At 39.2% G+C, this 57,671-nt stretch carries 38 protein-coding genes and 1 pseudogene (1 of these 39 running past the window's edge); 30 read left to right on the top strand and 9 right to left on the bottom strand.

What is annotated here, in order from left to right; genetic code table 11:
* From Q0791_RS07570 to Q0791_RS07540, 7 genes are all read left to right on the top strand, one after another.
* Nucleotides 1–1,307 carry the 3' portion of an alkaline phosphatase gene (locus Q0791_RS07570; protein WP_299004369.1) on the top strand. The gene continues 331 nt to the left of window position 1, outside the view, so 1,307 of the gene's 1,638 nt are visible here — the last part of the coding sequence; the start codon falls outside the window, past its left edge; it ends in the stop codon at nucleotides 1,305–1,307.
* 235 nt (nucleotides 1,308–1,542) lie between these two features.
* Entirely contained in the window at nucleotides 1,543–3,690 is a 2,148-nt protein-coding gene (gene malQ, locus Q0791_RS07565) for a 4-alpha-glucanotransferase (RefSeq protein ID WP_299004367.1), read from the top strand.
* Nucleotides 3,691–3,738: 48 nt separating this feature from the next.
* Nucleotides 3,739–5,988: a 1,4-alpha-glucan branching protein GlgB gene (gene glgB, locus Q0791_RS07560; protein WP_299004365.1), complete on the top strand. Its 2,250-nt coding sequence runs from the start codon at nucleotides 3,739–3,741 to the stop codon at nucleotides 5,986–5,988.
* A gap of 78 nt (nucleotides 5,989–6,066) precedes the next feature.
* A complete protein-coding gene (glgX, locus tag Q0791_RS07555; RefSeq protein ID WP_299004363.1) occupies nucleotides 6,067–8,202 on the top strand; it encodes a glycogen debranching protein GlgX in 2,136 nt (711 codons plus the stop codon).
* Complete coding sequence (locus tag Q0791_RS07550) at nucleotides 8,199–10,736, top strand: glycogen/starch/alpha-glucan phosphorylase (protein WP_299004362.1); 2,538 nt, start codon at nucleotides 8,199–8,201, stop codon at nucleotides 10,734–10,736. Before glgX ends, Q0791_RS07550 begins: the two co-directional genes overlap by 4 nt.
* Before the next feature lie 85 nt (nucleotides 10,737–10,821).
* Nucleotides 10,822–12,090 carry a glucose-1-phosphate adenylyltransferase gene (gene glgC, locus Q0791_RS07545; protein ID WP_299004360.1) on the top strand — a complete coding sequence of 423 codons (1,269 nt, stop codon included), beginning with the start codon at nucleotides 10,822–10,824 and terminating at the stop codon, nucleotides 12,088–12,090.
* Between the two features lie 57 nt (nucleotides 12,091–12,147).
* Nucleotides 12,148–13,974, top strand: coding sequence for a glycogen synthase (locus tag Q0791_RS07540; protein ID WP_299004358.1), 1,827 nt, complete (start codon nucleotides 12,148–12,150; stop codon nucleotides 13,972–13,974).
* 24 nt (nucleotides 13,975–13,998) lie between these two features.
* Here the strand turns inward: Q0791_RS07540 and Q0791_RS07535 are convergent, their stop codons facing one another.
* On the bottom strand, nucleotides 13,999–14,472 hold the full coding sequence (locus tag Q0791_RS07535) for an NYN domain-containing protein (protein WP_299004356.1): 474 nt from the start codon (nucleotides 14,470–14,472) through the stop codon (nucleotides 13,999–14,001).
* Nucleotides 14,473–14,592: 120 nt separating this feature from the next.
* A complete protein-coding gene (locus Q0791_RS07530) occupies nucleotides 14,593–15,456 on the bottom strand; it encodes an AraC family transcriptional regulator (protein ID WP_299004354.1) in 864 nt (287 codons plus the stop codon).
* A gap of 174 nt (nucleotides 15,457–15,630) precedes the next feature.
* On the opposite strand from Q0791_RS07530, the gene Q0791_RS07525 reads away from it, so the two are divergent.
* Nucleotides 15,631–16,059, top strand: a complete 429-nt coding sequence (locus Q0791_RS07525; RefSeq protein WP_299004352.1) for a cupin domain-containing protein — start codon at nucleotides 15,631–15,633, stop codon at nucleotides 16,057–16,059.
* A gap of 80 nt (nucleotides 16,060–16,139) precedes the next feature.
* The gene (locus tag Q0791_RS07520; protein ID WP_299004351.1) at nucleotides 16,140–17,063 is read left to right on the top strand and encodes a DMT family transporter; all 924 of its coding nucleotides are present in this window, start codon (nucleotides 16,140–16,142) and stop codon (nucleotides 17,061–17,063) included.
* Nucleotides 17,064–17,245: 182 nt separating this feature from the next.
* Here Q0791_RS07520 and Q0791_RS07515 read toward each other — a convergent pair whose 3' ends face one another.
* Nucleotides 17,246–18,007, bottom strand: a complete 762-nt coding sequence (locus tag Q0791_RS07515; protein WP_299004349.1) for a class I SAM-dependent methyltransferase — start codon at nucleotides 18,005–18,007, stop codon at nucleotides 17,246–17,248.
* Nucleotides 18,008–18,611: 604 nt separating this feature from the next.
* Nucleotides 18,612–18,878 (bottom strand): hypothetical protein, encoded by a 267-nt coding sequence (locus Q0791_RS07510; protein ID WP_299004347.1) that lies wholly within the window; start codon nucleotides 18,876–18,878, stop codon nucleotides 18,612–18,614.
* 839 nt (nucleotides 18,879–19,717) lie between these two features.
* Between Q0791_RS07510 and Q0791_RS07505 the strand changes: the two genes are divergently transcribed.
* Nucleotides 19,718–22,267: a hypothetical protein gene (locus Q0791_RS07505; RefSeq protein WP_299004345.1), complete on the top strand. Its 2,550-nt coding sequence runs from the start codon at nucleotides 19,718–19,720 to the stop codon at nucleotides 22,265–22,267.
* 205 nt (nucleotides 22,268–22,472) lie between these two features.
* The gene (locus tag Q0791_RS07500) at nucleotides 22,473–23,474 is read left to right on the top strand and encodes a YHYH protein (protein ID WP_299004343.1); all 1,002 of its coding nucleotides are present in this window, start codon (nucleotides 22,473–22,475) and stop codon (nucleotides 23,472–23,474) included.
* Between the two features lie 203 nt (nucleotides 23,475–23,677).
* On the opposite strand, the gene Q0791_RS07495 is transcribed toward Q0791_RS07500, so the two are convergent.
* Nucleotides 23,678–25,792: a M4 family metallopeptidase gene (locus Q0791_RS07495; protein WP_299004341.1), complete on the bottom strand. Its 2,115-nt coding sequence runs from the start codon at nucleotides 25,790–25,792 to the stop codon at nucleotides 23,678–23,680.
* Between the two features lie 287 nt (nucleotides 25,793–26,079).
* Between Q0791_RS07495 and Q0791_RS07490 the strand changes: the two genes are divergently transcribed.
* The 5 genes from Q0791_RS07490 (at nucleotide 26,080) to Q0791_RS07470 (ending at nucleotide 34,488) form a co-directional block, all read left to right on the top strand.
* Nucleotides 26,080–26,526 (top strand): hypothetical protein, encoded by a 447-nt coding sequence (locus Q0791_RS07490; RefSeq protein WP_299004339.1) that lies wholly within the window; start codon nucleotides 26,080–26,082, stop codon nucleotides 26,524–26,526.
* A gap of 299 nt (nucleotides 26,527–26,825) precedes the next feature.
* Nucleotides 26,826–28,289 carry a TolC family protein gene (locus Q0791_RS07485; RefSeq protein WP_299004338.1) on the top strand — a complete coding sequence of 488 codons (1,464 nt, stop codon included), beginning with the start codon at nucleotides 26,826–26,828 and terminating at the stop codon, nucleotides 28,287–28,289.
* A 1-nt stretch (nucleotide 28,290) separates the two neighbouring features.
* Nucleotides 28,291–30,270, top strand: coding sequence for an efflux RND transporter periplasmic adaptor subunit (locus tag Q0791_RS07480; protein ID WP_299004336.1), 1,980 nt, complete (start codon nucleotides 28,291–28,293; stop codon nucleotides 30,268–30,270).
* Nucleotides 30,271–30,283: 13 nt separating this feature from the next.
* Nucleotides 30,284–33,430 carry an efflux RND transporter permease subunit gene (locus Q0791_RS07475; RefSeq protein WP_299004383.1) on the top strand — a complete coding sequence of 1,049 codons (3,147 nt, stop codon included), beginning with the start codon at nucleotides 30,284–30,286 and terminating at the stop codon, nucleotides 33,428–33,430.
* A 425-nt stretch (nucleotides 33,431–33,855) separates the two neighbouring features.
* Complete coding sequence (locus tag Q0791_RS07470; RefSeq protein WP_299004334.1) at nucleotides 33,856–34,488, top strand: helix-turn-helix transcriptional regulator; 633 nt, start codon at nucleotides 33,856–33,858, stop codon at nucleotides 34,486–34,488.
* A 79-nt stretch (nucleotides 34,489–34,567) separates the two neighbouring features.
* On the opposite strand, the gene Q0791_RS07465 is transcribed toward Q0791_RS07470, so the two are convergent.
* Nucleotides 34,568–36,247 carry a hypothetical protein gene (locus tag Q0791_RS07465; protein WP_299004333.1) on the bottom strand — a complete coding sequence of 560 codons (1,680 nt, stop codon included), beginning with the start codon at nucleotides 36,245–36,247 and terminating at the stop codon, nucleotides 34,568–34,570.
* A 336-nt stretch (nucleotides 36,248–36,583) separates the two neighbouring features.
* Here Q0791_RS07465 and Q0791_RS07460 point away from each other — a divergent pair, with 336 nt between their 5' ends.
* From Q0791_RS07460 to Q0791_RS07435, 6 genes are all read left to right on the top strand, one after another.
* A complete protein-coding gene (locus tag Q0791_RS07460) occupies nucleotides 36,584–37,849 on the top strand; it encodes a hypothetical protein (RefSeq protein ID WP_299004331.1) in 1,266 nt (421 codons plus the stop codon).
* A gap of 81 nt (nucleotides 37,850–37,930) precedes the next feature.
* Nucleotides 37,931–38,794: a hypothetical protein gene (locus Q0791_RS07455; RefSeq protein ID WP_299004330.1), complete on the top strand. Its 864-nt coding sequence runs from the start codon at nucleotides 37,931–37,933 to the stop codon at nucleotides 38,792–38,794.
* A gap of 1 nt (nucleotide 38,795) precedes the next feature.
* Nucleotides 38,796–39,968 carry a cytochrome c gene (locus Q0791_RS07450; RefSeq protein WP_299004329.1) on the top strand — a complete coding sequence of 391 codons (1,173 nt, stop codon included), beginning with the start codon at nucleotides 38,796–38,798 and terminating at the stop codon, nucleotides 39,966–39,968.
* A gap of 6 nt (nucleotides 39,969–39,974) precedes the next feature.
* Nucleotides 39,975–41,429 (top strand): hypothetical protein, encoded by a 1,455-nt coding sequence (locus Q0791_RS07445; RefSeq protein WP_299004327.1) that lies wholly within the window; start codon nucleotides 39,975–39,977, stop codon nucleotides 41,427–41,429.
* A gap of 249 nt (nucleotides 41,430–41,678) precedes the next feature.
* Nucleotides 41,679–42,074, top strand: coding sequence for an IS200/IS605 family transposase (gene tnpA / locus Q0791_RS07440; RefSeq protein WP_299004325.1), 396 nt, complete (start codon nucleotides 41,679–41,681; stop codon nucleotides 42,072–42,074).
* A gap of 765 nt (nucleotides 42,075–42,839) precedes the next feature.
* Nucleotides 42,840–46,676, top strand: coding sequence for a S8 family serine peptidase (locus Q0791_RS07435; protein ID WP_299004323.1), 3,837 nt, complete (start codon nucleotides 42,840–42,842; stop codon nucleotides 46,674–46,676).
* 166 nt (nucleotides 46,677–46,842) lie between these two features.
* Here Q0791_RS07435 and asnC read toward each other — a convergent pair whose 3' ends face one another.
* Complete coding sequence (asnC, locus tag Q0791_RS07430) at nucleotides 46,843–47,304, bottom strand: transcriptional regulator AsnC (protein ID WP_299004321.1); 462 nt, start codon at nucleotides 47,302–47,304, stop codon at nucleotides 46,843–46,845.
* A gap of 73 nt (nucleotides 47,305–47,377) precedes the next feature.
* Nucleotides 47,378–48,055: a bifunctional tRNA pseudouridine(32) synthase/23S rRNA pseudouridine(746) synthase RluA gene (rluA, locus tag Q0791_RS07425; protein WP_299004320.1), complete on the bottom strand. Its 678-nt coding sequence runs from the start codon at nucleotides 48,053–48,055 to the stop codon at nucleotides 47,378–47,380.
* 194 nt (nucleotides 48,056–48,249) lie between these two features.
* Here rluA and Q0791_RS07420 point away from each other — a divergent pair.
* The 4 genes and pseudogenes from Q0791_RS07420 to recJ form a co-directional block, all read left to right on the top strand.
* Nucleotides 48,250–48,649 (top strand): annotated as a pseudogene (locus Q0791_RS07420) (spermidine synthase); the annotation flags it as partial.
* A gap of 143 nt (nucleotides 48,650–48,792) precedes the next feature.
* Nucleotides 48,793–49,695 (top strand): site-specific tyrosine recombinase XerD, encoded by a 903-nt coding sequence (gene xerD / locus Q0791_RS07415; RefSeq protein WP_299004318.1) that lies wholly within the window; start codon nucleotides 48,793–48,795, stop codon nucleotides 49,693–49,695.
* Between the two features lie 233 nt (nucleotides 49,696–49,928).
* Nucleotides 49,929–50,690, top strand: a complete 762-nt coding sequence (gene dsbC / locus Q0791_RS07410; protein WP_299004316.1) for a bifunctional protein-disulfide isomerase/oxidoreductase DsbC — start codon at nucleotides 49,929–49,931, stop codon at nucleotides 50,688–50,690.
* Between the two features lie 158 nt (nucleotides 50,691–50,848).
* Nucleotides 50,849–52,573 (top strand): single-stranded-DNA-specific exonuclease RecJ, encoded by a 1,725-nt coding sequence (recJ, locus tag Q0791_RS07405; protein ID WP_299004315.1) that lies wholly within the window; start codon nucleotides 50,849–50,851, stop codon nucleotides 52,571–52,573.
* Nucleotides 52,574–52,688: 115 nt separating this feature from the next.
* Here the strand turns inward: recJ and rpiA are convergent, their stop codons facing one another.
* Entirely contained in the window at nucleotides 52,689–53,348 is a 660-nt protein-coding gene (rpiA, locus tag Q0791_RS07400) for a ribose-5-phosphate isomerase RpiA (RefSeq protein ID WP_299004313.1), read from the bottom strand.
* 202 nt (nucleotides 53,349–53,550) lie between these two features.
* Between rpiA and Q0791_RS07395 the strand changes: the two genes are divergently transcribed.
* The 4 genes from Q0791_RS07395 (at nucleotide 53,551) to Q0791_RS07380 (ending at nucleotide 57,457) form a co-directional block, all read left to right on the top strand.
* The gene (locus Q0791_RS07395) at nucleotides 53,551–54,507 is read left to right on the top strand and encodes a DUF808 domain-containing protein (protein ID WP_299004311.1); all 957 of its coding nucleotides are present in this window, start codon (nucleotides 53,551–53,553) and stop codon (nucleotides 54,505–54,507) included.
* Nucleotides 54,508–54,512: 5 nt separating this feature from the next.
* A complete protein-coding gene (locus tag Q0791_RS07390) occupies nucleotides 54,513–55,646 on the top strand; it encodes an endonuclease/exonuclease/phosphatase family protein (protein WP_299004309.1) in 1,134 nt (377 codons plus the stop codon).
* Nucleotides 55,647–55,903: 257 nt separating this feature from the next.
* The gene (locus Q0791_RS07385; RefSeq protein WP_299004307.1) at nucleotides 55,904–56,467 is read left to right on the top strand and encodes a phosphoribosyltransferase; all 564 of its coding nucleotides are present in this window, start codon (nucleotides 55,904–55,906) and stop codon (nucleotides 56,465–56,467) included.
* 192 nt (nucleotides 56,468–56,659) lie between these two features.
* Entirely contained in the window at nucleotides 56,660–57,457 is a 798-nt protein-coding gene (locus tag Q0791_RS07380) for a methyltransferase domain-containing protein (RefSeq protein ID WP_299004305.1), read from the top strand.
* Nucleotides 57,458–57,671 lie beyond the last annotated feature (214 nt).

Raw genomic sequence — 57,671 nt, 5'->3', positions numbered from 1 at the left:
AAAATATCTTATCTTTTGAAAGTTTTCCTTATGTTGGGTTGTCTAAAACCTTTAATACCGATGCACAAACACCAGATTCAGCGGGCACAATGGCGGCAATGATGACAGGTGTTAAAACTGATGCCGGTGTTATTTCTCTTGCAGAAGGCGTCATTCGAGGGAATTGTGCATCCACAAAAGATCAAGACTTAGTGACAGCGTTAGAACTTGCTGCCATGGCTGGCATGTCAACGGGGGTGGTATCGACAGCAAGAGTGACTCACGCAACACCTGCAGCGACTTATGCTCATGTGCCAGAAAGAAATTGGGAAAGTGACGCCGATTTACCAGATGAGGCGGTAGCCAATGCTTGTAGCGATATCGCAAAGCAGTTACTCGATTTCAACGACGGTAAAGGAATGAATGTCATGTTAGGGGGAGGGCGCCGTGCTTTTATTCCTAATACTCTAGTGGATGGAGAAGGTCAAAGTGGTAAACGTCTAGATGGTGTGGATTTAACAGAGCAATGGCTCAAGCAATATGATAATGCCGCTTATGTTCAAGACAGAGCGCATTTTATCGACATCGATCCCCTAGAAGTTGATCACTTATTGGGGCTCTTTAATTCATCCCATATGGACTATGATGCCGACAGAACAACAGAAGGAGTGAATGGCGAGCCATCACTGGCTGAAATGACGGCAAAGTCCATCGATATTTTACAAAAAAATGATAAAGGTTTTGTATTAATCGTAGAAGCGGGCCGTATTGATCATGGTCACCATGCTGGTAATGCCGCAAGGGCGCTTTATGATACTATTGCCTTATCGAAAGCCGTAAGGGTTGCTATGGAGAAAACCTCTTCAAAAGAGACCTTATTAATGGTGACTGCCGATCATAGTCATGTGATGACCATGGGCGGCTATCCTATTCGAGGTAATCCTATTTTAGGTCTAGTAAAAAGTACGGATAAGAATGGATTGGCAGAACTCACTTATGAAACCGATAGCCATGGTTTGCCATACACGACATTGGGTTACGCTAATGGGTTAGGCCATACTCCGCTTGAGGTGGGCGGTGATGAGCGTTACGATTATCCCGCTTCGACGGGTCGAGTGGATTTAAATTATATCGATACGCAAAGTCTTAGCTATCATCAAGAAGCATTGGTTCCCCTTAATAGTGAGACCCATGGTGGTGAAGATGTGGCTATTTATGCCCAAGGTCCAGGTGCCCACCTGATCCAAGGTACTGTTGAGCAAAATCATATTTTTCATGTCATTAATCATGCTGGTAATTTACTGAGTAAAGCAGAAGCTGCGCAATAATAATCATTGAAAATCAAAACCCAATTGCCCTTGGTTATTGGGTTTTTCATTATTAAACTTCCTGAGGTTATTGGGTTTTCATCATTCAATTTCCCGCTCATCTTTAAAAACTCATCGACACTTCATTTTTCAATAAAGGTCGATATGATTGTATGTACAGTGAGAAAAGTGGTGAGAATGGGATTTTTCACTAAGCTTGATAAGGTAAATGTTATTGGATAAATAGGTGATATTCATGGCACTAGAAGATTTACTTTATTTACAAGGTATTGGCGATGAATACGTGGATTATAAAGGTGAGACTGTGGTGATCCCTGATGCCGATAGGCAAGGAGTATTACGCAGTCTCATGTCTCAATCAAGCCAAGTGGTGGATGAAGAAGAAATCGATTCCCCTCTTAATGATGAGCAAATCCAAAGCCGTATAGAGGAATTAGCGCATCATTCTTGGACTTTGCCTCTACCTCGTTTTCAATATTGTTATATTGATGAATTGAAAATGGATATTTTTTTACCTGCAAAATACCAAGGTAGCATCAAGTTAAGTATTGTCAGCCCTCAAGGTCAGCTGTCTAGTGTCGTGTTAACAAAAGAAGCATTGATGAGTGTAGAGGAACATGTTTATGCTGAGCAGAAATACATTAAATATCGCATTGATTTTTCAAGCACAGATATCACTCCTCGACTCGTTCTTGGTTATCATCAAGTCAGTATCGTGTTATTAGCCTTGTCGTTGAAGCGATTTGTTGGATGCTTGATGGTGGCGCCTAGAAAAGCCTTTAGTGGGCATTTTACTGATACTCACTCAAAGAAAAGGATTAAACCTTGGGGAGTGAATATTCAGCTTTATAGCCTACGGAGCAGTCGGCAATGGGGAGTGGGGGATTTTACGGACTTATATCAACTCATTACTATTGTCGCTAAGAAAGGCGCTGATTTTATTTTACTGAATCCTCTACATGCCCTTGATATAAAAGAGCCTGAGCAAGCCAGTCCTTATAGTCCTACTGACAGACGAAGGATCAATCCGCTTTATATTGGCATTGAGGAGGTTAGCGAGTTTGTTTATGTTAAAAGTCATATTGAAACCTCATTGTGGCACGCAAAAATTGACAATCTTAATGAGACTGACTGGGTCGATTATAATCATGTTTTTTCACTAAAATATCAGTGCTTTGTGCTTTTGTATCAAGCTTTTTGTGAACATGAGCAAGCTAAAAATACCTCAAGGTATAGGGCGTTTCAATCATTTATATCTGAAGAAGGCCAAGCGCTGCAAGAGTTTGTGTTGAGAGAAGAAGTCTTATTTGCCGACAGCAATAATGGCATGCCTGTTGATGCGACTTTTTTTTGTTATTTACAATTTGTTGCTGAGGAACAATTACAAGCTTGTCAAGTACATGCTAAAGCAGTTGGTATGTCAATCGGCCTTATTCGTGATTTGGCCGTAGGCGCAAAGAGTAAAGGGGCTGAAGTGGGGGCGAATTTACCTCAATATGCCACTAAGTTGAGTGTTGGAGCGCCTCCAGATAATCTTGCTCCACAAGGGCAAAATTGGTGTTTAACACCTTTTGATCCCATTAAATTACAGCAATCAGCCTTTGCGCCTTTTATTCAGTTAGTGCATCAAAATATGCGTTATTGCGGTGGCTTAAGAATTGATCATGTGGTTGGCTTATTACGCCTATGGTGTCGGCCAATTAATCAGTCGAGAGGAAAAGGCGCTTATGTTTATTATCCTATGGATACTCTCATTGCCATTATTAATTTAGAGAGTCAATTAGCCCAATGCTGTGTCATAGGTGAAGATCTAGGCTTGATCCCTGATGCCTTAACCCAAGCTGTTGCTAATGCAGGGTTTTATGCTAATGAAGTGTTTTATTTCTGTAAGGATTGGCAAGGTTTTTTTGCGCCTAAAGATTATAAAAAACAAAGCATGATGATGTTAGCTAACCATGATGTTCCTACATTGGCGGCTTGGTGGTCGAGCAGTGATTTACATTTACGCTTTAAATTATCATTAATTGAGTCTGAAGACGCCCTAGCGGCGTTATTACATCGACGTTGTGAAGAGAAGCAACAATTACTGGATATTCTTATTTGGAAGCAACTCTTACCCTCGAATATTGCTATGGAAACCTTAGCTTTTTCTGAGCTGTTAATGGCTTGGGTAACCCTTTGTGCTTCTGGGGTATCACAGCTTTTTAGTGTGCAATTATGTGATTTATTGGCCGATATTCATGGGGTGAATATTCCTGGTACGTGGCAGGAGTACCCTAATTGGCAAAGAAGGTTAACATCGACACTGGCAGACTTAGAGCAAGATGCACGTTTTTTAGCATTATTGGATGCCATTCATATTCAAAGAAATGAACAAAACTAATTGAATTTTAGACATTGATTTAAATTTAAATGATATGGATAAGGTGACATGGAAACAACTGAAATTATTAAAGATGTTGTTTATGCCAATCATGATTTTTTGCCTGCTTATTATCAAGAGGCAGATAAAAAGTGGCCGTTAGGTATGCAGCTTATCAGAGATAAAAAGGCGCAAAAGGACAAGGTGAGCATTAACGTTTTTTTGCCTGAAGCGTTAAAGGTCGATGTGATGAGCATTGATGGACTTGAGAGGATTTCAGTCTTAGATAAAGTCAATGAAGTTGGGCTTTTCTCTGTTGTTTTACCGCATTGTTCTCAGCCTTTTTTATATAAGTTATTAGTGAAATATCCTTTGAGTGTTGAGGAAATCATTGATCCTTATCAATTTCATAGTTTGCTTTCTGACATTGATACCTATTTGTTTTCTGAAGGTAATCAACACCAAGCGCAACGACTTTTAGGCGCTAATTGGTTATCTTACTCAAATATTTCAGGCGTATTATTTAGTGTGTGGGCACCCAATGCCCATTCAGTGGCCTTGTTAGGAGACTTTAATCATTGGGATCCCCGTCGCCACTTAATGCGTAAACATGAAAACAGTGGTATTTGGGAGCTTTTTATTCCTGATGTGCTGGAATATCAACATTACAAATTTGAAATACACACTCAGAATGGTCAAGTGTTTCGAAAATCAGACCCTTTTGCTAAACAAATGGAGTCTGCGCCAGGTAATGCTGCTGTGATCCCTACGGCAAAAGAATACCAGTGGCACGATAAAGCATGGCTCACTCAGAGAGCAAAATCTCGATGGCATGTATCAGCCATGTCTATTTATGAAGTGCATTTGGCTTCTTGGCGTCGAAGTGGCGATGACAAGGCCTCTTATCTCGATTATGCCACCTTGATTAAATCGCTCATACCTTACGTTAAAATGATGGGATTTACGCATTTACAGTTAATGCCGATCAGTGAATATCCTTTTGATGCCTCTTGGGGTTATCAGCCTATTGGTATGTTTGCACCGACTTATCGATTTGGCGATCCCACTGGGTTAAAGCGTTTTATTGATGCATGCCATTTAGCTGGCATTGCTGTGATTTTAGATTGGGTGGCTGCCCATTTTCCTAAAGATCCCCATGGATTAGCCAACTTTGATGGCACTTGCTTATTTGAACATGCAGATCCTCAAAAAGGAGAGCATCCAGACTGGAATACCTTAATTTATAACTATGACCGTTCAGAAGTGAAAAGTTATTTGTTGAGTAATGCGTGTTATTGGCTGCGAGAATTCCACTTTGATGGGCTTAGGCTCGATGCTGTCTCTTCTATGCTGTACTTAGATTACAGTCGAAAGCCTGAACAATGGCGACCCAATCAATGGGGAGGGAATGAAAATTTAGAGGCCATTGCGTTTCTGCGGCAATTGAATCAGGTTGTTTATCAAGATTTTCCTGGCGTTGTCATGATAGCGGAAGAGTCGACTGCTTGGCAGGGAGTGACCCATCCTACATTTCAAAATGATAAGGCACTGGGTTTCGGCTTTAAGTGGAATATGGGCTGGATGAATGACACTTTAAGTTATTTAAAACGGGATCCCATTTATCGGCATTATCATCATAATGAGATGACGTTTAGTTTAATTTATTGCTTTAATGAGCACTTTATTTTGTCTTTAAGTCATGATGAAGTCGTTCATGGAAAAGGCGCTTTATTGGATAAAATTTCTGGTGATGATTGGCAAAAGTTCGCTACATTGCGTTGTTATTATGGTTTTATGTGGGGACATCCGGGTAAAAAGCTGTTGTTTATGGGGGGCGAATTTGGTCAGCGTCAGGAATGGAGCCATGACAGGGAGCTAGACTGGTCATTATTGGCTTATGAACCCCATAAAGGATTACAAGCTTGGGTGAAAGATCTCAATCATCTTTATTCATCTCACAGCGCTTTATTTGATAATGAAGATCAAGGAAGCTGTTTTCAATGGTTAGATTGTGATAACCACATAGACAGTATTTTTGTGTTTGTTCGTTTTGGTAAGAATGTGAATAGTCACCTTGTTTTTGTCGTTAATATGTTGGCCGATGTGAAAGAGCAATATCGAATTGGTTTACCTAAAAATGGAATTTATTCTGAGCTACTCAACAGTGACAGCAAGTATTACGGCGGCTCAAACAAAGGCAATGAGGGGTATATTTTTCCTATTGATGAGCCCTATCAGAACATGGCACAAAGTGCGTTAATTACTGTGCCACCATCAGGGTGTTTAATTCTCGCGCCTACTGTCAATGAAAAGCAATGAAAAACAATAAGAATGCTAAAGCATCTCAAACCATTTCATTACTAAGTCTAATAAGGTTAAGGTTTTGAAGGAGCAAAAATGGAGATCAGTGAAGGTAGGGCCTATCCATTAGGAGCAACAATCGATGATGAGGGAGTCAATTTTGCACTTTTTTCAGCCCATGCGACTGAAGTGATACTGTGTTTGTTTGATGAAAGCGGTCAGCAAGAATTAGCACAGTTGCCTTTGCCAATGAAAACTCAAGATACCTGGCATGGCTATGTTAAGGGTGCCAATAGCCAAACACTGTATGCTTATCGAGTTGATGGTCCCTATCAGCCCTTGCTAGGTCACCGTTTTAATCGGCATAAATTGTTATTAGATCCTTATGCAAAACAATTTCATGGTCACCAAAAAGAAGATGCGAGTTTATATGCTCACATACACGATGAAGGTCATGACGAGGATGATTTATCTTTTGATACCCGTGACAGTGCGCCTTATATGCCTAAGTGTAAAGTCGTCGATCATCGTCATTTATTACCTATTCCCCCTGTAAACAAAGAAAAAGTACCGAGTAATAAAGCGCAGCGTCTATCAAGCAATATTCTATATGAATTACATGTTAAAGGTTTTACTCAGCAGCACCCTCATTTAAAGCAAGCCTTAAAAGGGACATTTTTAGGTTTATGTGACGAGCAAGTGATCCAATATTTAGTGGATTTAGGGGTGACAAGTGTTGAACTCATGCCTGTCCAATCTTTTTTTGATGAATCATTTTTGCATCACAAAGGCCTGACGAATTATTGGGGCTACAACAGTATTGGTTTTTTTATTCCGCATCATGAGTATTTAGTCAATAACGATGTGTGTGAATTTAGGCATATGGTGACACGGCTTCATGAAGCTGGCATCGAGGTGATTCTAGATGTTGTTTATAATCACAGCGCGGAAGGCAATCGATTAGGGCCGACATATAGTTTTAAAGGTATTGATAATGTTAGCTATTATCGTTTAGTGGCCAGTGATCCTCGTTATTATATCAATGACACTGGCTGCGGCAATACTTTGAATTTGGCTCATCCACGCGTGTTGCAGTTAGTGATGGACTCTTTACGTTATTGGGTGGAGGTCATGGGGGTTGATGGTTTTCGTTTTGATTTGGCGGCGACATTAGCAAGAGAGCTTCATGGATTTGACCTCAGTGCGGGTTTTTTTAAGGCCATTGCGCAAGATCCCGTTCTTTGCCAAGTGAAATTAATGGCCGAGCCTTGGGATTTAGGCCCAGGGGGCTATCAACTGGGGAATTTTCCCATTGCCTGGAGTGAATGGAATGACAGATTTAGAGACACAATGCGGCGTTTTTGGCGAGGAGATGCTGGCATGTTACCTGAATTTGCGAGGCGATTTCATGGCTCTAGTGACTTATTTGAGCATGGGGGCAAACCCCCTGCCAGTAGCATTAATTTTATTACTTGTCATGATGGGTTTACCTTATGGGATTTAGTCAGTTATGACCATAAGCATAATGAAGCCAACCTTGAAGATAACCGTGATGGTCGCCAAGAAAATTTTAGTCATAATTATGGTGAAGAAGGGAAAACATGCGATCAAGATATTAACCGAGTGAGAGCGAGGCAATGTCGCAATTTATTAACCTCACTTTTTCTATCTCAAGGCGTGCCTCTATTGCTTGCTGGAGACGAGGTGGGCCGTACTCAAGCAGGTAATAACAACTCTTATTGCCAAGATAATCATTTAAGCTGGCGAGATTGGACAAATACGCCATACTCAGATGCGTTGTTTTGTTTTACTCAAAAATTAATTCGTATTCGTAAACGTTTTCCCCTGTTGTGCCATGTTGAATATGTGCATCACAGTATGAATGACAAAGCGCCGGGTTTAGATTGGTATTGTCGTCAGGGAATGCCGATGACGAAACAATTATGGAGTGAAACTCAGACTCGGACATTGAGTGTTGTGATAAGCGGTAAACTGGAAGGCAGTGACAGTCAGCAACAAGCTTTACTATTAATGCTTAATAATGAATTAAGTGCATTACCTTTTATTTTACCACAGCTTGCAGGTTTTCAAGCATGGCAATGTGTTTTATATACCCATGATACTGGTTATGAAGCAATAGAGTCTAAGGGAGAGAACAATGAGCAAGTGTATCAACTTCAAGATCGTAGTTTGATGCTATTTCATGCCTATCGAATAGGAGAAAATGAATGACTGTTCACCATAATGATTCAAGTAAAACGCCTGTCAAGCCAATGACATTACCGACAGAGACGAAGCAAGACAATAAAAACGCGAGTAAATCACCTAAGAAAGAATTTGTCGATTATCCTCATTGTAATAGTTGCGATCCTTTAACGGCGACGTTTAAGCGAGTGGTGATAAATGGACTAAGCCGAGATGAAAATAATCCTTATGATTTGTTTCATGCATTAGCGTTGAGCGTCAAAGAGCAAATGATGCATGATTGGCGCAGAACGCGTTTTCAAGACACTCAAGCACAACGTAAGCAAGTGGCTTATCTTTCTTTGGAATTTTTAATGGGTCGAGCGCTCGGCAATACCTTGTTAAATTTAGGATTAACCGAAGAAGCTGAGCAAGTCGTACAAGAATACCGAGTGAATTTAGCGCAATTGGAGACGCTTGAGCACGATGCGGGATTGGGAAATGGCGGCTTAGGTCGACTAGCGGCGTGTTTTTTGGACAGTTGTGCCTGTATGGATTTGCCTGTCACAGGGTATGGGATCCGTTATGAATATGGCATGTTCACGCAAAAAATAGTTAATGGTTACCAAGTTGAGCAAGCCGATCGCTGGTTGAAAGGGGGGCATCCTTGGGATGTGATTGCATCAAACCATAATGTATTGGTGCCGTTTTATGGGCGCTCTGAAGTTCATATCGATCATGAAGGCCGTCATCATCATGCTTGGGTTGATACACAAGATGTGATTGCAGTGGCTTATGATGTGCCCGTGCCGGGTTATCGTAACAATCGAGTGAATACCTTGCGCTTATGGAAGGCGCAAGCCACTGAAGGTTTTGACTTAGAAGAGTTTAATCAAGGTGACTATACCGAGGCGGTTGCCCATAAAAATTTGGCTGAACAAATCACTATGGTGTTATACCCTAATGACAGTAGTGAGAATGGAAAAGAATTAAGGTTAAGGCAGCAATATTTTCTTTCTTCAGCCAGTTTACAAGATATTTTAAATACTTGGGTGAAAAACTATGGTGTGAATTTTACTGATTTCGCTCGGCTAAATGTCATGCAGTTAAATGATACTCATCCCGCTATTGCTGTTCCTGAATTAATGCGGCTTTTGATGGATCATTATGATTTAGGTTGGAATGAAGCGTGGCAGATCACCTCTGGCTGTATGGCGTACACCAATCACACTCTATTACCTGAAGCCTTAGAATGTTGGCCTGTGCGTATGTTTGAAGTCATTCTACCTAGAATTTTAGACATTATTTATGAGATCAATGCACGTTACCTTAACCTTGTTGCTCACCATTGGCCTGGTGAAGCTGACAAGTTGACGCAAATGTCCATTATTGACAACCATGGTGAGCCGAGCATTCGCATGGCTTATTTGGCCATTGTGGCCAGCTTTTCCGTTAATGGTGTCGCTGGGCTACATACTCAATTATTAAAATCAGGATTATTTCAACATTTTTATGCTTTATGGCCTGAAAAGTTTAATAATAAAACCAATGGCGTCACGCCTAGACGTTGGTTGTCATTTAGTAATCCAAGATTATCAAAATTACTGGATCAAAGACTGGGGGGGAAATGGATAGAAGATCTAACTTTACTGAAAGGGTTAAAAGATTTTTTAAATGATGATGCATTCTTACAGCAATGGCGTGAGATAAAACAACAAAATAAAGTGGATTTAGCTCAGCTTATTCGAGAAGAGTGTGGTGTCGACTTTGCCCCAGAGATGTTATTTGATGTGCAAGTGAAACGCATTCATGAATATAAGCGGCAACTGCTGAATATTTTACATGTGATTTATTTATATCAACAAGTGTTGAAGGGCAATGTTGATAACATGGTACCGCGTTGTGTGTTGATTGCGGGTAAAGCTGCGCCAGGTTACGCCATGGCGAAATTGATTGTGAAACTGGCGAATAATGTTGCAGAGATGGTCAATAGTGAGCCATTGATGCGGCCGTATTTACGTTTTGCTTTTTTACCCAATTACAATGTCACGGCCATGGAGAAAATTTGTCCTGCAGCAGATCTTTCTGAGCAAATATCCACAGCAGGAAAAGAAGCGTCAGGGACAGGTAATATGAAGTTTATGATGAATGGCGCTTTAACCATAGGGACACTCGATGGCGCCAACATTGAAATATTAAACGCTGTGGGTGACGATGCATTTTTCCTTTTTGGCATGAATGCAGAAGAGGTTGCTCACTTGCGATCTCATTATCAACCTCAAGAGTTTATCGAACGATCCCCTGAATTATTTGAGGTATTAAATTTATTGAAAAGTGGGCATTTTAATTTGCTAGAGCCGGGGATTTTTGACCCTATCATACATGCCATCGAATCTTGTGATGAGCCTTGGATGACTGCCGCCGATTTTGAGAGCTTTAGGCTGGCTCAACAAGCGGTTTCTCGAACGTATTTGGATAAAACACGTTGGACTCAGCTGAGTATTCGCAATACAGCCAACAGTGGCGGTTTTTCCAGTGATGCCACCATCGCAGCTTATCGGGATGATATTTGGCATGTTTAAAATGTGTTAGTGATCATCTGATCGGTGTTTACCAAACTATAATGCAGTTGAATGTTATTATTTATTTCGCAATAAGAGAGAGAAGATGCCTAATCCTACTCCGCGTTATATCAGTAATTTAACTCGAGAAACCTATGCGCTCATTTTAGCGGGCGGCAAAGGAAGCCGATTACATGAATTAACTGACTGGCGAGCTAAGCCTGCTTTATATTTTGGTGGCAAATTTCGAGTCATCGATTTTACTTTATCTAATTGCATTAACTCAGGGATCAGGCGAGTAGGCGTGGTGACGCAATATAAATCTCATTCATTGATCCGCCATGTTATGCGAGGCTGGGGGCACTTTAAGAAGGAGTTAGGTGAATCGGTTGAAATTTTACCCGCTTCTCAGCGTTATTCTGATAATTGGTATCAAGGGACAGCCGATGCAGTTTTTCAAAATATTGATATTATTCGATATGAGTTGCCTAAATATGTGATCATTCTCTCTGGCGATCATGTTTATCGTATGGATTATGCGGGGTTGTTAGCCACCCATGAACGCTCTGGTGCCGATATGACCATTTCTTGTTTAGAGGTGCCAGTGACAGAGGCTGCGAATGCATTTGGTGTTGCTGAGGTTGATGATGAAAATAGAATTCTTGGATTTGAAGAAAAACCTACCATTCCCAAAGCTTTACCTGATGATCCTGAAATGTGTTTAGCCTCTATGGGCAATTATGTTTTTAATACCTCTTTTTTATTTGAACAATTGAAAAAAGATGCGCAAAACGAACGCTCCGGCCGTGATTTTGGTAAAGACATTATTCCCAGTGTGATAGCCGAGCATCAAGTTTATGCCCATAAGTTTCGTAGCCATTTTGGTGATGAAAAAGCCTATTGGCGTGATGTGGGAACACTGGATGCATTTTGGCAAGCCAATCTTGAGTTATTATCGCCGACACCTGCATTGAATTTATATGACTCTAAATGGCCTATTTGGACATATCAAGAACAACTCCCTCCGGCCAAGTTCGTGTTTGATGATGATGGGCGCCGTGGCATGGCGTTAGATTCTGTGGTGTCTGAGGGCTGCATTATTTCAGGGTCGATAGTAAGGCGTAGCGTGTTGTTCAATGAAGTGCGAGTCTGCTCTTATTCTGAGGTAGAAGACTCAGTCATTTTACCGGATGTGGTGGTTTTAAGGCACTGTAGAATTAAAAATGCCATTATCGATCGCGGCAGTGTGATCCCTGAGGGTACAGTGATTGGTTATGACAAGGAGCATGATAAAGCTCGGGGCTTTAGAGTGACACCTAAAGGGACTGTGCTTGTCACTCGAGAAATGCTGGGCTTGTCTACAGGTTTTGATTAATAACAAATTGATTAATAGTTAATTAATGAGTAGTTAATTAATAAATGAGGAGCAGCAGTGAAAAGCGTTTTGATGTTGGCGGCGGAAAATGGGGCGATATCTGGGGCAAAGGTAGGGGGAATGGCGGATGTTATTCGTGATTTACCTAAAGCATTAATGTCGCAAAAGATCAAGACCGATGTGATTATGCCAAGTTATGGTTTTCTTGCTCAATCGAGCAATGCACAGATCTTAGGGTCGTTCACTGTCTCTTTTGCTGGCGAGACATTCACGGTAACCCTTTTTAGTTTACTCCATCCTAAGGTGGCAAGCTGCAAGATTTATTTTGTTGAGCATGATAAATTAACCAATGATCAAGGGAGTATTTATTATCATGGTCAGGCCTATCGCCCTTTTGCTGAAGATGCGACAAAGTTTGCTTTTTTTTGTCAGTGTGTTGCGACGGCATTAAAGGCGGGAATGCTAGAGCTGCCTGATTGTGTGCATTTACATGATTGGCACATGGGAATGTTTGCTTTGTTAAGGGCGTTTGATCCCCATTATTTATTATTACAAGCCATACCTTGTGTGTTCTCTATTCATAATTTAGCCTTGCAAGGCATACGGCCACTCGATAATGATCCCGATGCCTTAGCCACTTGGTATCCTGAGCTCTATGCCGGACTGAGCGCTGAACAAAAAAGTCAAATTATTGATGTGAATTTTCTCGATTGTATCAACCCTATGCGCGCTGCCATTCGCTTATCGAATAAGGTGCATTTAGTGTCTAAAAGCTATGCTAAAGAAGTGGTCAAGCCTTCGAACCATCACATGGGTTTTTTTGGCGGTGAAGGGCTTGAAGCCGATTTGCGCTTAAAAAAGAAACAAGGTCAGTTAGTGGGGATTTTAAATGCATGCGTATATGATGAGCCTGAATTGCCTTTAAGTGAGCCTTTGCAGTCTGCATTAAGACGTGAGTGGGCATTATTAAGTCATGCTTTCTCTGCTGGCACTTCATTAAAACATGATGATTGTGATGAGAATACTCTTTTAAAACCTCAAGATCTTGAGCCAAAAAAGCGTTCAACGTCTTTAGCAATGAACCCTTGGCAATCTAACTGTGCTCAATGGCAGAATGTGGTCAAGTTGCTAGTGTTAATTGAGCAAGCGCTATTATTCTGGGGGGCCAGACGCAATAATGTGAGTCCTATCGATAGTATCGCATTGCATCGCATATCAAGCCTATGGCGGCAGTTACAGATGGGGTGGCAACCGGATTTTCTTATGACATCTGTGGGTCGATTAACCGATCAAAAAGTGCTAATACTGCGCCAACCTTCTCATTCAAAACCCAACGCCGTATCGGTACTTGAGGCTTTATTAGTGCAGTTTTCATTGGCGCGGCCCAATGGGCTATTTGTCTTTATTGGCAGTGGTGATGAAAGGATTGCACAAGAATTTAAAATGCTTGCTGCTAAATATCATCAGTTTATTTTTCTTGATGGTTATGATGAAACGCTTGCGGATTGCCTGTTCAGATCGGGAGACTTGTTTTTAATGCCAAGCTCTTTTGAACCTTGCGGGATCAGCCAAATGTTGGCCATGAGACAAGGACAAATTTGTTTGGTTCATGGTGTCGGTGGCCTCAAAGATACGGTTAGCAGTAAAACAGGTTTTGTTTTTAAAGGGGCAGGGCTAAAAGAGCAAATTGAGCAGTTGTTAACGACTTTTGATAAAGCAATGGCGTGTATTGGCAGCCGTAAATGGCAAACCATGCAGCGAAATGCCAAAAAGCAGCGCTTTTTGTGGTCTGACATTGCAATGCAATATAAAACCGATTTATATGGCTTTTCTCATGATAAAAAAGATAAATCAGAAAAAGTGGTTGTTCGGCGAGTGAAATAATGCATGAGCATTATAAAATGATACTTATAAAAGCATGCTTTCATCGATACTATGGTATTGAGCAGCAGCATCAATTAATGACTTAGCCGTCAAACTCGGCACGCCATAGACTTGAGTTTCAACCCCATATTTTTGATAGACTTTGAGCAATAATAAATCAAAGTCACCGTCACCCGACAATAAAATGATTTTATCCACTTCACTGGCCGCTTCCATGATATCTATGGTGATCCCCACATCCCAGTCACCTTTGGCAGAGCCGTCACTGCGTTGAATAAAAGGTTTGAGTTTCACGTCAAAGCCTATGTGTTTCAATGCATCTTGAAATTTCAGCTGACCATCATCGCCCTTATGAATGGCGTAAGCGGTGGCATGGCAAATTTCACCTTCATGGCTTAAGTGTTGCCAGAGTTTGCGATAGTTGAATTGACGGCCATAGGCCTGACGACAGGTGTAATAAATATTTTGTACATCAACAAATATCGCCAGCTTTTTCATGAAATCTGTCCCTATAAACAGTGGAAGGTGAGAAGTGTCTTAATGGGAGAAAGATAACATATTTATAAGTGCATTGGCGTCCATCTTTTTGTGGTCATGGATGTAATGTTACCTTTTATTTTAAACATGTAGGCGTTTGAAGGCACTGGGGCTGAGGCCTAGGGCCTTTTTGAAATAACGGCCCATGTGACTTTGGTTAGCAAAACCACAGTTTAGGGCAATATCACTTAAATTGTGTGCATTGGCTTTAATTAACGTTTGTGCGTGTTGTAATCGTAATTGGCATAAATAAGCCTGAGGCGTCATGGCAAAACTGTGTTTAAACATACGGCAAAAATGATATTCACTTAATTGGGCCAATGTGGCGAGCTCATGTAAATAGACTTGTCGATGAAAATGCGCCTGCATGAAATCAGTAACGATCCGTTTTACTTTGGGTGATAGCCCGCCTTTTAAGCCTATGATATTAGGCATAGATTGTTGGCTTTGCAATAAACTGATGAGAATACTATCACTGAATTGCTTCATCATGAGCTGAGCAGTGGGATCCCAGTTTATTGTGGCCATTTGGTGTCGAAACAAGGCTTCTAAGGTTGGGTTTTCAAAAAAGGTTAATTCGGGAACGGCGATCTGTCTGGGATCCCAGTCAAACACGGTTATTGCCAACTGCTTTAAATAATCATCATCAAAATACAAATGCATAAATTGTTGCGTGTCGCCTAATTGCCAATGACTTTCACAATTTTGTGGCATCAAACAAAAGCGGCCAGGGCCGCCGGGGGCTGATTGCATGTCGGTGCGATGGGTTTCATACCCTCCGGCTAAATACATGCTTAAGGTGTGCTGGTGGTGATTATTGTAAAAAAGACGTTCTTTCTCGTTTTGGTATTGTGCCCAAGATAAATTAGAGCCGAGGGATAATTGTCTGACACATACTTTTTCTGACTGCTCAAAACTGAGCACTTTTGAATGACTTGTTTTCATATCCTAATCTTATGACTATTTTTTATGGCTATCAATATGAAAGAAGGATTGATAGTAGGCCTATTGCAAGTAAAGCGCAATATCGTGTTAGTTTTCTCAATATCTTGATAGAGCGAGTGGTTAAGCTTAGCAATAATGACGTGATTGGATATTAACAATGAAGTGGAAAGTGCAATGGGTCGTAACATAAATGCTGTATCAAACAACACAACCAATCCGATACGAGTCAATGAAGGCAGTACAAATAAGGCAATTAATTTTGAAGAGAAGTTATCTTTATTTTCTGATTATTGGTCACCCAAAGTCATCGCAGAAATGAATCAATACCAGTTTAAGCTGGTCAAAATAAAAGGTGAGTTTACTTGGCACAGTCATGATGATACAGACGAAGTGTTTATTGTGATGAAGGGGGAAATGACGATTGCCTTAAAAGATACTCAGATCTCGTTAGCAGCAGGAGAGATGTATGTCGTACCAAAAGGCGTTGAGCATAAACCTTATGCATTGAATGAATGCCAAATAATGTTGATCGAGCCCAAAGGAGTGGTCAATACAGGTGATGCGGGTGGAGAGCTTACGGCACAGCAGAATGTATGGATATAAGTTTACTCTTTTCATTTTCTATTTAAATTTAGGCCCTTATTGGGACAATGATTGTTATAAAGTGGTTGGAGTAAATTTAAATGTCGATGTTGTTATATGTACTCATGGTGTTGCTTTGGGGGTTGTCTTGGATTGCGATAAAATGGCAGCAAGGGGATGTGGCCATTTTAGTGTCCATTTTCTATCGTTTTGCCTTAGCGGGGACAGTGCTTTTTATTGTGGGAAAATGCTTTAATAAATTGCAAGAGGTTAAATGCAAGCATCATAAATCTCTTTTATTACAAGGATTATGCTTATTTTGCTTTAATTTTATTGCGTTTTATTACGCCACTCAATATATTCCCAGTGGATTAACGGCGGTGATCATGGCAAGCGCCCCGATTTTTAATGCGCTGCAGGGTAAAATATTTTTTCAAACCCAGACCAATGGTTACTTTTGGTTAGGGATGCTGGTGGGGTTAACTGGCATAAGCTTATTGTTTGTTCATGATCTTAAAGCGGCCACATTGACCGAGGATATGCTAACAGGAATAGCATTATCCCTGTTAGGGACTTGGTGTTTTTCAATGGGAAATATGCTTAGCATACGCCATACTCGCGCGCAATTACAGCCTTACACGGCGACGACTTATGCCATGTTTTATGGCTGCGCAGCATTATTGTTGATGATATTGCTTCAAGGGCTTCCTTTTACGATTGATTTTTCTCCTTTGTATCTTGGAAGTTTATTTTATTTAGCGATCCCAGCTTCAGTGCTTGGCTTTACACTTTTTCTCGTGCTGGTTAATCGTATTGGTGCTCATAGTGCCGCTTATGTTTTAGTCTTGACACCCATTGTTGCACTGATAGTCTCTAGCCTCTTTGAAGGTTATCAATGGACAGGTTATTCCACTTTAGGTTTATTCTTGATTGTTATGGGGAACGTGATAGCCCAATGTAAAGCGGCATACTTGACTCGAATAAAGTATGGGTTGATGGATAAACAAGTTGAAAGGAGCCTTTGAATGAAGGCAGATTTTACTTTTTTGTATCAAGCTTTGCTTAATTAAACGACGTGAGTTCCCACTCACAAAGGGCTAAAAAGGGATCCAGCTTTAAAATCGATTTGTCGATGTGAGATATGTTAAGCTCTAGGTAACCTGCTTAGAGCAAGATAGAGCAAAATTATTTTAAATTGAATTTTTGATTATCTGCTTTTGCGCACTTGACTTTTGCGTACTTTACTTTGCAACGAGTAGCCTGAAAAAGTGACTTTCTGTGGGTAAGTTGTTGCTAATGATAGTAAGGCGTGTTCTGAAAGCATACTTCTTTGAAATGTGCCATGGGTTGTGGACTCCCACCAACTAAAAAAATGTTCCAGATCTGAAAAAGTGTAATCCAGTTTTATCCAGTCCATATGCTCAATGGTAAAGTGATTTTGTTGCAATAATGCTTCCCACTCAACATAGGATAAACAATGAAAACGGCTTAATAACCTTTGACCATGATCTTCGGTCAGTTTGGTGATGTTCGTAATGAAAGTTGGCAATTCCCCCACAAGCTCCATGACAAATCGTCCCTCTTCTTTTAAACAGCGATGGGCATTTTGCAGCAGCGCAAGTTTGTTGTCTATCCAATGGATCACATAGTTTGAGTAGATAAGATCAATGGAATCAGTTTTGATATCACAGAGTGTGTTGTCGCTGCCTAGAATAAAATTGATTGGTAACTTTGTATTGCAGTGATAATGCTTGACGATATCCAATCTGTTTGGATCGGGGTCAATCGCGATAACTTGTCCTTTTGGCGAGACACAATGAGCAAGCTTTTGAGTTAACTTGCCCGTGCCGCAGCCTAAATCGATGACGGTTTCACCTGTCTTTGGAGAAGCCAATGCCAGTAAGTGCTTGCCTCTGATATATTGCCATTCACTTTCATTGTTATATTGTAGAGCAGATTTTTTATCCATTTCATTGTCCTGTTAAGGTGTTATTTATACCTTACTTGATGGCCTAGCAATAAATATTTGATGATGTTTTAGTCTCAATGGTCTAATTATAGTGAGTTAAATATATGTTCGCGCATTAGCATTCCTGCTTAAGTATATTGATGAAGTAAAAAAGGGTCATGATTAATATGAGTGTGCATGATATGGCTCAGATCGAATGATGGAGTGGGTTTAAGTTTAAATGGGTGATGTGGCGATAAGAAAATAGTTAATAGATTAATGGCTTAAAAATAAATGAGTTAATTGATCAAAGCTAGTGCCATATTCGACTTTTGTTGTGAGTATTTTTAAGGTGATCGAAGCCCTCTAAAACGGTTATTTGATGTCAGATCAAGTCGAAACTAATACAGTTAACTCGAACATGTGTTTTATTTGTGCGATGAGGTCACTTTTTCGTATTATTTTGATTGATGGTTTTGGTGCTAAAAATCATCATTTAGCAGTATTAAAGCATTTTTTGAGCATCTTGCGGTGCTTAAGCCTTGTTTTTGGTGACTTAGCTTTCTGATTTATCATAAGTTAATTTGTGTGTAGTGGGGTTTCCTTAATACGGTTGACTTAATACTTATGGAGTAACTTTTATATAATTAAAAGCTTCTAAACCAACCCAATCTTTAACTGTAAGGTAAAGAGGATATTCAATTATTCTTATAATTCCTACTGATGAAAAAATTAATAACCCAAATAGTATGTTATCTAAGTGAAGGTTATAGCATCTTTTTGATGACAAATAAATGCCATAAATAATAAAAGATGTTCCACCTATAGAAGTAACAGATAAATGAAGCACTTCAATTAAAGTGAATCTAGCCTGATAATCTTTTTCATACATATCATATAAATTTATGCATGTTATTATGGAAGCAACTATTATAGATAGAACTACAAAATAACCATTTACTTTATGAATTTTTTATTTAATGGTTTTGCTTTATTTAAATTAGAGTATCCTAAGGTAACTTGAAATAACCAGAATAATAGTAATATAGAACTCGTTGCTGCATGTAAAATGTATATAGAATATTCAACAATGTCTGTATCAGTTGGTCCATGAATAATCCATTCTCCATTATAAAAATAACCGACCCACTCAACACCAAAAGTATAACACATTGAAAATAAATATAAAAAATGGTTTTGCTACATTTTTCTGTTTTGTATTTATTCCTGTTGCTTTTCTTTTCATTGTTTTCTTATTGGTAAAATATTACTGTATTTATATAGTATAGATAGCATTATTAATTATAGGGTATATTTATCTTATATTTACCATAATACCCGTTGTAGATATCTGCCATAACACCCATGAAAAATAGAACGCAACTGCTCTTTTTGGTGCTTGTGCCTGATGTTTTTTCGTTGCGTGTGTGCTCATCAGTAGTTCACTTTTCACTTATATTTAGTAGCAATACGAGCTAGCTATACGTGTGAGTCATGTGATCTTTCCATGTTTTTCCACGACTCCTCATGGTTGCCCATGATACTCAAACAAAGCTTAAATCGAAGCAACAGTGCTGTTGTTTTGCTGTCTATTTGATTAAATGATATTCATTCACAAAAACGTTACGTAATAGAGTTTTATGTGTGTTTTGTGTTGGGTGTTTGTTGTTTGTGGTTTTTATTTGTTGTGATAGAATTCGCGGCCAAAATAATAATGTGCAAGGGAATGTCATGAGGGAAAGCATTAAATATCCATTAATTTTAGCAGCTTTATTACTAGCTGGTTGTGGTGGAGGTTCTGATGATTCGAATAACACTACTATTACAGATAATGATCTTGACACTGAGATCACCAGCCCCAAGTACACGGTATCGACCACGACGACAGCAGGTGGACAAATTGCGCCAACCAGTCTTGATACTGATGGTAAAGTCCCCGCTGTTTTTACGATCACCCAAGATGATGGATTTGAAATAGAGCAAATATCAGGTTGTGGTGGCGTACTGAATGACAATACTTACACCATTGATACTGTATCAAATGATTGTGCAGTCAATGTCATTTTTACTGAGATGCTATATACCGTATCCACCGTTGCGAATGCGGGCGGGAGCATTTCACCCAGTACTTTGCATACCAAGGGAGATGAGCCTGCGGTCTTTACAATCACCCAGAATGATGGCTTTGAAATTGAACAAGTATCAGGTTGTGCTGGCGTACTGAGTGACAATACTTACACCATTGATACAATATCAAATGATTGTGAGGTGAATGTGGCTTTTGCTAAATTGTTTCCGAATGATGATGATGCACCTACAGTGATTGTCGAGTTTCCACTGAAAACATCTCGAGCGAGTGGAGACAGAATTACGATTACAGGTGTGGCAAATGATGTTGTTGGTGTAAAAGCCGTGAGAGTGAATGGTGTGGATGCCGAATTCATTGTTAGTGAAAATAGTGACAGTCAGCAGGTGAAATGGCAGGTTGATTATATGTCATCGGTTGATGAAACTGTGTTGATTGAAACTGAAGATATATACGGGAATATTAATATAAAAGCGGCTGAATTGACTATTATGAATGAATCTATTTCAGCCAATAGCCCATTTGTGATTGATAATATGTCTAGTCGTATGTTTATTCATGAAGGAGCGGGAGAGTTTTTTGAAGTTGATTTAGCAACAAAAGCTATTTATCGTTTTAAGGCTTCTGGAATTAGTTCATATAACATTCCAATTAGTTATCAAGAGAAAACGGATAGCATTTTATATGTTGACAATGAGGAATATGAGTTACGAGTGGTTGCTATTTCTCCAGTCACTGCTCGAAGTGAATTACTGATGAATTATACGCTAGCGGTTGATACTGACTTATGGTCTTATGGGTGGGTTCATAGAGTCGACTTTTCACAAGAGAAAGAAGCGCTCTTTATTTTATTCAAGTATCTACTAGATGATGGAACATCTGCTATCAAGAATATGATGTTAAAGCTCAATATGGATACTATGGAATTCGTTGTGGTGTTTGATGAGAAAACACTTAATAATCAATATGTCTATACTCATGATTTTGCTTACTCTTCCTATGGTTTTGTCGTACTTGATGATAATTGGCTCGGGAGTCGTTTATTGTTTATTGATTATGATGGCATCAATATGTGGCCTTTAGAGACTTATACTAGCTTAAATATGATGAATATTAATGTAGATGATAATAATAATGTGGTTGTTTTTGGTAGGGACAGTATTGAGAGGATTAATTTAGAAACAGGGATTATCTCTATAGTATCTAAAGATGAAGATGTAGGTGATTTAGCCATTCAACAAATAAACTATACTGATATTGATGTTGTCAATAACCAACTTTATTTAAGTGATCATGACTTGAATATATTAATGCAAGTAGACTTGAAGTCAGGTGATCGGTCTAAATTTATCAGTGATAATGTGGGAGGGGGGGACTTATTAGTATTCCCTTCTAATATTGCTATTGATGATAATAAAAATATTGCTTATACCTTAAATAAATATGATGACAACAGTGAGACTGTTAAATTAATGGAAATAGATTTGAACACAGGTTTAAGAGAAAATATTTATGAATTAGATGGAGTGTCCTATTGGGACTTATATGGAATGGTCTTTGACCAGGACTCACAAATTATCTATATAAATAACTATGAGAAAGTGATAGCGATTGATTTAAATAAGAAGACTCAATTCATATTAACCAGCCAGTTTAATGGTGGAGGTATTTTATTTAACAATTTAAGCAGTATAATGTTAGATAACGAAAATAATCGGTTATTAGCATTTGATAGTTCGATAGGAAACTTATTAGCCATTGATTTATCCACAGGTGAGAGAAGTTTAGTTACTTCATCTGCATTAGTTGAAAATTTAAAAGGTATTGATACGGCTAGTTTAGATCAAGAAAATCAAATTATTTATATGATCAGTGAAAATCGAAACCATGTTTTACAATTGGATTTAAAAACAAATCAAGTAGTAAAAATATTTGATTCATGTGAAGGGAGGGTTTTTGGTGATGATATTTTATATTCTCTCTCTTTTAATAAAGAGAATAATGCACTTTTGTTGAATAGTTCTCAATTTATGCAATATAACTTTGATACGAAAAAATGCAATTATATCAATATTGATGTAAGTGCCAATGCTATCGATGTTAATGCATTGGGGCAGTTTTTTTCTATTGTATTCAGTGGACTATACCAAGTGGATTTAGAAACTGGCAGTAAAGTAGGTGTTTCAATGAATTAAACGTTTAATTTTTCCGTCCTTAATTAAAAGATTAACCTATATGGTTGATCTTTTTTGTTTTCATTTCTATTTTCTCTAAATTTCATCCACTTTATCCGTGATAGTTATGCTATGGCTGCATTCTTTTTTTACCCATTGACTATTCTTGATGTTATCAATGGATAAATCTGAAAAGAAAAAGATGAATAAAAGGATACCTATGCTTGTGAAAACTCTTGTAATTATGGCAATGTCGGTAGTGATGTCGGTTGTTATATCGGCAGTTTTGTCTGCTTGTCATCATGATAAGAATGAGCAGACTTTAAATATCAGCCATATTACCCCTGAGTTTTTTACTGAGGGGGCGTTATTACAAGAAGCGACCTTAGTGACTTGCACGTTAAGCGATGGGACTGTGACCACTTGCTATGAACTGGTCGTGACAGGTGTGCCGAGCAATCATGATATGGGGCCTTATTGTCCTGATACCATTTATGATGATGGCAGTGACAGCGGCATATGGTTTGATGATAGTCATGAGAGCGTTTACCCATTGACGGGGGAGTTTATTAAAAACTTGGCGACATTTTATGATGATGATTTTTGGCAGCTCTATGATATTGATTCAGGCGAAGTGAATGTAACGCGAAGCGCTGAAAGTTGCCAAGCTGCCATAAAAGCCACAACGGATGAGTATTATAATTACTGTATTCAATGTGAAATGGAAGATACTTTTAATGCGTTAAATAGTGAAGGAGGAATTTCGGTGACCTTTTTAATTCCCACTAAACCTGTTGAGTTAAGCGGTTCAGAGTTTGATAGTGTTTATACTGGCAGTGAGTTTTTGGGGTTAGCACTCAATGGGGTCGCATTATCCATTCCGGCGCCCTTTGATAGAATATTATCCGCTTATACTATTGCTGCTTTCGATCCTTGTGCCGCCCATATCAACCCAAATGAAGGTTATCATTATCATGGTGTCACTGAGTGTATGGCGAAGGTTGAGCAAGTTGACGGACATGCATCATTGATTGGGTTTTTACTTGATGGGTATGGTCTTTATGATGAGTTTAACAGTCAAGGTGAAGCGGCCACTGATTTAGATGAATGTAACGGCCATACGGATGCACTCAGAGGTTACCATTACCACGCTCAGTCGACACAGAGTAATGAATTTATCGGTTGTTTTCATGGCGCACAAGGTACGGCTGAATATACTGGGCAGTAGGGAGTAATGAAGCTTTTTAGGACGATAAAGTATCGTCAGTTTTCTTTGTTATAGAAAGGTGTTAGTGGCTTTCTGTGTCATTTTATATTGATTTAGCGATATAAAAGATAAGCATGCCAACATTCAATAATGTTGGCATGCTTAAAGGGGAGTGAATTCTCTCCATGGGAGGGTTTTAGCCCGTTTTAGCGGATAGCTTTATTTCATTTGGGTAAATGAACATTTGTAACATTAATCACAAATGATTGGACGCTAGTGCCACTGCCAGCCAAATTGTCTTTGATCTCAAGCGTGACTTGATATTCCCCCGATTGAGTGTATTTGTGAATGACATTTTCACCTTGGGCTTGATGACCGTCGCCAAAATCCCACAGCCATTGAGTGATGTGACCGTCGTTATCCACACTGGTACTGTTGAAACGGGCAACCCCCGAAATAATCTGAGCGGAAAAATCGGCAATGGGTAGTTGGTTTGGGGGCGTGGCTGTCGATTGCACCATTAACCTGGCGTTGTCATAGGCTGACCAAGCGTGCAGCATTACCCAATAAATGCCCGCTTCTGCCGCGGGTAAATTACAAGTTTCATCATTACCTGCTTGATAAGGACGGCAGTCAAATTGACTAAAAGTGGGGGCCTCACCGGCTCTGACATAAAGATCGGCATCCCCTGTTCCGCCAGAGAGGATCACTTCGATGTCATTGGATGCATTCTCAAGTTGAAAAGTGTAATAGGTTTTATTGCCAGTTGGAGCGAAGACTTCTATGGGGGTATTGACCATGAGTGGAATGGGATCGGGCAAAGGAGTGGGCTCAGGCTCAAGACAAGGCACAACACCCACAGCTTCAAAGGCATGTTCAATATCGTTAACATTGTAGCCTAAGTCAACAGCCGCATTTTTAACACCGCAGGCGCCAGCCCAAAAATGACTGTCTGCAGTCCAATAAATCTGGTTTGCCAGTAGCATGACTTCAAAAGCTTTACGGGTATTCCAGTTGGGGCTGGTGGCCAAAGTATAGAAGGCTTTGTTAAAAATTCCTGAGCTGTAATGGACATTGATCCCATCGAAATAATCGTCAGGATGATCGATTGAGCGGCCATCGAGCGTGGGCTCATTCATATAACGTAATGCACCATCGCCTTTGAAAATATCGGCGCCGACTTGCCAGTCGTTACTGCCATGCATGTAATATTCAGCGGCTTCTCCTGCCATATCAGAGAATGCTTCATTCATGCCGCCAGATTGATTCACATAAATTAGGCCTGAATTTTGCTCGGTAACCCCATGGCTGACTTCGTGGGCAGAGACATCTAAACTCACAAGAGGATGAAAGCGCGTCATACCGTCGCCAAAGGTCATCGCGCTACCATCCCAGAATGCATTTTCAAATCCTTTGGAGTAATGCACTCGCATGGCTAGCTGAAAGCTGAGTGGTGCGGTATGATACCATTCGCTATACATGTTGTAGATCACATTGCCAAAAAAGTGTGCATCATTGAGTGGTGAAAATGCGCCATTGACGGATTTGATGGTATTGCGTGGACAAGTGTACTTAAATGCTTGGTTGCCATCAAAGCGATGATTTAAGTTGATGGTTTTGACATTGGGGGAGTCCATGATGCAAGTATCGTTATCGATTGTGACATCAAGAAAGTCAAAATCGGTGCCGTACTCATATTGACCTGTTTTAAGGTTACCGCCAGGCCCCGTTCCAACGGCAGCATAGTTTAGCCCTTCCCAACGTTTGAGTACTTCGCCATTATGGGCATCAATAATACTAAAAGGGCGTGTAGGATGCTCACCGTATTGAACATAAGAGGTGATATACACCAGTCTGACTTGGCTTGCCTCATCTAAATAAACCCATAGTTTGGCTTGCTCATTATGAAATGGAATAGTATTCGCATCACTGGTTTGAGACTCATTGTCTTTGGGGACACGTTTTGAGATGGTTAATGCTTGAGCCTCTGTCAATTTAGGAATAATAAAGCCGCGTGGTTTTTCTATATGAGTGAGTAAGTTACCATTAATATTTGAGTAGGCGCCCATGGCAGAGACATTGGCACTAATAGTGTGGCCAAAGATGGGAACGCCATAAAAAGATTGCTGTAGCCGTTGCTTTACCTGGAAGGATTTAAGCGTGACGGTTTTAACTGGAGTGAAACCACTGCCTTGTTCCAGTGATAATGTCTGCGTAAGATCATTCGTTGATAGTGTTCGATAATGCTTGGCGAGGTCAATAGTATTGGCAGCGAGAGTCGGTAAGCTGAAAAGGGTTGAAATAGCGAGTACAAGAGGTGGGAGCTTATTATTTTTCATTCTGTAATATATCCATTAAAGTGATGATAAAAAACGGACATCCATTTCAAATAAATGATTTAAAAATAAACGCTATAAACCATTACTACTATTATTTATTAGAAAAGCGTTAATTATCCTATGGTTCGAAATATGAATGGGCAATAGGATAAAAGAATGATTTTTATGGATAAATAAAGAGTGGCTAAGCTGTCACTGTGCTGGTGGCATTTATTAGAATGGAATTTAACTTGAATAGTTATTGCTTGATGTTATGCTAAACATCCCTTTTGTATTGAGGTTCTTACGTGCTATCAATTAGTCATTCTATTTACAAAGCATTTTTTGTGCTGCTACTGTGTTTGAGTTTTGTTGCTCAATCGCTGGCGGGCACTATGATGTTCTGTGACAGTATGGATATGGCTGAAATGAACATGCAAACGGATATGAAAATGGGGAGCTTAGCGCCCGTTTTGTTCACAAAAGGTTCGGCTCAACATCATAATGAGTCAGCGCTCAATGCATCTTGTATGGAGAGTTCCACGAATAAAATCAGTCAAGAAGATTCTTTTCCTGCACATCAGGCATGTGAACAATGCACTTGCACTTTATTGTCTTGTGCAAATCCGGTTGTGGTGCAGCAGTTGCATTCCCATAGACCGATATTGTTATTAGTCAGTCGACTCAGTTCTGCGACTCTGGCGATATCATCACCCATAAAGCCTACTCTATATCGCCCTCCTATCATTATCTAAAATAACGATAAATTCAGTTTAGTCATTGGTTAAATGAGATTAATTGTTTTTATATCTTAGGTCATACTTGCTATTGACACATGGGTGATGTCCTTTGTGTATTGCTTTGGTGTGAGTTCTTTCAAGTTTCTTGTTGGAATCGTCCTATCATTAATAACGAATGATTTCAGTCAAGACTGAATGACATACTTCATGACATGTCACGTTTTTATTTGTTCATCATTATAGTGCCTTTAATTGAGGGTATTTTGGACTTGTCATGAATTCAATATCATCATAATTGAAAGGAGAGCTGTCGAATGGGAAAGACAATCGATAAGCAAGCGTGTATAGCAATAAGTCAGTGGATGATATTAAGCGCCATATTTTTTTTGGGAATGAATATTAAAAGCCAAGCAAACGATGCGACTTATCTTGTTGATGGCATTAGTTTTGATGCGGCGATTCATTTGGCGCAGAAAAATGATCCTTGGATAACGGGTAATCTACATCAACAACAGGCAATAGTCTCAAAAAGCAAGTTTGCAGGCACTTTGCCTGATCCCACCATATCACTGAATATGGCTAACTTACCTGTAAACAGCTTTGATTTAGGGCAAGAGGCCATGACGCAATTGAAAATGGGAATTTCTCAGTCTTTTTCGCGAGGGGACACCTTAAGTTTAAAAGAGCGGCAATTAGCGATTCAAAGTGAAGCTTATCCTTTTCTACGAGAAGATAGGCGGGCAAAAGTAGCGGTTGCGGTAGGAAGTTTATGGCTTGATATTTATCAAATTGAGCAAAGTATCAGACTTATTCATGAAAATCATGCCTTATTTGAGCAATTGGTGGATATTACTCAAGCCAGTTATTCCTCTGCGATCGGAAGAACGGCTCAAAAAGACATTATTCGTGCGCAGTTGGAGTTAACCCGCTTGAATGAGCGAGTGGATACGTTAAAGCAGCAAGAGTATCGGTTGAAAGGACAGCTTGCTCAATGGTTGAGCGACTTATCAAATCCAGAAGAAGCTCGATTATTATCCAATCACGCGGTGCAAGGTAAGGGGCCGAATATTGAGATAGGCAATCGATTGCCCAATATTAAATTACATCATTCTGAATTATTTATTTCAGGGAAAACCGTCAGCTCTGAAACTTTAATGCCATTTTTAGCCTTACATCCTTCCATTATGGCCGTGGATAAAAAAATCAGTGCAACGAAAACCGGTATTGCCATTGCTAATCAAAAATATAAACCCCAGTGGGGAGTGAATGCTAGCTATGGTTATCGAGCGGACGATTCGGCAGGTGAGAGTCGATCCGATTTTATGTCTGTGGGCGTGAGTTTTGATTTACCGATTTTTACGGCTAATAGACAAGATCAAGAAGTGAAGGCGGCGGTATCTGATACTGAAGCGGCAAAAACAGACAAGATGTTATTACTGAAAGATTTATTGGGTATTTATATGAGTGATACTGGCCGTTTATATAGTGTCGATCAACGGCTCAATCTCTATACCGACAAATTGCTTCCACAAGTTAATGATGAAGCCGAGGCTTCACTCACTGCTTATACCAATGATGAGGGAGACTTTTCTGATGTGGTGCGCGCGCGGATTTCCGTACTCAATGCTGAAATCGATAAATTAACATTGGATGTAGAACAACAAAAAATCCGTTTAGGACTGAATTACTTATTTGCTGGTGAGCAGCAGCAAGCCAAATTTGAGCAAGTGAAACGTCAGGTAGCAAGCCAATCCATTGGCGTAAAAAGGGCACAATAACATGATAAATTTAAAATCTTTGCTGGTAGGTGTTGGCGTTGGTGTCGTGTCTGTGCTGGCTTATGAGCGATTGACTCAGGAGTTGCCATTCAATCAGGAAACAGCACCAACACAAGCACAAGTCCAGCCTCAGAAGAAAATTCTTTATTGGGTGGCGCCCATGGATGCCAATTATAAACGGGATAAACCAGGAAAGTCTCCTATGGGGATGGATTTAGTACCTGTCTATGATGATGCTGGCCAAGGGCCTGATGAGGGCCCCGGTACGATTAAAATATCACCTGATGTGGTGAATAATTTGGGGGTGAGAACGGCCATCGCAAAATACAGTGCGCTGCATTCAAAAATCGCGACCGTAGGGTATGTGACTTATGATGAAGACAAAATTATTCATATTCACCCTAGAGTTGAGGGTTGGATAGAGCAATTACATGTGAAGGCTGTGGGCGATCCCGTTAAAAAAGGTGAAGCGCTTTATGATCTTTACTCACCCGAGCTGGTGAATGCACAAGAAGAGTTTTTACTGGCCATTGAACGAAAAAATACTCGGCTCATTCAAGCCGCTCAAGCGCGATTATTAGCATTGCAATTGCCTAAGTCTGTGATTACTACATTGAAAAAAACCAGGAAAGTGCAGCAAACTATTAGTTTTTATTCACCTCAGGATGGTGTAGTTGAAAAGCTCAATATTCGTGAAGGTTTTTATGTTAAACCGGGCTCGACACTTATGTCCATTGGGAACTTGGCGGATGTGTGGGTTGAAGCTGAAGTATTTGAAAGTCAAGCAGCGCAGGTGAAAGTGGGTATGCCTGTGGTGATGACTTTGGATTATCTGCCTGGAAAAGTTTTTAAAGGCAAAATTAATTATGTGTATCCGAGCCTTGATGTTAAGAGCCGTACCATGAAAGTGAGATTGCAGTTTCATAATGATGACGGAGAGTTTAAACCTAATATGTTTGCTCATATCAACATTGATGTGAGTGCAGGCAATAAAGCGTTATTGATCCCAAAAGAAGCCCTTATTCGAACGGGTAGCCAAGATAGAGTCGTGTTGGCGTTAGGTGAAGGACGTTTTAAATCTGTTGAGGTGACAGTGGGGCGTTTTGATGAGAATAATGTTGAAATTTTAAAAGGGTTAACGGCAGGTGAGAAAGTGGTGAGTTCAGCGCAATTCTTGCTTGATTCTGAGTCCAGTAAAACATCAGATTTTAAACGTATGGATCATGACATGGGCAGCATGAACCATGACATGAGCAGCATGAACCATGACATGAGCAGCATGAAGCATGACATGAGCGGCATGAAGCATGATATGGGCAGCATGAAGCATGATATGGGCAGCATGCCCCATGATATGGGCAGCATGAAGCATGATTCGAGCAGCATGGCTCATGACATGAGCAATATGAGTCATGACATGAGCGGCATGAAGCATGACATGAGCGGCATGAAGCATGATATGGGCAGCATGAAGCATGATATGGGCAGCATGCCCCATGATATGGGCAGTATGAAGCATGATTCGAGCAGCATGGCTCATGACATGAGCAATATGAGTCATGACATGAGCGGCATGAAGCATGACATGAGCGGCATGAAGCATGATATGGGCAGCATGCCCCATGATATGGGCAGTATGAAAGAAATGAGTCATCACAAGCGTGGCACGAGTCAACACAATGTTGCCACGGCAACAGGTGTCATTAATGCTGTGAAGTTGTCAGACAATACACTCAATATCAGTCGAGGGCCCATTAAAAAATGGGGACGTCCAGCAGCAACATTGGATTTCAACGTTAGTGATCCTATTGACATTAAACAGTTTAAAAAGGGAATGCGCGTGAACTTTACTTTTGAAGTGAAAAAAGGCGAGTTTATTATTAACCGCATCAAAAGTGTTGATGAAACGCCATCAAATAAGGCTTCGGCTGTGTTAGAGGAACACTCAAACGCTAGCGCAACTGCTAAGTCGGCCATGTAGGAGGAAGATGAGTATGCTGACTTCTATTATTCGTTGGTCGGTACATAACCGATTTTTTATATTATTAGCCACTTTTATTCTCGTGGGAATTGGCTTATATGCGGTAAAAAATACGCCTGTTGATGCCATTCCTGATCTATCTGATGTGCAAGTTATCATTAAAACAGACTATCCCGGCCAAGCGCCACAAGTGGTTGAAGATCAGGTGACTTATCCGCTCACAAGTGCCATGTTATCTGTGCCTGGCGCGGTCACTGTACGGGGATACTCTTTTTTTGGCGCATCCTATGTTTATGTCATTTTTAACGAAAAAACGGATTTATATTGGGCTCGTTCCCGTGTGCTGGAATATTTAAGTCAAGTGACAGCTAGTTTACCGGCTAATGCAAAGTCAGAACTGGGCCCCGATGCTACCGGAGTGGGTTGGGTGTATTTGTATGCGTTAATTGATAAATCAGGGAAGTTAGATTTAAGCCAACTGCGCAGTTTGCAAGACTGGTTCTTAAAGTTTGAATTACAAACTGTACCTGGCGTGTCAGAAGTGGCGGCTTTGGGAGGCATGGTAAAGCAATACCAAGTGAAAGTGGATCCCGACAAATTGCGGGCTTTTGGTATTCCATTGTCACTCATTCAAACTGCGATACAAGAAGGTAATCAAGAAATTGGTGCTTCTGTGGTTGAGATGGCTGAAGCGGAATATATCGTGCAGGCCACGGGGTATATCAAGAGTATTCAAGATCTAGAGAATATTCCGCTGGGGACCAATGAAAATGGCACACCTTTGCTATTAAAAGATGTGGCGGAAATTGGTACTGGCCCGCAAATGCGCCGTGGTATCGCAGAGCTTAATGGAGAAGGGGAAGCCGTGGGGGGCATTGTGGTGATGCGTTTTGGCGAAAATGCTCAGCAAGTCATTAACGGTGTTAAGGAAAAACTGAACAAGCTTAAGAAAAGTTTGCCTGAAGGTGTTGAAATTGTGTCTGTTTATGACCGTTCAGCATTGATTGAGCGAGCCGTGGGGAATTTAAGCCATAAATTATTAGAAGAATTTGCGGTTGTCGCATTAGTGTGTATGGTGTTTTTGTTTCATATTCGTTCATCACTGGTGGCCATAGTGAGTTTGCCCGTGGGCATTTTAATGGCCTTTGTGGTGATGTATTTTCAGGGGCTCAATGCCAATATTATGTCTTTGGGGGGGATCGCTATTGCCATTGGTGCCATGATAGATGGAGCGATTGTGATGATAGAGAACATGCATAAACACATGGAACATACGCCATTGACCAAAGAAAATCGTTGGCAAGTAGTCATTGATTCTGCCACCGAAGTGGGGCCGGCGTTATTTTTCAGCTTACTTATTATTACAGTGAGTTTTATTCCTGTATTCACTTTAGAGGCACAAGAAGGGCGCATGTTTGCACCATTAGCCTTTACTAAAACCTATGTGATGGCCGCTTCTGCTGCATTGGCGATTACTCTGGTACCTGTCCTTATGGGGTATTTTATTCGAGGGAAAGTGTTACCTGAACATAAAAACCCCGTCAATCGACTGCTTACTTCACTGTATATGCCATCGTTGAAAACGGTACTCAGATTTCCGAAATTTACTTTGCTTGCTGCATTAATTCTCATTGGCATTGGGGTTTACCCATTGCATAAAATTGGCAGTGAGTTTATTCCACCACTGGATGAAGGGGACTTGATGTATATGCCAACGACCTATCCCGGCATTTCTATCGGGGAGGCGAGAGAGCTATTACAGCAAACGGATAAATTGATTAAAACCGTGCCCGAAGTGAAAACGGTATTTGGTAAGGTGGGGCGTGCAGAAACGGCCACCGATCCTGCGCCGCTCACTATGATTGAAACCTTTATTCAGCTTAAACCCCATGATCAGTGGCGTAAAGGCATGACCACAGAGAAGCTCAAAAAGGAACTGGATGCGCTAGTGAAGTATCCAGGCGTCACCAATGCTTGGGTGATGCCCATTAAAACCCGTATTGATATGTTAGCGACGGGTATCAAAACCCCTGTTGGTATTAAAATAGCGGGGCCAAAGCTGGATGTTATTCAAAATATTGGTCAACAAATAGAAGCGATTTTGAAGGATGTGCCCGGCACCGCATCGGTTTATGCGGAGCGTGTGGCGGGAGGGCGTTATGTCAAAGTGGATATTCAACGGGGCAAGGCCGCGCGTTATGGATTAAACATTGCCGATATTCAGCAAGTGGTGGCGACTGCGATTGGTGGCATGAATGTCACTCAAACCGTTGAAGGTTTAGAGCGGTATCCTGTGAGTTTGCGTTATCCACAAGATTATCGAGACTCTCCTGAGCAGTTGTCACTATTACCCATAGTGACCCCTAATGGCCAACGTATTTCATTAGGGGATGTGGCTAATGTGTTTATTGAAGATGGCCCTCCGGGTATAAAATCTGAAAATGCCCGTTTAAATGGTTGGGCCTTTATCGATATCGATGGCGTGGATGTGGGCACTTATGTTGAAAATGCTCAACAAGTACTACAAGAAAAGCTTAATTTACCAGTGGGCTATTCTATTACTTGGGCTGGGCAGTATGAATACATGCAAAGAGCAAAGGAAAAGCTGAGCTATGTCGTGCCACTCACCCTTGCCATTATTGTGGTGCTGTTATTTTTAAATTTTAGAAACTTTATTGAAGTGGCTATCATAATGGGCACTTTGCCATTGGCCATGGTGGGCAGTATTTGGCTGATGTACCTTGAAGGCTTTAATTTCTCGGTGGCTGTGGGGGTCGGCTTTATTGCCCTTGCGGGGGTGGCCGTTGAAATTGGTGTCATCATGCTAGTGTATTTAAATCAGGCATTTCAAGCGATGAAGGAGGAACACAGTCAAAAACAGTTGCCTATCACTAAAGCGGATCTTCTTAATGCGGTATTACATGGTGCGGGTCAACGGGTGCGACCTGTAATGATGACAGCCGCTGCCATTATTATCGGATTATTGCCTATTTTATATGGCACAGGGACGGGCTCTGAAGTCATGAGTCGCATTGCAGCCCCTATGGTGGGTGGCATGCTTAGCGCCGTGATATTAACCTTACTGGTATTACCCGTAGTGTTTTATTTATGGCGTTGGTCTGTTATTAAAAAAGAAGTTAAAAAAGCCATTAAAGAATAATGATTGTAGGGATAAGTCTAATACAAAGAGATTAGGCTTATCTTGTTAATAATACAATTTTACTAGTAAAAATTAACATTTGATCATATTTTGTTATTTTTATCTCTTTTATATTGTTACATTTATGATTGTTTTTTGTTATGTTACATTTCCTTATTGGATAAAAATTGGGTTTTAGGAAACTAATTAGATGGGAAGTAGATTTAAAAAATAGATAGTATAGAAACTTAAATTCATTAATATTTGGCTTCGCTAATTTAACTCTATTTTTATAAAGTAAAATAAATTATGCATATTTGAATCTAATAATTCAAATGGTATCCTTATGTTTCTATGCGGTTGCTTTTAAACTTCTTTTTGTTGTAAGTAAAGATTCTATCAATGGAATATCTGTGTTGTAATTAATATAATAACAAGGATGATAAATGTTTAATTTGGATTTAATTTCAAAATGTCGGTCAATATTAAGTATTCAACAATTAAGTCAATTTATTAATTTAATACAATCTGAATTTTCTCATGTTCAGTGTGCACTACTTATACCAAGAAATATAAAATTAAAAAATAGTGAGGTATGGTTAGGTAAAATAAGCAAAGAGGTGGCTGATTGGATTAAAACTGAAGAAGTTCGTATTCAGTTAGAAGGTGAGCACGCTTTTTTACCTCTTCATTATAAATTGTCAACTAGCTCTCTATGTAGAGGTTTTGTTTTAAACTCTAGTACACCAGCTTATCACTCACCATTATTTGTTGTTGAGTATTTAAATGGTGAGTTAAAAAAAAGTGATGTATTTAATTTTATGACATTGTGTCCTTATATTATTAATGCTTACCACCGAATAAAAATATCAAAAGGAGATTTACTTACTAAACGAGAGTTGGAATGCATGAACTGGATAGCTAAAGGGAAAACATCGTGGGAAGTAGCAAAAATCATAGGGCTAAGCGAAAGAACAATTAACTTTCATATTCAGCGTTGTATTGATAAGACTGAGAGTGTTAATCGTATTCAAGCAATATCTAAATGTACAATGTTAAATTTAATTAACCCTAATTAAAAAGATAAAACACCTATATATTGTTTCACAATCATGTTAATAATTGTGAAACAATAAGCAGTTTCATTAGAAGTTTGGACTATATATTGATTATGTGTATAGTTTGGTTTTTATCATAAAATTCTTCAAGTAATAAGATAGACTTTCCAGCAGTGATTATATTGAGCATTTTGAATTGCTCCCATGTGAAGTTAGATAACACTTTTTGACTATTTTCAATGGTTCCACCTGTTATCCAGACGTCTCCATCGACATAAAATAATAACCAAGGCTCTGTTAACTTAATCTGTGAAAATGCATTATCATTTTCATTAAGTGCCAATAAAGGGGATGCAGTTAAATTTAGTTCACTGGTCAATTCATCTTGACTAATGCTTTCACTGCCTAAATGTAAATTAATAAGGCTTGCTTGATCATTGGATAACTTTTTAGCGCTGACTAATATTTGTTGGTTAGCTGCAATAATATTAGCAGATGTTTCTTTTATAGGCTGCCAAGTCATTGTTTGCTCTTCAATGACAAAGGATAATATTTTATTATCTTCTATCATAAGCAATGTGTTTTTTAAATCTTCTTGTTGCCAAATGGCAAATTGAGTTTCTTCCGGTAATGTCTGAATAACTTGGCCAAAAGTGTGTCCATTCACCTCGACTGCAATTAAAATCCATTGTGACTGAGCATTTTTGGCTAACCAGACTGTGCCATTATCGATAGCAATAGCAGCATGTTCAGATGAGGTAATTGCTTCTTCATTTGCATACGTTGGTGATTTAATGACTTGAGAGACGAGTCTATCAAGCACTAAAGATTGATGGTTTTCTGTTAACCAAGAGAGAGTATGATCAGATAAATATAAAGATGAGGCGAGCTTTCTGGTGATAGGTTTTATTTTTATCCATTCAAGGTTATCGGTTAATTGATATAAACCATCGTCATTCAATCCATAAAGTGTATCATTGTTTTTTGCTAAGCTTGTTAAATTGGTACTCGATTTTTCTACCGCCTTAAATTGCCCATTTTCAAGTGTAATGAAATACAAATTATTATTTATTGTAAACCATTGCGTTTCTAAATGAGTATAAACTCTTGTCGCCACTTCATCTGATGAACTTCTGATATTAAGTGCTATTTTTTTACTGTTGGTGATCAGGTAGTGCTCTAATTCTGCTTTATAGCCTGTTGTTTCAGCTGCAATTAAATACTCTTCGCAATGTAAATCCCAAGTATTATCAATTTGTTTATTTTCTTGGAGTTCACACAGTAAGGGGCCTTCAACGGATATGATTTGAGGGGAGCTTAATGTTGCATTTTCTATTTGAATACTGTCATGTTGGATTTTATAAATTTGTTCTTGCAGCTTAATATTGACTCTGTAAGGTAGGGGGTCTTGGATCTCAATCCTAGTCATCTCGTTATCAATATCACCCTCACATTCAATCAATAATTCATAACTAAGTTTGGTCAGTTGGTTGGTTTGTGAATTACAATTATAATTATCTGGATAGATGATATTATCAGGAGGAGAGTAACTCGAGCTGCTATCTGTTAATGTTATATTAGCATTAGCCGAATAAGGTTTTCCTAACCAATCAAAGCTCACACTCTCATCATTTAACCCTATTAGTTTGACCGTTAACTCATAATGAGCTGAGGTATTTTCGTTATTATTTTGATTATTTTGATTCTCGTCGCTGCCAGAACATGCAACCATAAGTAGACTTAGCGCGGTTATTCCTGCTTTCCATGTAAATTTTTTCACATTCAACCTATAACTTTATAAATAATAATAAATTTAACAAATGTTAACTAATTTGTCACTTTTTGATTTCACAACTGTAATATATGACAGCTTGTATTGTAAATATTACATATATAATAATAGAATAAACACTACAACTTTAGTTATATAAAAAATTTAGATATATATAACAATTGCTTGTCTTGTTTTTTAAGGCTTATTCTATCTAATATTTGTAGAGGATGTCGAATTGCACTTTAAGTGAGGAACATCAGCTTAAATGTTAAAAAAATTAGAATGTGAGCCTTCTTAGACTATAGGATAAATAACACAATATATATTTTATTAGGGATAATAATGATATTTTTTATGAATAAATCAACTATTACAATGGCTGTTGCCGCTTCACTTTTTTCATCTATGAGCATATCGGCTCCATTGGATCCATCAGAAAAAGATATACAAGGTCTATTCTCTGTTGATACACAACAAGCATATACACTATATGCTGATTCTATTGATTCAAATCTAGTATGGTATGTACCTAAAGTCGGTCAGATAGCACTTTCCGGAGCCGATACTGAATCCCCTAAGCCTAGGTTTTCCGTATATGCTCGTGCTCCTTGGACCGGATTCTTTGCTGGGCAAGATCTTGTTCATTTTGGAGGAGCATTTAATACTTCTGGTGATAGGGGAACTTTATTAAGGCTTGAAAGTGAAGCACATGCAAAAGGGTTAAGGGTATCTCCAGCTCAAGCTTCAAAGGTCACAACTAAATTCATGTTAACAGATTTAGTGATAAATAATGATAGTCGAATCGATACTGAGTGTGAGTTTGAAGAATGGACTGGTCCAAATGGGACTGTTAATATTCCGATTTGTAAGGCACTAAATAATCAAGGTGAATGGGTTAATACTGATTTTCTATCAAAATTTAGAGCTGCAACACCACGAGGAAATAGTTCTGTTTCTACTTATATTCCTTTTCAGGCTACGAGTATGCCTCAATGGGATTTTGTCGTTCAAGAATGGATGGAAACAGGCTCTAACTGGGATGCAAATGTTCAAGCCGTTGTTGAATGGGATCTAACAACGGTTAAAAAGGTGCGTGTCGCTAGAATTAATATCGATTGGTCAAGAACATTTGAGCAGGCAAGTACATTTTTTGCTATTCATAATAATGCATGTTTAGAAGTGGAAGTTGGTACATTTTTCAAACGTTTGCTTGATAATCAAAATGGTGAATCAGGTATAACGGTTGAATATTTACAAGAAGATGGTACATATGCAAATGAACCTACTTCTGAAGAGCAGTTTATTCAAACGGTAGAAGCTGTTCGTAAAGAAATGCGTGACGAATTATTTAATGAAATGCGAGATTACGGACAATCACAGCTTGGTGATGTAGATAGAGAAGCTACAACCATGTACACCATGCGTGCTAATTATGAGAAGCTTATATTTAAACGTAATGAAACACGTTATGTTTCTTGGAATCCAGGAACTAGCATAACAAACGCATCAACAAATATGAATATTCAGTGTGTTACTGGTGGTTTTGGTTTAGCTGTAGAATGGGATATGGACGATCCTGCATGTAGAGACATTGCTGGTCAAGAATAACTTGAAATTATGTTTGAAACTTTATTTATAAAGTTTCAAACATAAATATTAAATAAAAATAAATTGAATATATGAGTTAAGATGAAAAATAAAATAAAATATACATTGTTATTGATAAGTACTATTTATAATGTAAGTACGCATGCTTTTACAATGAGTGATATTGATTTTGAAAATAGAATAGAAAATGATAGTTTTTTATTCGCACCTGTTTATGAAACAACATCTAATAAAGGTGCTTTTTGGTATAAAGATATTAAACAAAAAGTAATAGGCCCCTCTAATTCTAGTTGGGGAATTAAAAAAATCACTGTAAGAGCATTTCCAGAAAGTCATGTTGATAACAATTATTCTGATTTTATTCTGGATAATAATATTATTGATGTAAGAGAGAATATATTACCCGATGATGCTATATTATGTGAGGCTACAGAAGGTTTGGTAGAACAACTAAATCGACTTGAAATATACTACACTTTAAATCCAAACTTAGGTAATTATCCTAGTTTGTGTTCTTTGCAATTAAAATATCAAGCTAATAATGAAGAGAAAGAGAATGAAATAGTTGAATATATAAAAAATAACAATGTAATAAAAATAAATTATAGCATATCCTCTTCAGTAACACCGTCTGTTTTAATGAATGTTCCTGATTTGGTGTCGTTACTAGTTGAAGATGATGTAATTTCATTTGATGATAATGAAAAAATATATACTGGTGATGCATTTGAAATATTTTTTTATAGTTCTAAGTATCCTTCAGAATTTTATAGAGATGATTTAAATAATGGTGACGAATTACAGTTTATAGATTGGAAAAGATTTATTGATTTATATGATATTTCTACATCAGCTCAAATGTCTATTGATGAAGATGTTGCTAATGAAGTAATTGAAATTGTACCAAATGGTAATGGTGAAGAGATATTATCGGTAGTATTTTAAGATGATAAGGTACTTTTTAATTCTTACACTTCTTATTTCTTTTGGATGTATAGCAAATTCAAGTAATGAAATTAAGGAGTGTAATGGATGTCATACTAGTAATAGATTAAAACCTTATGAATATTTTCCTAATGGCTTTGGCAAGTGGGAAGATCAGCAGTGCTATGGCTGTCATCAAGAAATAACTGATATTGCTATTAAATTTAATTCTGGATTAAAAGATAAAAGGTATTTTGCTTTACCTGTGAGTGATCATAAATTAAAACTTATAGCGGGTAATCATCTTTCATATTTAGATGGTCCAATTTATCCAATTAAAAATATCCCAGGTAGATTATCTTTATTTTCTTTACAAAGGTTCTTAAAAAGGCCATTTGGTCAGTGCCATTATAATGGTTGTAATGCCCCCGTCATGATGGCTTATCCACTTATTGATAAAGAAAAGTTAACTGTTTATAATGATAAGGTAAGTAAAGAAAATATCTTTGAATTACAAGGAGGAGTATCAAAAGAAGAGAAAGAAAAAAATATTAATATTGGTCGTGAAATTTTTGAAAAAAAATGTGTGTCATGCCATAAATACAGCAGTATTAGTGGTTATGATAGTGTGGGATTAAGTTTGTTTTCTAAAAAATGGATCTATAGTTATGCCAATAACCTTCATGATATGGAACATATTAAGAGGGAAATGCCGGCTATTAAATTAAGTGAAGTTGAATCAGAACAATTAGTTAGATACTTTTTTAATCAACGTGAAGCAAGAGAAGTTGAGTTAGATAATTTATTACAAAGTATTCCTGATAAATTTAATAAAAATGATAATACCCCATTATCAAAATCAGAATCTTTTTATTTGTGGAATCGTTTGTGGAGAGATAATAACTGTGTTCATTGTCATGAAATAAAAGGTAGAGCAAATGATGCTTTTGATACTTCAGCTTCAGGGTTAACAGCTTGGCTGAAGGAAAATAACCCTTTTGATATATATTCTAGGCTAGTAACTAGAAGGTATGAAGCTCAGTTAGGGATTGGTGCTAGTAAACCTGGAATGCCAATGACTAAGGAGCCTGTTTCGGAGCAAGTCATTTCTTTGCTCAGTCGTTGGATAAAGAATGGTTGTCTCGATTTAAACGATAAGGCGCTTTGTTTGTTTCAAAGTGATTTGAAGGATTAGATTATCATGAAAAAAATCAGGAAGTGTATTTTATTTATTTTCATATTTTTATCAAATTGGGCAAATTCTACACCGATGTCACCAGAGGCTAATAATGTATCTAGCTTATTTAGTGTGGATTTACAAAATAAATTTCACCTTTTTTCTGACTCTTTAAATAATAATTTAGTATGGTATATACCTAAAGTTGGAGGTATAAAAAAAATAGATGATAGCCCTGCTTTTTCAGTATCAACAAATATAATAAATGAAGGGCCATTTGAAGGTGAAATATCAGTTGGATTTAATGGTATATTTAATGCTATGAATCAAACATCAAGTATTTCTAAATTATCATATGAAGCGTCAGCTAAAGGACTTTATATTAAACCAGCAGAAATTTATTCTGCTGAAACTCAAGTATTGCTATCTGGTTTTAAATTAGATAATAATGGCACGCTAGAATCAATATGTGACATTGAGGTTTGGTATACTCCTAGTGGAGAAATAAATATACCAGTATGTAAAGCGTTAGATGATACTGGTATTTGGCGAGCTATTGATTTTTTATCTTCTTTTTCTAGCACTCTTCCTATAAGTGGTAATATAGATCAAGATATTCCCTTCCATGGAAAGACACTACCAGGGTGGGAAGACTCTATATCGGAATTATTGAATACAGGTTCAAGCTGGGATGCTGAAATTCAATTGTTAACCGATTGGACATTGAAAAGTAATACTAATATTAAAGATGCAGATGTTTATATTGATTGGCGAAAGTTAATAGAACATATGATTTATTTAATTCGTAATAATCTTAGTTGGTCTGTTACTTTAGGTGATTTGGATCGATTTCTTCGACATGCAATAAAAGAAAAAAAAGGTGTCTCGATATATTATTACCATGAAAATGGTCGTATTATTCCATACCCTAGTAAACTAATCCAAGAAGAGCGGGTGATAGATGGTTTGATACATAGGTTAAGGAAAAGCCTGTTTGTTCCTGTATATGGATCGCGAATTAATATTCCTCATTTAGTAGTATCATCTGATCCGATAAATCCCAAAATACCGTATATAAGGCCAACTTTTGAAGAAATTGCCAATAAATGGCAAGAAAGTGCTGAGATTGTATATTCAAGAATAAGTCAAGTTAGGTCTAAACTCGACTTGTCCAAAACATCAGATTTTATTTTGTTATCTAATTGTGAATATGAAAGGTTAAATTCTCCTAGTTATTATTCGTGTCCTGTACCTTTACCTGAACCATGTGGTAATAAATGTAATACTCCAATTTTACCAGTAGTAGAGCCAAGATATATGTTAAAATCGAATTATTGGAGGCTATTATCTTTTCCACATTCAAATTTTACTATTTACTTTAGAGGTGTTGAATTACTCAATGCTTCAACATATATGACAATTAACTGTATCGAAGGTGATATTGATGTACCATTAAGGTACGTAGATGTATGTGATTAATCGTTTATTCTAAATAAGTAATATAGCAATAACCCCAAATTTCTAGCTGTAAAGGTAGTTTTTATGTAAGTTAAATTGATCTGTTTTTATTGGATAATCATGATAACTGACTGATTTAAATTTATCTATATGATTTTTAATTAAATAAACGGTAAACCCCCAGCTCTGCGGAGGTGACTCGCATAGGTTTCACCTACGCCACAGTAGTAGGTACGCTCAAGTCTCGACCAAAAGACAAGAGAGTACCCTATGCGAGACCCTAAGAGTTTGTCTCATACACGTTGGGATTGTAAGTACCATATAGTCTTTATTCCAAAAAAGAGACGTAAGTTAATATTTGGTGCTCCTCGAAAGCACTTGGGTGAAGTCTTTCACGAACTAGCCCGTCAAAAAGGAGTTGTGATCGAACAAGGGCATTTAATGTCAGATCATGCTCATATGTGTTTGAATATTCCAGCCAAATTTTCAGTATCTAACTTCATGGGGTTTATGAAAAGTAAAAGTGCCATTTCAATTGCTCGTCAGTTTAAGGGACGGCAAAAAAACGTCAATGGGGAGGCTTTTTGGGCAAGAGGTTATTATGTTTCTACAGTTGGTTTGGATGAGAAAATGATAAAAGAGTACATACGAAATCAAGAAAAATGACATTCATCGGGATCAATTGAAATTCTGCATATAGAGAGTGCCTTGGGCACTGACTTACGCCCTTTTAGGTCGTCATCTAAATAAGCCTCCGGCTTTGTCGGAGGTCAGTTAACTATTGGTAATTTTATACTCAGGTACTTAAACGGAAGCTTGTAATAATTGTTATAAAATAATGTGTTGTAATTTATTGAAAATTTTGAATAACCTTCTTTGTGAATGTGTCCAGAGGGTGCTGCTAATTACGCTAGTCAACTCATTGAAGCAACGACTTGTGCTCTTACTCCACCTTTAGCAGTGTTCTTAGCAAGTAACGAAAAAAGACGTTGTTATTGATTGTTTTAAATAATGTTATGGGGCAGATAAATTTTAAAGATAAAAAATGGATCTTAATTAGCACACTATGGCTAACAGTTTGCATTATTTAGGTTATCTATCTATTTATTATTTAAATTGTCTTTAAATTCAAATTGTTATTGTTTTTTTATGTTTTTTGCCATAAATGATAATGGCATGTTGTTCCTCTTGTAATTGAAGCTCTTCTCTGTGGTAGTTTTCTCTAATGATTGATCATGTTTATGTTTTTATTATTATTTAGTTTGATGAAATGGGATCTTTGTGTTAAAAAAATGATTCTCAATTTTATGGGGAAGATTAATCCTTGTTAGTTGACTCAGAGTCGATGAGCGTTTTCTGAGCATTGCAGCGGTAAAAATCTAAGCCTTAATTATAAATAAAAGCATCTTAAAGATGTAAAGGGAATAATCAATGAGAAGTCAAGTTGCAGTTGCTGTTTCAGCAGCGTTAATGTCCATGGCGATGAGCGTTCAGGCCTCAGAGCAATATCATGTTTCGGTATCTAAGTCAGATCCATCTAAAAATATCCAATATACAGCTGATATTCAAAAAAAATATTTGCTGCCTTCCACTGGCCAGTCAAGAGTATTTATTGCAGAAGATGATTTAGATGCTGGCGTGTATCGTTATTTTGTGCGTTTTGATGATAGCCCTGTGGCCTTATATGAAGGGGGGATTGAGGGCCTTAAGGCCACTAGCCCTGCAGCGTTAAAAAATGGCAATCGTAAGCTTGATATTAATAATACGGACGTGAAAGCATATCGCCAACATCTTGTTAGTCGTCAAAATGAAGTGATTAATAAGGCGAAAGCGAAACTGGGTTCTTTAAAAATTAAACAAAGAACTAACCTTTCTTATAACGGTATGGTGGTAGAAATGACGCAAGCTGAAGCCAAAAAGCTTGCGTTAGTCAGTGGTGTTGCCCATATCAAACGTGAAGTGTTACGTCAAACGCAAACAGATGCGGGGCCTGAGATTATTCAAGCGCCTGCTGTGTGGGATGGCAGTGCCAGTGGTACGGCAACCTATGGTGAAGGCATGATTGTCGGGATCATCGATACTGGAGTGAATACCGATCACCCTTCATTTGCCGATATTGGTGGTGATAATTATGATCACACTAATCCTTGGGGAGAAGGTGTATATTCGGGCGATTGTGCGACCGACTATCCAGAGCTTTGTAATGATAAGTTAATTGGTGTTCACAGTTGGCCTGAAATTACCGATGATTACCCTGATTACGATCCTGATATAGCCCAAAATGGAGAAGATCATGATGGTCATGGTTCCCATACCGCCAGTACCACGGCGGGTAATTTCCTATATGATTTATCCATTTCCGATGTCGATGGTAAGCCATTAGGTATTTCATTTGATGCCATGTCGGGTGTGGCCCCCCACGCAAACATCGTTTCTTACCAAGTCTGTCGACCTGGTGATGATGATGCCATTGGCTTTAATGGCTGTCTTCCTTCATTAACGGTTTTAGCGGTTGAACATGCCATAGAAAATGGTGTGGATGTACTTAACTATTCTATTGGTGGTGGCAGCAGCGATCCATGGCAAGATGCAGATGCGTTGGCATTTTTAGCGGCGCGTAAAGCGGGTATTCATGTGGCCACATCGGCAGGTAATTCAGGCCCAGATCCTGAAACAGTCGGCTCACCAGGTGACGCACCTTGGTTAACCACAGTGGCGGCTTATACTCATGACAGAGATTATAGCGATAAAACACTATCAGAATTTACGGGCGGTGATACGACAGCGCCAAGTACAATAACGGGTAAAGCAGCGTCAGGTGCCTTTAGTGGTGCGATTGTCTATGCTGGTGATTTCATTAATGCCAACGACCCCGATGGCGATCCGGCGCAATGTTTACAACCTTTCCCAGCTGATACCTTTGCAGAGAACACCATAGTGGTGTGCGATCGTGGCGCGATTGCTCGTGTAGATAAAGGGCGTAATGTTCTTGCTGGCGGTGCAGCAGGTCTTGTACTGGCAAACCTTCAGGATGGGGCGAGCAGTGTGGTAGCCGATGCACATACGCTTCCTGCTATTCATATTGATGCAGATCAAGGTGACGCATTAAGAACTTGGCTGGCAACAGGCTCAGATCATAGCGCAAGTATTTCCGGAACTTCGATTGTAAAAGATGAAAGCCTTGCACGCATTGCGGCCGATTTTACCTCAAGAGGTTCCAATAAATCGGTTCCTGATATCATAGTGCCTTCTATTGCAGCGCCTGGAGTGAGTATTTATGCTGCTTATGCGGATGAGCAATCAGATAAGTTTAAAGAAAACCCAAATCCCAGTGATTATAGTTTTTTAAGCGGTACGTCAATGGCCAGCCCACATATTGCAGGCGCCTTGACTTTGATTGCCAAGTTACATCCAGATTGGTCGCCAGCTGAAGTGCAATCGGCATTAATGCTAACGGCCGATCAAAATACCTTTAAAGAAGATGGGGTGACGCCATCAGATTTCTTTGATATGGGGGCGGGCTACGTTAATATTTCGGCGGCAGCACAAACAGGTCTTATCATGGATGAGACTTATGAAGGGTATTTGATTGCTGATCCTAGTTTAGGGGGAGAGCCTTCTGAGATTAATTTAGCATCAATGGCTAATGCAAGTTGTTTAGGTGTTTGTAGTTGGACGCGCACCGTTAAAGCAACGACGGATGCCAGTTGGAATGCAAGTGCATTAACGTCTGGGGATGGCTTTTATTTAGATGTATCGCCTAAGCGTTTCACTTTGGCTGCAGGAGAAAGTCAAGAAATAACGGTTACGGCAAATGTGAGTGCAGCTGACGAAGGTTGGAGTTTTGGTAACATTGAATTAACATCGAATGATTTACCCGATGTTAAGCTACCAGTAGCGGCTCATTCAGTAACACACAATTTACCTAAAAATATTGATATAACAACAGTGAAGACGCAAGGTTCAATGACATATTCAAATTTAGTGTCTAAAGAACTGAAAGATATTAATGCAGTTGTTTATGAAAAGCGTCATTTACATGAGCCTCAAATTGTCGAGGTTGCAGCCGATACGAATGATTATATTGAAGTAACATTAGAAGAAGATTTTGAAAATATCACTTTTAGCACTAGTTCTTTGACGGCGCCTGATGTTGATTTAGTGATCTTAGATGCTGAAGAAAAAGCGATAGGCTCAAGTGCTGGTTCAACGTCTGATGAAAGTGTGACTTTTAGCACTCTTGCTGCAGGGAAGTATTACGTTGTCGTTTATGGATATACGGCTTCCAGTGAAGGTGGAACTGATAAAGTCACGATTACGACGACGACAATGCAACAAAGTCTAGAGTCGGTGAGTGAAAATGTGGTTGCCAGTATTGATGGTAGCGCCAATGACTTCAGTTTGACACTAGATTGGAATACGAATGAAAACGTAGAAGGTTTTGTGGTCTTGAGATCTGGTGATGGGAGTCAGCAAGAAGATATTCCTTTCACTCTTGTGCGTGAGGAAACATCTGTGCTGAATGATGTGCCTGTGTCTGATGCTATGGCACCGGGTGAAGCGGTTAATATCCGTTATTTTGTTGAAGCCAATAATTATAAAGAAGATAAAACATATTCTTTAATGGCGGTTATTTCAGAAGGACATGAAGTTGCGAATATTTCTCATGATGGGGTTGTGCAAGGGAATAAAATTAAATGGGAAATTAATCAAGCGGCGTCGACTGAAGAGCTTGAAGCAAAACAGACAACGGTTAGTTTTGATTTAGTCCCTCGCAAAGCTGGTTCAAACTTCCATCTTGGATTAACGCATGAGATTGAAGGTGACTCAGTAGAACGTTTATATTATTTTGGTGTGGTTGAAGCAATGCCAGAAGCGTTAATTAGTTCACCAGAATCTGCCGTTGAAAGCGGCGCTATCATACTCGATGGCTCAGGTTCTTCCGATGCTAATGGTGATGAGTTAATTTATCAATGGGTACAAACTTCTGGTACGAGTGTGACATTTGATGCAGCAGCTGAGAGTATTACTTTTGATGCGCCAAATTTTGCAGATGGAGACAATACGCTAGGATTTGTATTAACAGTGACAGATCCTCAAGGTAATGTTAGCTCAGCCAGTACTAGTGTTACTATTGAACAAAAACAACAAGAAAGTGAACCAAGTGACGGCAGCACTAAAAGCAAGTCTTCTAGCGGTGGTTCATTAGGTTGGTTGGCAATGACTTTATTGCCTCTAGCTTGGTTGCGTCGTAAGCTAGCGGCATAAAAAGTGAAATATATGGATTAGACGCTGTTATTTAAGCGTTATCCATTTATTTTAATAAGATAAAAGAAAGGCTGCTCCGGTTCATATCGGTTCAGCCTTTCTTTTGTATCCGTTTTATACTTTGCGATTCTTGTTTAAGTGTTTAAGTGTTTAAGTGTTTAAGTGTTTAAGGTTTAACATTGCGAGCGATGGGATTTTGCAAAATAATCAGCGTTTCTGTGGACTGGATTTCATCGATAGATTGAATGCGATTAATTAACACATGTTGAAGGCCATCTATGGATTGACACATGACCTTGACAAAGACATTGAAATTTCCTGTGGTGTAATAAGCTTCTACGACTTCTTCTAGCGCATTGAGTTTATCCAGGGCTGCGGGGTAATCGCCAGCGCTTTTTAAATTAATGCCAATAAAACAACAGACATCATAACCTAAGGCTTTAGGATCGACGGTGATCTGTGCACCTGTGATGATCCCCGCTTGTTTCATTTTCTCAACTCGCACATGAATGGTTCCTGCACTGACGGAGAAGCGTTTAGCCAGTTCAGCAAAAGGGGTACGGGCTTCTTGCATTAAGGCGGCTAGGATCTGATTGTCGAGAGGATCGCGATTAAATGCCGTTTCCATTTATTACCTCAATGTATCAATAGGTTGTTAGTCACTTTACTATAGCAATGAACTCAGCTTATTAGGCTCAGATTTATTGCTCTCCTTGGGCTTCGATAAAAGGGGCATCACACGAGAAAGTCATTTCCTCACCGGAATAAGGATGCGTTATGGTTAAGCTTTGAGCGTGCAATAATAACCGAGGTGCTAAGCTTTTGGCTAATGGATCAGCATAAAAATTATCCCCTAGAATCGGATGCCCAAGCGCCATCATATGGACTCGTAACTGATGAGAACGGCCGGTGATTGGCGTGAGTTTAACTAACGTTGAGCGTTTGGCTTGTGTTAATACCTCAAAATAAGTTTGAGATGCCTTGCCGATATCATGGCACACTTTTTGTTTAGGTCTATTTGGCCAGTCACAAATCAAGGGGAGATCGACACTGCCTGTATGGGCTTTAACATGACCCGCGACACGGGCTAAGTAGGTTTTTTGGGTTTCTCTGTCCCTAAATTGCCTTTTAAGTTCTTTTTCGGCACTGCGTCTGAGGGCGACTATGATAATACCCGATGTGGCCATATCGAGACGATGCACAATTTGTGCATTTGGATGCTCGGCTAATACACGACTGTAAATACTGTCATTGTGTTTAGGATCACGTCCAGGTACTGAAAGCAGTCCAGAAGGTTTATCAAGGACAATAATGTCTTTATCTTGGTGCAGTATGGTTAACCAAGGGGAAGTTGGTGGAGAATAAACAAAATCGTTCATGAAAAACCCATGTTTTCGTAATATAGTCATAAAATGCGTGGCAAAGATACTCCCACAGAAGAAGGCTTGCAAGCATTGTGGGCGGTAAAAGGCGGATTTTTATCGTGTGGGCTAAACTATTCATGAAGAAAGCTTCTCAGTAGAATGTCGCTTTGATTGGAATTGTTGAGAGAGTGTGAGTGACAGAATTTTATGTGATTTATAAAGCAGTAGATGAATATGGGCCGCTTATTGCTGAGATCTAGGGTATTGGACAATAAAGAAGTGAGAATATTGGCTTTTGCTGACAATGACGAACAAAGTAAATTATTAAAGTTAACCCCTCATATTCCACAACATACTTATATACAAGCTATGTTATTGATATTGCTTTTTTGTGAGCCTAAGCGAGTCATGATTTTAGGCTTAGGGGGAGGGGTGCTAATACATGCACTCAAGTATTTTGATTCGAGCATAAAAATAACTGCGGTTGAATTACGAGAGCAGGTTATTCACTTATCTCAGCGTTTTTTTCAATTACCTCAAAGCAAGAAGCTCACAATAATCAATCAAGATGCCAGTGCTTTTTTAGCTGAAAACCATCATAAAAAAGTCTGACTCGGTTTAAATTGTGGCTTTAAATTTGATTTTTATTCTAAAAATGACGCTATTGTAATAGCATTCAAAACGTTTACTATATATTGCTAATATTCCTTGGGGTATGACAATCTCATAGGGCTTAGGATGAGGTTTTAGAGATGCAAGCAAATTTTATTTCCGATCCTATTGTTGAATCTTTTTTGGATGAATTATGGTCAACAGAAGGCTTGAGTGATAATACCTTATCAGCCTATCGAAGTGATTTGCTGCATTTTGATACCTATATTCAAAAAAAGGGATTAGTCTTGCTGTCGGTAACCCAAGCGAATGTTCGCGCTTACCTTGAACATCGTTTTGAACAAGGGTTTGCTAATAGTAGTAGTGCTCGTTTAGTCAGTAGCCTTAAACGATTTTATGGTTTTTTACGGATCAATAATCGCATTAATATCGATCCTATGGAGATGCTGCAAGCGCCTAAGTTAACCAGACAATTACCCAATTCTTTAAGTGAGGATGATGTTAGCGCCTTGCTGGCGGAACCCAATGTGGATGATGCGATAGAGTGCCGTGATAAGGCTATGTTAGAGTTACTTTATGCAACTGGGCTGCGGGTGACCGAGCTGGTGAGTTTAACACTTGAAGAAATCAGTCTTAATCAAGGCCTGGTGCGAATTGTGGGTAAAGGAGGAAAGGAGCGCATTGTGCCTATTGGAGAATATGCGATTGCAGAGATAGAATCTTATTTAGCGAATGGAAGAAATTATTTATTAAAAAATCAGCCAAGTGATGTGCTGTTTCCCTCTAAAAGGGCAAAGCAAATGACGAGACAAACTTTTTGGCATCGTATTAAGCTTTATGCCATTCGTGCGGGGATTGTCTCACCTTTATCCCCACATACCTTACGTCATGCATTTGCAACCCATTTATTAAATCATGGTGGCGATTTGCGGGTGGTGCAACTGCTTTTAGGGCACAGTGATTTATCGACAACCCAGATTTATACGCATGTGGCTAAAGCAAGATTGTCTGAGCTTCATAGAATGCATCACCCCAGAGGTTGATACAATATTTCAAACGACCCTAGGCCTGCATCTTTCAGATGCACGCATATAAAGATGTTAAACTTTAGTTTAATTTAGTGGGAAATAGATCCGTCAATGCGGATAAAAAAGCAATAAAATGGTAAAAAAGTTGCTTTCAGCTAGTTGAGGCTGTAAGTTTTGAGGCTAAAGCAGGGTCTAGTCTTTTGATGCGTCAGAATCGTGATCCACACTTAATTTATTTAGGATATCCCATGAAGTTTACTCGTGTACTTTCTTTGATGGCGGTGATGGTATTATCGCCAGCAGCTATGGCAGCAACGGATGCTAATAAGGCTGAAGCGCAAATGCTTGAGCAAAAATTGAGCTCAACTTTAGATGTTGATGTCATGTCGATAAAAATGTCATCGATTCCCGGTTTATATGAAGCCTTAACCAATCGAGGTGTACTGTATATTAGCCAAGATGGCACTAAGTTAGTGCATGGTACGATTTATGACTTAGATAATGGCATGAAAAACCTAACTGAAGCGGCAATGGCTGGGCCTAGGTTGAAAATGCTGAAGAAACTTGAAAATGACATGCTTGTGTATAAAGCAAAAAATCAAAAGTATGTCGTCACTGTCTTTACTGACACTTACTGTGGTTATTGCCGTAAACTGCATAATGAAATGGCAGAGTATAATGCTTTAGGTATTACTGTACGCTATTTGGCTTTCCCTCGTGCGGGCGTGCCCTCAAAAACCGCTGATGAAATGGAAGCGGTGTGGTGCTCTGCTGATCCATTAAAGGCGATGGATGATGCTAAGGCGGGTAAACCTGTTAAAGATGCAGATTGTGATGCTAAGATCAAAGAGCAATATGAGCTCGGTGTGGCATTTGGTATTAATGGCACGCCAGCCATTGTTCTAGAAGATGGCAGTTTAATTCCAGGTTACCAGCCACCGAAGCAATTGTTAAAAATACTTCAGCAAATGGATGAGCAGAAAAAAACGGAGTCGACTTCAGCTAAATAATGGTAAGACCTGTTTGATATTAAGAGTGAGCCTTTTTAGGCTCACTTTTTTATGCCATCAGTCATATGTCTGTGTCTATTCTTGAATTTTATATCGTGTCTTTTTTCAAACTATAGCTTACGATATAGTGCTTCTTTTCTTTTAGGTAACTTTCATTTGTGAACCATCAAATCAATCGTCGTCCTCATGTGGATGACAGCCACCTTCCCGATAGTTTATCGCCATTGTTAAAACAAATTTATGCCAGTCGAGGCGTACTCGCTCACGAATGTGACTTGAACCTCACTCAGTTACTCAGACCCAATAACATGTTGGGGCTCGATAGAGCCGCACAGATCATTGCCGATGGCATCAATGACAATAAACATATTTTGATTATGGGGGATTTTGATGCCGATGGAGCAACATCAACCAGTGTGTGCATATTAGCACTGCGAATGATGGGGGCTGTTAATGTAGATTATCTTATTCCTAATCGGTTTGATTTTGGCTATGGCCTCAGTCCTGAGATTGTACAAGTTGCCCATACTAAGGGCGCGGAGCTCTTGATCACTGTGGACAATGGTATCTCATCTGTTGAAGGGGTGAATGCGGCGAAAGCCTTAGGGATGCAAGTGGTGATAACGGATCATCATTTGCCCGGACAAGTGCTGCCAAACGCAGATGCCATAGTGAATCCTAATCAACCTGGATGTGGTTTTGCCAGTAAAGCGATTGCTGGTGTGGGTGTGGCTTTTTATTTAATGTCAGCCTTGCGGGCAGAATTAAGAACAAGAAACTGGTATCAAACGCGTCATATTGTGGAGCCTAATTTAGCCCATTTATTGGATATTGTGGCATTAGGCACGGTGGCGGATGTGGTGCCATTAGATTGTAATAATCGCATTCTGGTTGAAATGGGATTAAAGCGAGTGCGAGCGGGTCGATGTCGAGTGGGGATCACGGCGTTATTGGAAGTGGCGAAAAAGAATATATCTCGTGTGGTGGCATCTGATTTTGGTTTTACTGTTGGCCCCAGATTGAATGCCGCGGGTCGATTAGATGAAATGGCCTTAGGTGTGGAAACCTTGCTATGTGATGATGTGATGATGGCTCGAAGAATGGCGGCGCAACTGGATAGTTTGAATATGGAAAGGCGAGCGCTAGAGCAGGAAATGCAACAAGAAGCATTAAAGCGTCTGAAGAGTCTCACATTTGATATGGCATCACTGCCTTGGGGCATTGCTTTGTTTCAAGCAGACTGGCACCAAGGGGTCATTGGTATTTTGGCTTCGCGCATAAAAGACAAATATCATCGACCCGTTATTGCGTTTGCGGATGCGGGGAACGGCGAGATAAAGGGCTCTGCACGATCAATTAAAGGCCTGCATATGCGAGACTTGCTGGAGCTGATTAATAGCAGACATCCCAAAATGATTTTGAAATTTGGTGGTCATGCGATGGCAGCGGGGTTATCGATAAAAGAAACGGATTTTGCAGCATTCAATGATGCTTTTGATAAAGCGATTCGAGAAACGATAAAACCTGAGTTGTTAACGGGGGAGTATCTTTCAGATGGTGAATTAACCAGTGATCAATTAACCCTGGCTGTTGCAACAGAACTAAGGCAGGCTGGGCCTTGGGGACAAGCTTTTCCAGAGCCTTTGTTTGATGGTTATTTTAAGGTTATTCAACAACGCATTGTTGGTGAGAAACATTTAAAATTAGTGCTAGAGACACCTTGTAGTCGTGTTATGGTTGATGGCATTGTGTTTAATGTTGATTTGCAAACTTGGCCCGATGCCAGTATTCAACTGGTGAGACTAGTTTATAAATTGGATGTGAATGAATTCCGGGGTAATCAATCATTGCAGCTCCTCATTGAACAGATTGAAGCTGCTTGATGGTATACCCGTGACTGGTGAATGAGCGGTTTTGATGTTAAAAAGCGATGTGAGGACTAAGTTGAGTAAGCTAATTGAGTAAGCTAACTAAGTGCGCTCACATCGCCTTTTTTCATCAGGCTGTAATAGTATCGACGCCGTCTTCTTTACCCACTAATAAGACATCAGCGCTTCGGTGAGCGAATAATCCGTTGGTTACTACACCGACAATGGCGTTAATTTGTTCTTCTAATACTTTAGGTTGCATAATTTTCATATTGTAGACATCTAAAATAATATTGCCGTTGTCAGTAATAACGCCTTCTCGATACACAGGATCGCCGCCTAATTTAACCAGCTCTCTAGCCACGTAAGAGCGGGCCATAGGGATGACTTCTATAGGGAGAGGAAATTCGCCTAAAATATCGACTTGTTTCGAGCTGTCTGCGATACAGATAAATTTATCGGCCACTGCGGCAACAATTTTTTCTCGCGTTAATGCTGCGCCGCCGCCTTTAATCATGTGCATGCTGGCATTAATTTCATCGGCGCCATCAACGTAAATGGACAGCTCGTTCACACTGTTAAGATCGTAAACAGGGATCCCTAATGCTTTCATTTTTTCTGTTGACGCCTCAGAGCTCGAGACTGCACCGTCAATATCCGCTTTCATTGTGGCAAGGGCATCAATAAAGTGATTGACGGTCGAGCCAGTCCCTACGCCAACAATACTGTCATGTTCAACATATTTTAGTGCAGCCCATGCGGCCGCTTTTTTCATTTCATCTTGCGTCATTGTGTTATTCCATCAAGGCAGTAAACTGATTCTAGTATACTCTGGTTTGTGAGGGCATTGTTCGGTTTTTTCAGCGAAAAATGATCTTGGTCGAAATTGTCTAGAAAAGAAGAAGGCCATTGTGTTGACTGAAGAGAAAGCGTATTTTTAACGGTATTATCACGTATCACTATTTTTGATTTAGCTATATTAAGGAGTGGCTATGGCTGGAGCGAGTTTGCTGACCTTACTGGATGATATTACAACAGTATTAGATGATGTGGCCACTATGAGTAAAATGGCGGCGCGAAAAACAGCAGGGGTGTTAGGGGATGATCTCGCTTTAAATGCTCAGCAAGTTTCAGGCGTCAATGCAGACAGAGAGTTACCTGTAGTATGGGCGGTGGCGAAAGGCTCTTTGAGAAATAAATGTATTCTTGTGCCTTTGGCGCTCTTGATCAGTGGATTGATCCCATGGGCTGTGATGCCACTATTAATGTTGGGTGGCTTGTATTTATGTTTTGAAGGTTTTGAAAGCCTGTACCATAGTTACACCCATAGAAAACAGGTTAAGGACTCTGGGCATTTAAATGCGAGCTCAATGGCAGTTAAAGATGAAACTCATGGTGATCTTAAGGCTTATGAAGCAAAGAAAGTCAAAGGCGCAATTCGAACAGATTTTGTTTTATCAGCGGAAATTATAGCCATTACCTTAGGCGTTGTGGCTCATATGAGTTTAATCACGCAATTTTTTACTTTAGTGATCATAGCCATAGTGATGACAATTGGCGTGTATGGTATTGTAGCGTTGATTGTGAGAATGGATGATGCGGGACTATACTTGAGTCAGCGGAAAATGTTAGGCCGTCGAGGCAAGGTTCAACGAAAAATGGGCTTGATGTTATTAAGTGCGGCGCCACGATTGATGAAAAGTTTATCAATTATTGGCACTATCGCCATGTTTATGGTGGGGGGAGGTATTTTGACCCATGGCATACATCCAATTTCAACCTTATTTAGCTTGCTTGCGGCAATGACCCAATCTTGGTTTTTAATCGGTCCTGTCTTATTTTTGATTATACCCAGTGTATTGAATGCTCTGTTTGGCGTCTTGGTGGGTGGGCTAGCGTTATTATTGTTTGAACTGGCTAAGACAATCCAGAAGAAAGTGAAGGGATAAAACTCTTGAGTGATTGTGATGAGATAAAAATAGCGACGTTAAATTTATTTAATTATATTGCGCCTCCCGGTGCTTATTATGATTTTGATAATATCTACACTCATCAAGAATGGCTTAAAAAACAAGCATGGATAGCGACCTTTTTATTAAAGGCACAACCGGATGTGATTGCTTTTCAGGAAGTGTTTAGTGGTGATGCATTAAAAGTGTTATTGAAAGAAAATGGTTATCCTTATTTTGCTATTGCAGGTACGCCAGTACAAAAAGCCGATCATGTATATGAATCGCCAGTTGTGGCCATTGCTTCTCGTTATCCTATTGAAAACCCCTTTATTATTAAAGCGGATCCTTTATTGATCAGCAGTATGGGATTGTTAGGTGATTTTAGTTATAGTCGCGCCCCGCTTCAAGTGAGTATTAAATTGCCAAATTTTGGGCTGTGTGATTTCTATGTTGTGCATCTAAAATCGAAACGCCCCATGCTTGACAACATTGGACCGGCTCATGAAGCTCAGCGCGCGCAGTGCAGCCCTTCATTAAGCGCAGTTTTACAAGCCAAAGCGCCACAAGTTGATACTTTAGCTGTTAGCTTAAAATCAAGTGCAACAAAGATCAATGAAGAGAGGGATAATGTCGGACAAGTATTAACTGAAAATGTATTGGGGTCATGGGCAGCCAGCATTCAACGGGGGACAGAAGCGGCTATGTTATTTGCCCACATAGTTAAAATACGTCAACGTTATCATAGGCCCTTTGTTATCATGGGGGATTTTAACGATGCCATGTCGGGGGATATTTTGTCCCATGTCATGACAAATGAATTGCGTTTTTCTCGAGAGTTTAATGGTGATCTCAGTGACTTCGTTATTAAAGATGCCTTTGATTTATATCAAGCCAGCTTAGATCTTGTGTTTGAATCGCCTCGCCCCGCGACCCATTATCATGGTTCAAAAGGCAGAGTGTTAGATTATATTTTATTGTCATCAGAGTTTACGCCTACCGATAAACATAACATGGCTGTCGTCACAGACTATCAAACATTTGATGAGTATTTAGTGAACCCTCAATATGAAAAAGACAGTCAAAGTAGCGATCATGCGCCTGTGATGATAAGTTTACAGCTAAGAGAGTATAGCTAATTTGTGATCTTATGTTTGTTATTTCTTTGTTGTGTTAATAAGGAATGCTTTGCTTACGACTTTACTTTTTATTCGTTAGTGCACACATTACGCTTATTTTTAAGGCATAAATATTTTTTTTAGTATAGAATGCGCCCCCAAAATCAGGTGGTGCTTTAAAAGCGAAAGATTACGCTTCGTTTTACTGCATTCGAATTTTTGAAAATGCAGTATTAGCCCGCCGTACCAAATAAAACATAATGAATGGGGACGGCAAAATGTCACAAAAGTGCTTTATCACGGCGCAGCAATTATTAGAAGATTCATTTCGTTTGGCTGCGCAAGTTTATGAGAGTGGTTTTCGCCCACAATTTATTGTTGGGATCTGGCGTGGTGGTGCTCCTATTGGTATTGCGGTACAAGAATTCTTTGATTTTAAACAAGTTGAAACGGATCATATTGCAGTCAGGACTTCTTCCTATTACGGTATTAATCAACAGAGTAAGCAAATTAAGGTTCATGGATTGCATTATATTGTAGAAAATGCCAATGCCGATGATGCACTTTTGATTGTGGATGATGTGTTTGATTCAGGCCGCAGTGTGCATGCGTTAAAAGAAAAGTTGGCTGAATTGATGCGTCTTAATATGCCAAAAGATGTGCGAATTGCGTGTCCCTATTATAAGCCTAGCAATACGGCTGTGCCGTTAAAACCGGACTATTATATTCATGAGTCGGATGAATGGTTGGTGTTTCCTCATGAAGTGTCAGGTTTATCTCGCCAAGAAATTTTAGAAGGAAAAGGCGATTTAGCTAATATTAAGCATTTATTTGCGGAGTAAGTTTTTATTAATACCTGTGTTGCCAGTTTAATGATTCTGGTATCACAGGTATAATAGCGCCTGATTTTTGTGAAAAGACATTATCCCCAAGTGACATGAAGATGCAGAATTCAGCTGGAATAAAAAGCGTTTTAGGCAAGGCATTTGGGTATATACTTAATCTAGGTTATATATTCGTCTAGATTAAACGCTATGGTAAATGAATACGTACTTGGAGTTGAGGACAGTGAAATACAAAGGCTGCGTGATCAAGAATGTGTATTAAATAAGTCATCAGTGCCTTATCTTACTCAATATCTTTGCGCATCTGATCGTGTACTTGAAGTGGGTAGTGGTGCAGGTGGTGCCTCTCAAATTATTGCCCAATTACTTAACTATTCAGGCCACCTAACTTGTATAGAGCGAGAAAAAAAGTACGTTGAGCTTTTAACCTTGCGCATGAAATATAATAGTGCAGGTTCTGTGCGTATCATTAATGCTGATATTCATGATTATCAAACAGAGCAGCGTTATGACAAAATTTATTTGCGCTGTGTGCTTCATCACTTAGTTAATCCCATTGATGTGATTAGAAAGTTAAAAACATTGCTAACAAGTAATGGTTTACTCATTATTGAGGAACCCAATGTTTCAGACTTTTTTACTCAATATACTCCGTTAGCTTATCAAAAACTGGCTACCGCTTACGCTAAACTTGGAGAAAGTTTTGGTGTTGACTTTAACATAGGTATAAGGTTGTTTTCTTACATGGAACAAGCTGATTTTCATGTTGAAAATTATCAATTTGTTCAAGCAACACTACAAACGGAAAGAGAGCGGCAATTGTCGACAGGTTTGCTAACGAGTATTACGTCAGGTTTGATGTCGGCGAATATTATGTCACAAAATGATATTACTCTATTACAGAAAGAGCTTAATACATTAATTCATTCAAATGCGTTAATGCCTTATGTAACAATGGGGCAGATAGTCGCTCGCAATTGCCGATGACAGCGTTTTATACGCATCTACGCATCACGATCATTGGCAGTGATCATCAATATTAATTCTAATCCATTGCAATTGGCATAATATGTGGCTCGAAATTGCCCATGACAGCGTTTTATACGCATCTACGCATCACGATTATTGGCAGTGATCATCAATATTAATTCTAATCCATTGCAATTGGCATAATATGTGGCTCGCAATTGCCGATGACAGC

It is taken from the genome of uncultured Shewanella sp. (assembly GCF_947495455.1).
Classification (GTDB): Bacteria; Pseudomonadota; Gammaproteobacteria; order Enterobacterales; family Shewanellaceae; genus Shewanella.
This window is presented reverse-complemented; position numbering and strand designations above follow the sequence as displayed.

What these genes read in the sequence shown, in the direction of transcription:
- Q0791_RS07380 (WP_299004305.1), top strand. Translation starts at nt 56,660, where the DNA reads ATGGTAAATGAATACGTACTTGGAGTTGAGGACAGTGAAATACAAAGG.
- malQ (WP_299004367.1), top strand. Translation starts at nt 1,543, where the DNA reads ATGGCACTAGAAGATTTACTTTATTTACAAGGTATTGGCGATGAATAC.
- xerD (WP_299004318.1), top strand. Translation starts at nt 48,793, where the DNA reads ATGCAAGCAAATTTTATTTCCGATCCTATTGTTGAATCTTTTTTGGAT.
- rpiA (WP_299004313.1), bottom strand. Translation starts at nt 53,348, where the DNA reads ATGACGCAAGATGAAATGAAAAAAGCGGCCGCATGGGCTGCACTAAAA.
- Q0791_RS07525 (WP_299004352.1), top strand. Translation starts at nt 15,631, where the DNA reads ATGGGTCGTAACATAAATGCTGTATCAAACAACACAACCAATCCGATA.
- dsbC (WP_299004316.1), top strand. Translation starts at nt 49,929, where the DNA reads ATGAAGTTTACTCGTGTACTTTCTTTGATGGCGGTGATGGTATTATCG.
- Q0791_RS07450 (WP_299004329.1), top strand. Translation starts at nt 38,796, where the DNA reads ATGATAAGGTACTTTTTAATTCTTACACTTCTTATTTCTTTTGGATGT.
- Q0791_RS07520 (WP_299004351.1), top strand. Translation starts at nt 16,140, where the DNA reads ATGTCGATGTTGTTATATGTACTCATGGTGTTGCTTTGGGGGTTGTCT.
- Q0791_RS07385 (WP_299004307.1), top strand. Translation starts at nt 55,904, where the DNA reads ATGTCACAAAAGTGCTTTATCACGGCGCAGCAATTATTAGAAGATTCA.
- Q0791_RS07510 (WP_299004347.1), bottom strand. Translation starts at nt 18,878, where the DNA reads ATGTATGAAAAAGATTATCAGGCTAGATTCACTTTAATTGAAGTGCTT.
- rluA (WP_299004320.1), bottom strand. Translation starts at nt 48,055, where the DNA reads ATGAACGATTTTGTTTATTCTCCACCAACTTCCCCTTGGTTAACCATA.
- Q0791_RS07435 (WP_299004323.1), top strand. Translation starts at nt 42,840, where the DNA reads ATGAGAAGTCAAGTTGCAGTTGCTGTTTCAGCAGCGTTAATGTCCATG.
- Q0791_RS07535 (WP_299004356.1), bottom strand. Translation starts at nt 14,472, where the DNA reads ATGAAAAAGCTGGCGATATTTGTTGATGTACAAAATATTTATTACACC.
- Q0791_RS07455 (WP_299004330.1), top strand. Translation starts at nt 37,931, where the DNA reads ATGAAAAATAAAATAAAATATACATTGTTATTGATAAGTACTATTTAT.
- Q0791_RS07460 (WP_299004331.1), top strand. Translation starts at nt 36,584, where the DNA reads ATGATATTTTTTATGAATAAATCAACTATTACAATGGCTGTTGCCGCT.
- glgC (WP_299004360.1), top strand. Translation starts at nt 10,822, where the DNA reads ATGCCTAATCCTACTCCGCGTTATATCAGTAATTTAACTCGAGAAACC.
- Q0791_RS07445 (WP_299004327.1), top strand. Translation starts at nt 39,975, where the DNA reads ATGAAAAAAATCAGGAAGTGTATTTTATTTATTTTCATATTTTTATCA.
- Q0791_RS07395 (WP_299004311.1), top strand. Translation starts at nt 53,551, where the DNA reads ATGGCTGGAGCGAGTTTGCTGACCTTACTGGATGATATTACAACAGTA.
- asnC (WP_299004321.1), bottom strand. Translation starts at nt 47,304, where the DNA reads ATGGAAACGGCATTTAATCGCGATCCTCTCGACAATCAGATCCTAGCC.
- tnpA (WP_299004325.1), top strand. Translation starts at nt 41,679, where the DNA reads ATGCGAGACCCTAAGAGTTTGTCTCATACACGTTGGGATTGTAAGTAC.
- Q0791_RS07550 (WP_299004362.1), top strand. Translation starts at nt 8,199, where the DNA reads ATGACTGTTCACCATAATGATTCAAGTAAAACGCCTGTCAAGCCAATG.
- Q0791_RS07530 (WP_299004354.1), bottom strand. Translation starts at nt 15,456, where the DNA reads ATGAAAACAAGTCATTCAAAAGTGCTCAGTTTTGAGCAGTCAGAAAAA.
- glgB (WP_299004365.1), top strand. Translation starts at nt 3,739, where the DNA reads ATGGAAACAACTGAAATTATTAAAGATGTTGTTTATGCCAATCATGAT.
- Q0791_RS07495 (WP_299004341.1), bottom strand. Translation starts at nt 25,792, where the DNA reads ATGAAAAATAATAAGCTCCCACCTCTTGTACTCGCTATTTCAACCCTT.
- glgX (WP_299004363.1), top strand. Translation starts at nt 6,067, where the DNA reads ATGGAGATCAGTGAAGGTAGGGCCTATCCATTAGGAGCAACAATCGAT.
- Q0791_RS07480 (WP_299004336.1), top strand. Translation starts at nt 28,291, where the DNA reads ATGATAAATTTAAAATCTTTGCTGGTAGGTGTTGGCGTTGGTGTCGTG.
- Q0791_RS07475 (WP_299004383.1), top strand. Translation starts at nt 30,284, where the DNA reads ATGCTGACTTCTATTATTCGTTGGTCGGTACATAACCGATTTTTTATA.
- Q0791_RS07505 (WP_299004345.1), top strand. Translation starts at nt 19,718, where the DNA reads ATGAGGGAAAGCATTAAATATCCATTAATTTTAGCAGCTTTATTACTA.
- Q0791_RS07470 (WP_299004334.1), top strand. Translation starts at nt 33,856, where the DNA reads ATGTTTAATTTGGATTTAATTTCAAAATGTCGGTCAATATTAAGTATT.
- Q0791_RS07515 (WP_299004349.1), bottom strand. Translation starts at nt 18,007, where the DNA reads ATGGATAAAAAATCTGCTCTACAATATAACAATGAAAGTGAATGGCAA.
- Q0791_RS07485 (WP_299004338.1), top strand. Translation starts at nt 26,826, where the DNA reads ATGGGAAAGACAATCGATAAGCAAGCGTGTATAGCAATAAGTCAGTGG.